51 protein-coding genes (2 of these 51 only partly in view) are annotated in these 55,741 nt (G+C 71.7%); 28 read left to right on the top strand and 23 right to left on the bottom strand.

Features of this window, described 5'->3' with window-relative positions; all coding sequences use genetic code 11:
* Together C4V41_RS32535 and C4V41_RS32530 are read right to left on the bottom strand one after the other, a co-directional pair.
* On the bottom strand, window positions 1-334 hold the beginning of the coding sequence (locus C4V41_RS32535) for an ABC transporter permease (protein ID WP_103959790.1). It extends 452 nt beyond the left edge of the window; 334 of the gene's 786 nt are visible here — the first part of the coding sequence; the start codon lies at window positions 332-334; its stop codon lies beyond the left edge, outside the window.
* 2 nt (window positions 335-336) lie between these two features.
* Window positions 337-1,242: an ATP-binding cassette domain-containing protein gene (locus C4V41_RS32530; RefSeq protein WP_103959789.1), complete on the bottom strand. Its 906-nt coding sequence runs from the start codon at window positions 1,240-1,242 to the stop codon at window positions 337-339.
* Between the two features lie 157 nt (window positions 1,243-1,399).
* On the opposite strand from C4V41_RS32530, the gene C4V41_RS32525 reads away from it, so the two are divergent.
* Genes C4V41_RS32525 through C4V41_RS32515 form a run of 3 tightly spaced genes read left to right on the top strand, consistent with a single transcriptional unit; the run spans window position 1,400 to window position 4,598 of the window.
* A complete protein-coding gene (locus C4V41_RS32525) occupies window positions 1,400-2,314 on the top strand; it encodes an alpha/beta hydrolase (protein WP_103959788.1) in 915 nt (304 codons plus the stop codon).
* On the top strand, window positions 2,311-3,900 hold the full coding sequence (locus C4V41_RS32520) for a flavin-containing monooxygenase (RefSeq protein WP_103959787.1): 1,590 nt from the start codon (window positions 2,311-2,313) through the stop codon (window positions 3,898-3,900). The genes C4V41_RS32525 and C4V41_RS32520 overlap by 4 nt, the downstream gene beginning before the upstream one ends.
* Before the next feature lie 56 nt (window positions 3,901-3,956).
* Window positions 3,957-4,598, top strand: coding sequence for a TetR/AcrR family transcriptional regulator (locus C4V41_RS32515; protein WP_103959786.1), 642 nt, complete (start codon window positions 3,957-3,959; stop codon window positions 4,596-4,598).
* 2 nt (window positions 4,599-4,600) lie between these two features.
* Here the strand turns inward: C4V41_RS32515 and C4V41_RS32510 are convergent, their stop codons facing one another.
* A complete protein-coding gene (locus C4V41_RS32510; RefSeq protein WP_103959785.1) occupies window positions 4,601-7,447 on the bottom strand; it encodes a hybrid sensor histidine kinase/response regulator in 2,847 nt (948 codons plus the stop codon).
* Window positions 7,448-7,601: 154 nt separating this feature from the next.
* Here C4V41_RS32510 and C4V41_RS32505 point away from each other — a divergent pair, with 154 nt between their 5' ends.
* The 6 genes from C4V41_RS32505 (at window position 7,602) to C4V41_RS32480 (ending at window position 12,295) form a co-directional block, all read left to right on the top strand.
* Window positions 7,602-8,288, top strand: coding sequence for a response regulator (locus C4V41_RS32505; protein WP_103959784.1), 687 nt, complete (start codon window positions 7,602-7,604; stop codon window positions 8,286-8,288).
* Window positions 8,285-9,115 carry a glutamate ABC transporter substrate-binding protein gene (locus C4V41_RS32500; RefSeq protein ID WP_235030503.1) on the top strand — a complete coding sequence of 277 codons (831 nt, stop codon included), beginning with the start codon at window positions 8,285-8,287 and terminating at the stop codon, window positions 9,113-9,115. The genes C4V41_RS32505 and C4V41_RS32500 overlap by 4 nt, the downstream gene beginning before the upstream one ends.
* 93 nt (window positions 9,116-9,208) lie before the next feature.
* Window positions 9,209-9,952: an amino acid ABC transporter ATP-binding protein gene (locus C4V41_RS32495; RefSeq protein ID WP_103959783.1), complete on the top strand. Its 744-nt coding sequence runs from the start codon at window positions 9,209-9,211 to the stop codon at window positions 9,950-9,952.
* Window positions 9,953-9,960: 8 nt separating this feature from the next.
* Window positions 9,961-10,791 (top strand): glutamate ABC transporter substrate-binding protein, encoded by an 831-nt coding sequence (locus tag C4V41_RS32490; RefSeq protein WP_103959782.1) that lies wholly within the window; start codon window positions 9,961-9,963, stop codon window positions 10,789-10,791.
* Window positions 10,792-10,796: 5 nt separating this feature from the next.
* A complete protein-coding gene (locus C4V41_RS32485) occupies window positions 10,797-11,465 on the top strand; it encodes an amino acid ABC transporter permease (protein WP_103959781.1) in 669 nt (222 codons plus the stop codon).
* Complete coding sequence (locus tag C4V41_RS32480; RefSeq protein WP_103959780.1) at window positions 11,462-12,295, top strand: amino acid ABC transporter permease; 834 nt, start codon at window positions 11,462-11,464, stop codon at window positions 12,293-12,295. The genes C4V41_RS32485 and C4V41_RS32480 overlap by 4 nt, the downstream gene beginning before the upstream one ends.
* Here C4V41_RS32480 and C4V41_RS32475 read toward each other — a convergent pair.
* A complete protein-coding gene (locus tag C4V41_RS32475; protein ID WP_103959779.1) occupies window positions 12,251-13,513 on the bottom strand; it encodes a hypothetical protein in 1,263 nt (420 codons plus the stop codon). The two genes, C4V41_RS32480 and C4V41_RS32475, sit on opposite strands and share 45 nt — an antisense overlap.
* A gap of 40 nt (window positions 13,514-13,553) precedes the next feature.
* On the opposite strand from C4V41_RS32475, the gene C4V41_RS32470 reads away from it, so the two are divergent.
* Window positions 13,554-14,930, top strand: coding sequence for an amidase (locus C4V41_RS32470; protein WP_103959778.1), 1,377 nt, complete (start codon window positions 13,554-13,556; stop codon window positions 14,928-14,930).
* Window positions 14,931-15,044: 114 nt separating this feature from the next.
* On the opposite strand, the gene C4V41_RS32465 is transcribed toward C4V41_RS32470, so the two are convergent.
* Genes C4V41_RS32465 through C4V41_RS32450 form a run of 4 tightly spaced genes read right to left on the bottom strand, consistent with a single transcriptional unit; the run spans window position 15,045 to window position 20,057 of the window.
* Window positions 15,045-16,946, bottom strand: coding sequence for a hypothetical protein (locus C4V41_RS32465; RefSeq protein ID WP_103959777.1), 1,902 nt, complete (start codon window positions 16,944-16,946; stop codon window positions 15,045-15,047).
* Between the two features lie 24 nt (window positions 16,947-16,970).
* A complete protein-coding gene (locus C4V41_RS32460) occupies window positions 16,971-17,840 on the bottom strand; it encodes a carbohydrate ABC transporter permease (protein ID WP_103959776.1) in 870 nt (289 codons plus the stop codon).
* A complete protein-coding gene (locus tag C4V41_RS32455) occupies window positions 17,830-18,705 on the bottom strand; it encodes a carbohydrate ABC transporter permease (protein ID WP_103959775.1) in 876 nt (291 codons plus the stop codon). The genes C4V41_RS32460 and C4V41_RS32455 overlap by 11 nt, the downstream gene beginning before the upstream one ends.
* The gene (locus tag C4V41_RS32450) at window positions 18,702-20,057 is read right to left on the bottom strand and encodes an ABC transporter substrate-binding protein (protein ID WP_103959774.1); all 1,356 of its coding nucleotides are present in this window, start codon (window positions 20,055-20,057) and stop codon (window positions 18,702-18,704) included. The genes C4V41_RS32455 and C4V41_RS32450 overlap by 4 nt, the downstream gene beginning before the upstream one ends.
* Before the next feature lie 80 nt (window positions 20,058-20,137).
* Between C4V41_RS32450 and C4V41_RS32445 the strand changes: the two genes are divergently transcribed.
* The 5 genes from C4V41_RS32445 to C4V41_RS32425 are packed head-to-tail and all read left to right on the top strand — an operon-like array spanning window position 20,138 to window position 25,371.
* Window positions 20,138-20,899, top strand: coding sequence for a FadR/GntR family transcriptional regulator (locus C4V41_RS32445; protein WP_200824379.1), 762 nt, complete (start codon window positions 20,138-20,140; stop codon window positions 20,897-20,899).
* Window positions 20,900-20,951: 52 nt separating this feature from the next.
* The gene (locus tag C4V41_RS32440; protein WP_103959772.1) at window positions 20,952-22,031 is read left to right on the top strand and encodes an NAD(P)H-dependent amine dehydrogenase family protein; all 1,080 of its coding nucleotides are present in this window, start codon (window positions 20,952-20,954) and stop codon (window positions 22,029-22,031) included.
* A complete protein-coding gene (locus C4V41_RS32435) occupies window positions 22,028-22,600 on the top strand; it encodes a carboxymuconolactone decarboxylase family protein (protein ID WP_103959771.1) in 573 nt (190 codons plus the stop codon). The genes C4V41_RS32440 and C4V41_RS32435 overlap by 4 nt, the downstream gene beginning before the upstream one ends.
* 10 nt (window positions 22,601-22,610) lie before the next feature.
* Complete coding sequence (locus tag C4V41_RS32430) at window positions 22,611-24,221, top strand: GMC oxidoreductase (RefSeq protein WP_200824378.1); 1,611 nt, start codon at window positions 22,611-22,613, stop codon at window positions 24,219-24,221.
* 58 nt (window positions 24,222-24,279) lie between these two features.
* Window positions 24,280-25,371 (top strand): glycerophosphodiester phosphodiesterase, encoded by a 1,092-nt coding sequence (locus tag C4V41_RS32425; protein WP_235030502.1) that lies wholly within the window; start codon window positions 24,280-24,282, stop codon window positions 25,369-25,371.
* 26 nt (window positions 25,372-25,397) lie between these two features.
* On the opposite strand, the gene C4V41_RS32420 is transcribed toward C4V41_RS32425, so the two are convergent.
* Window positions 25,398-26,216: a DUF1206 domain-containing protein gene (locus C4V41_RS32420; protein ID WP_235030501.1), complete on the bottom strand. Its 819-nt coding sequence runs from the start codon at window positions 26,214-26,216 to the stop codon at window positions 25,398-25,400.
* An 83-nt stretch (window positions 26,217-26,299) separates the two neighbouring features.
* Between C4V41_RS32420 and C4V41_RS32415 the strand changes: the two genes are divergently transcribed.
* The gene (locus C4V41_RS32415) at window positions 26,300-27,724 is read left to right on the top strand and encodes a tetratricopeptide repeat protein (RefSeq protein WP_103959769.1); all 1,425 of its coding nucleotides are present in this window, start codon (window positions 26,300-26,302) and stop codon (window positions 27,722-27,724) included.
* 11 nt (window positions 27,725-27,735) lie between these two features.
* Window positions 27,736-28,569 (top strand): PIG-L family deacetylase, encoded by an 834-nt coding sequence (locus C4V41_RS32410; protein ID WP_103959768.1) that lies wholly within the window; start codon window positions 27,736-27,738, stop codon window positions 28,567-28,569.
* Here C4V41_RS32410 and C4V41_RS32405 read toward each other — a convergent pair.
* Window positions 28,563-28,796 carry a DUF6289 family protein gene (locus C4V41_RS32405; protein ID WP_103959767.1) on the bottom strand — a complete coding sequence of 78 codons (234 nt, stop codon included), beginning with the start codon at window positions 28,794-28,796 and terminating at the stop codon, window positions 28,563-28,565. The two genes, C4V41_RS32410 and C4V41_RS32405, sit on opposite strands and share 7 nt — an antisense overlap.
* A 183-nt stretch (window positions 28,797-28,979) precedes the next feature.
* On the opposite strand from C4V41_RS32405, the gene C4V41_RS32400 reads away from it, so the two are divergent.
* Window positions 28,980-30,692 carry a PQQ-dependent sugar dehydrogenase gene (locus C4V41_RS32400; RefSeq protein WP_235030500.1) on the top strand — a complete coding sequence of 571 codons (1,713 nt, stop codon included), beginning with the start codon at window positions 28,980-28,982 and terminating at the stop codon, window positions 30,690-30,692.
* Between the two features lie 83 nt (window positions 30,693-30,775).
* On the opposite strand, the gene C4V41_RS32395 is transcribed toward C4V41_RS32400, so the two are convergent.
* From C4V41_RS32395 to C4V41_RS32375, 5 genes are all read right to left on the bottom strand, one after another.
* A complete protein-coding gene (locus tag C4V41_RS32395) occupies window positions 30,776-31,537 on the bottom strand; it encodes a class I SAM-dependent methyltransferase (protein ID WP_103959766.1) in 762 nt (253 codons plus the stop codon).
* 305 nt (window positions 31,538-31,842) lie between these two features.
* The gene (locus tag C4V41_RS32390) at window positions 31,843-32,859 is read right to left on the bottom strand and encodes a LacI family DNA-binding transcriptional regulator (protein WP_235030499.1); all 1,017 of its coding nucleotides are present in this window, start codon (window positions 32,857-32,859) and stop codon (window positions 31,843-31,845) included.
* Between the two features lie 23 nt (window positions 32,860-32,882).
* On the bottom strand, window positions 32,883-33,695 hold the full coding sequence (locus C4V41_RS32385) for an ATP-binding cassette domain-containing protein (protein ID WP_103959764.1): 813 nt from the start codon (window positions 33,693-33,695) through the stop codon (window positions 32,883-32,885).
* Entirely contained in the window at window positions 33,692-34,654 is a 963-nt protein-coding gene (locus tag C4V41_RS32380; RefSeq protein ID WP_200824377.1) for an ABC transporter permease, read from the bottom strand. Before C4V41_RS32380 ends, C4V41_RS32385 begins: the two co-directional genes overlap by 4 nt.
* 10 nt (window positions 34,655-34,664) lie before the next feature.
* On the bottom strand, window positions 34,665-35,654 hold the full coding sequence (locus tag C4V41_RS32375; RefSeq protein ID WP_103959762.1) for a sugar ABC transporter substrate-binding protein: 990 nt from the start codon (window positions 35,652-35,654) through the stop codon (window positions 34,665-34,667).
* A 150-nt stretch (window positions 35,655-35,804) separates the two neighbouring features.
* On the opposite strand from C4V41_RS32375, the gene C4V41_RS32370 reads away from it, so the two are divergent.
* Window positions 35,805-36,725 carry a carbohydrate kinase family protein gene (locus C4V41_RS32370; RefSeq protein ID WP_103959761.1) on the top strand — a complete coding sequence of 307 codons (921 nt, stop codon included), beginning with the start codon at window positions 35,805-35,807 and terminating at the stop codon, window positions 36,723-36,725.
* On the opposite strand, the gene C4V41_RS32365 is transcribed toward C4V41_RS32370, so the two are convergent.
* The 4 genes from C4V41_RS32365 to C4V41_RS32350 are packed head-to-tail and all read right to left on the bottom strand — an operon-like array spanning window position 36,720 to window position 44,669.
* On the bottom strand, window positions 36,720-37,880 hold the full coding sequence (locus C4V41_RS32365) for a TIGR02679 family protein (RefSeq protein WP_103959760.1): 1,161 nt from the start codon (window positions 37,878-37,880) through the stop codon (window positions 36,720-36,722). The two genes, C4V41_RS32370 and C4V41_RS32365, sit on opposite strands and share 6 nt — an antisense overlap.
* The gene (locus C4V41_RS32360; RefSeq protein WP_103959759.1) at window positions 37,877-41,920 is read right to left on the bottom strand and encodes a TIGR02680 family protein; all 4,044 of its coding nucleotides are present in this window, start codon (window positions 41,918-41,920) and stop codon (window positions 37,877-37,879) included. Before C4V41_RS32360 ends, C4V41_RS32365 begins: the two co-directional genes overlap by 4 nt.
* Entirely contained in the window at window positions 41,917-43,107 is a 1,191-nt protein-coding gene (locus C4V41_RS32355; protein ID WP_103959935.1) for a TIGR02678 family protein, read from the bottom strand. The genes C4V41_RS32360 and C4V41_RS32355 overlap by 4 nt, the downstream gene beginning before the upstream one ends.
* The gene (locus tag C4V41_RS32350) at window positions 43,104-44,669 is read right to left on the bottom strand and encodes a TIGR02677 family protein (protein ID WP_200824376.1); all 1,566 of its coding nucleotides are present in this window, start codon (window positions 44,667-44,669) and stop codon (window positions 43,104-43,106) included. Before C4V41_RS32350 ends, C4V41_RS32355 begins: the two co-directional genes overlap by 4 nt.
* A 157-nt stretch (window positions 44,670-44,826) precedes the next feature.
* Here C4V41_RS32350 and C4V41_RS32345 point away from each other — a divergent pair, with 157 nt between their 5' ends.
* The 3 genes from C4V41_RS32345 to C4V41_RS32335 are packed head-to-tail and all read left to right on the top strand — an operon-like array spanning window position 44,827 to window position 47,163.
* On the top strand, window positions 44,827-45,243 hold the full coding sequence (locus C4V41_RS32345; RefSeq protein WP_103959758.1) for an SRPBCC family protein: 417 nt from the start codon (window positions 44,827-44,829) through the stop codon (window positions 45,241-45,243).
* A 23-nt stretch (window positions 45,244-45,266) separates the two neighbouring features.
* On the top strand, window positions 45,267-45,590 hold the full coding sequence (gene cutA, locus C4V41_RS32340) for a divalent cation tolerance protein CutA (RefSeq protein WP_103959757.1): 324 nt from the start codon (window positions 45,267-45,269) through the stop codon (window positions 45,588-45,590).
* A 46-nt stretch (window positions 45,591-45,636) separates the two neighbouring features.
* A complete protein-coding gene (locus tag C4V41_RS32335; RefSeq protein WP_103959756.1) occupies window positions 45,637-47,163 on the top strand; it encodes an alpha/beta fold hydrolase in 1,527 nt (508 codons plus the stop codon).
* Window positions 47,164-47,174: 11 nt separating this feature from the next.
* Here the strand turns inward: C4V41_RS32335 and C4V41_RS32330 are convergent, their stop codons facing one another.
* Window positions 47,175-47,615 (bottom strand): hypothetical protein, encoded by a 441-nt coding sequence (locus C4V41_RS32330; RefSeq protein WP_146103874.1) that lies wholly within the window; start codon window positions 47,613-47,615, stop codon window positions 47,175-47,177.
* A gap of 259 nt (window positions 47,616-47,874) precedes the next feature.
* On the opposite strand from C4V41_RS32330, the gene C4V41_RS32325 reads away from it, so the two are divergent.
* Together C4V41_RS32325 and C4V41_RS32320 are read left to right on the top strand one after the other, a co-directional pair.
* Entirely contained in the window at window positions 47,875-48,291 is a 417-nt protein-coding gene (locus C4V41_RS32325; protein ID WP_146103873.1) for a hypothetical protein, read from the top strand.
* A gap of 90 nt (window positions 48,292-48,381) precedes the next feature.
* Entirely contained in the window at window positions 48,382-49,011 is a 630-nt protein-coding gene (locus C4V41_RS32320; protein WP_103959753.1) for a short chain dehydrogenase, read from the top strand.
* Here the strand turns inward: C4V41_RS32320 and C4V41_RS32315 are convergent.
* A complete protein-coding gene (locus C4V41_RS32315) occupies window positions 48,906-49,706 on the bottom strand; it encodes an NAD(P)H-dependent oxidoreductase (RefSeq protein ID WP_103959752.1) in 801 nt (266 codons plus the stop codon). The genes C4V41_RS32320 and C4V41_RS32315 overlap by 106 nt on opposite strands.
* A gap of 93 nt (window positions 49,707-49,799) precedes the next feature.
* Between C4V41_RS32315 and C4V41_RS32310 the strand changes: the two genes are divergently transcribed.
* Entirely contained in the window at window positions 49,800-50,657 is an 858-nt protein-coding gene (locus C4V41_RS32310; RefSeq protein WP_103959751.1) for a helix-turn-helix domain-containing protein, read from the top strand.
* Here C4V41_RS32310 and C4V41_RS32305 read toward each other — a convergent pair.
* Window positions 50,642-50,878: a DUF6289 family protein gene (locus C4V41_RS32305; RefSeq protein WP_146103872.1), complete on the bottom strand. Its 237-nt coding sequence runs from the start codon at window positions 50,876-50,878 to the stop codon at window positions 50,642-50,644. The two genes, C4V41_RS32310 and C4V41_RS32305, sit on opposite strands and share 16 nt — an antisense overlap.
* Before the next feature lie 71 nt (window positions 50,879-50,949).
* Window positions 50,950-51,186: a DUF6289 family protein gene (locus tag C4V41_RS32300; protein WP_103959749.1), complete on the bottom strand. Its 237-nt coding sequence runs from the start codon at window positions 51,184-51,186 to the stop codon at window positions 50,950-50,952.
* Window positions 51,187-51,368: 182 nt separating this feature from the next.
* Here C4V41_RS32300 and C4V41_RS32295 point away from each other — a divergent pair, with 182 nt between their 5' ends.
* The 3 genes from C4V41_RS32295 to C4V41_RS32280 all read left to right on the top strand — a co-directional run.
* Window positions 51,369-51,872: a hypothetical protein gene (locus C4V41_RS32295; RefSeq protein ID WP_146103871.1), complete on the top strand. Its 504-nt coding sequence runs from the start codon at window positions 51,369-51,371 to the stop codon at window positions 51,870-51,872.
* Between the two features lie 616 nt (window positions 51,873-52,488).
* The gene (locus C4V41_RS32285; protein ID WP_103959747.1) at window positions 52,489-53,895 is read left to right on the top strand and encodes an alpha/beta hydrolase; all 1,407 of its coding nucleotides are present in this window, start codon (window positions 52,489-52,491) and stop codon (window positions 53,893-53,895) included.
* A gap of 124 nt (window positions 53,896-54,019) precedes the next feature.
* A protein-coding gene (locus C4V41_RS32280) for a Na+/H+ antiporter subunit A (RefSeq protein WP_103959746.1) crosses the window boundary here: on the top strand, window positions 54,020-55,741 show its 5' portion. The gene runs 1,026 nt beyond the window's last position; the window shows 1,722 of its 2,748 coding nt (coding positions 1-1,722); it begins with the start codon at window positions 54,020-54,022; the stop codon falls past the right edge of the window.

Genomic DNA, 55,741 nt, shown 5'->3' with positions numbered 1-55,741 from the left:
GCGCCACCACGAGCGCCTTGGCCGCCAGCACCACCCCGCGCACGGGCGTGGCCTGCAGGGTGACCCGGATGCCGCCGGAGGCATATTCCGAGGTGATCGTCAGCATGGCCAGGGCGACCAGCGCGAACTGCACGAACGAGGTGGCCGAGACCACGGGCTCGCTCGCCGTCACCGTCACCCCGGTGATCCCCTCCCGCACCAGAGAGGTGGCCATGGAGCCGCCCAGCGTGACCGCGGTCAGCACCGTCAGCGCCAGCGCGCAGGCCAGGCACCACCACGTGGACCTGACCGACCACAGTTTGCCCCACTCGGCCGCGACGGCCTGCCACACCATGCTCATCTCCCCGCCCCGTATTCGACGCTGCCCGAGGTCAGCTCCTGGTAGGCCTGCTCCAGCGAGGCCTCCCTGGTACGCAGTTCGTGCAGCCTGATCCCGGCCTCGTGCGCCAGGTCACCGACCCGTTCGACGGCGGCGCCGGTGGCCTCCAGTTCGTTCTCGCCGAGCCGGTCCACCCGGAGACCCTCGGCCCGCAGCCGTACGGCCAGGTCGCCGGCGTGCGGGCTGCGGACCAGCACGGCCGTCAGCGAGCTGCCCGCGATGACCTCGCCGAGCGGCGCGTCCATGATGAGCCGGCCCTTGCCGATCACCACGAGGTGGTCGGCGGTGAGCTGCATCTCGCTCATGAGGTGGCTGGAGACGAAGACGGTGCGGCCCTCGGCGGCCAGCGAGCGCATGAGACCGCGCACCCAGCGCACCCCGTCGGGGTCGAGCCCGTTGACCGGCTCGTCGAACATCAGCACCTCGGGGTCCCCCAGCAGCGCCGCCGCGATCCCGAGCCGCTGGCTCATGCCCAGGGACAGGGTGCCCGCGCGTTTGCGGGCCGCGCCCGCCATCCCGACCGTCTCCAGCACCTCGCTCACCCGGCGCCGCGCGATGCCGTTGCTCCGGGCCAGCGCCACCAGGTGGGCGTGGCCGCTGCGGCCCGGGTGCAGGGCCCGCGCGTCGAGCAGCGCGCCGACGGTGCGCAGCGGGTTCCTGATCCGCCGGTACGGCACCCCGCCCACGAGCGCGCTGCCCGAGGTGGGCCGGTCGAGGCCGAGGATCAGGCGCATCGTGGTCGACTTGCCGGCCCCGTTCGGCCCGAGGAACCCGGTCACGGCGCCCGGTCTCAGCTCCAGTGACAGGTCGTCGACCGCGAGCCGGTCGCCGTACCGTTTGGTCAAACCCTTCAGACTGATCACGTCGCACCACGCTAGGCAGCCGCCGGGCCGGACACCATGGGGGCGGACCGCCTGCCTGGATGGCGGGAAACCGCCATCAAAACCGGACAACTTTCGTCCGTTGACGGGATGCACCAGGCATTTTACGTTGAGGGACCCGGCCCATGAGGTGACGCGCATGTCCCTTGACGAAGCGACAGCCCGGTTCCTGCAGCAGCTCGGCGAGATGGGCGGCAAGCCGCTGCACGAGATGACGCCCCTGGAGGCGCGCGCGATGACCCGCGCGCTGAGCGACCTGTTCGGCAAGGGCCCCGACATGGCCCAGGTCGACGACGTCCGCATCGAGGCGGCGGACGGCGGCTCGTTCCCGGCCCGCGTGCTGCTGCCCACCCCCGAGCCCAGGGCCGTGATCGTCTACTACCACGGCGGCGGCTGGGTCATCGGCTCCCTCGACGAGTTCGACACCCTGGCCAGGGAGCTGGCGCACCGCACCGGCTGCGCGGTCGTCCTGGTGGACTATCGGCTGGCCCCCGAGCACCGCTACCCGGCCGCCGCCCAGGACGCCTACGCCGCGCTGCTCTGGACCGCCGCCACCATGCCGGGCCTGCCGATCATCGTGGCCGGCGACAGCGCGGGCGGCAACCTGTCGGCCGTCGTGACCAGGCGCGCCAGGGACGAGGGCGGCCCGGCCATCACGCTGCAGGTGCTCGTCTACCCGGTGACGGACTGCGACCTGGACAACGCCTCCTACTCCGACCCGGCCAACCAGCTCATGCTCAGCCGGGACTCGATGATCTATTTCTGGGACCACTACGCCCCCGACCCCGCCGAGCGCGCGGACCCCGGTGCCTCTCCCCTGCGGGCCGCGGACCTGTCGGGCCTGCCGCCCGCCGTCGTCCTGACCGCCGAGTACGACGTCCTGCGCGACGAGGGCGAGGCGTACGCCGAGCGGCTGCGCGCGGCCGGGGTGCCGGTGGAGTTCCGGCGGTTCGAGGGCCAGATGCACGCCTTCTTCACCATGGTCAACGTGCTGCCGGGCAGCGCCGCCGCGATCGACCTGATCACCGCCGCCGTCGGCAGGAGCCTGCGATGACCCTCGACGCCGTGGTCGTCGGGGCGGGTTTCGCCGGCATGTACATGCTGCACCGCCTGCGCGGCCTGGGCCTGTCCGCCCGCGCGTACGAGACGGGCGCCGGCGTGGGCGGCACCTGGTACTGGAACCGCTACCCCGGCGCCCGCTGCGACGTGGAGAGCATGCAGTACTCCTACTCCTTCTCCGACGACCTGCAGCAGGAATGGGAGTGGAGCGAGCGCTACGCCTCCCAGCCCGAGATCCTCCTGTACGCCGAGCACGTCGCCGACCGCTTCGACCTACGGCGCGACATCGTGTTCGAGACCCGGGTGACCCGCGCGGCCTACGACGAGACGGCGAACCTGTGGCGGCTGGAGACCGACCGCGGCGACCGGGTGGCGGCCCGCCACCTCATCACGGCGGTCGGCTGCCTGTCGGCGGCCCGCGTCCCCGACTTCCCCGGCGCCGCCTCCTTCCAGGGCCCGACCCACCACACCGGCCGCTGGCCGCACGAGGGCGTCGACTTCACCGGGCGGCGGGTCGCCGTCATCGGCACGGGCTCGTCCGGCATCCAGGCCATCCCGATCATCGCCGGGCAGGCCGAGCGGGTGACGGTGTTCCAGCGCACCCCGAACTACAGCCTGCCCGCCCGCAACCGGCCCCTGGAACCCGACCACCAGACCTGGGTCAAGGCCCGCTACGCCGAGCTGCGCGCGACCATGCGCGAGTCCGCCGCCGGCATCCTGGCCGACCCCAACCCCGATTCGGCGCTGGCGGCCACCGAGGCGGAGCGCGCCCGCGCGTTCGAGGCCCGCTGGGCGCGGGGCGGCCTGGCCTTCGTCGGCACCTTCGGCGACCTCGCGATCAACCCGGACGCCAACGAGCTCGCCGCCGAGTTCGTCCGTGCCAAGATCCGCGAGATCGTCGCCGATCCGGGGGTGGCGGAGCTGCTCTCGCCCCGGAACCATCCGATCGGCAGCAAGCGGATCTGCCTCGACACCGGCTACTACGCCACCTACAACCGGCCGACGGTGACGCTGGTGGACGTGCGCCGCGACCCGATCCTGGAGATCACGCCCACCGGCGTGCGCACGGCCGCCGCCGAGCACCCTGCCGACATGATCGTCTACGCCACCGGCTACGACGCCCTGACGGGGCCGCTGCTCGGGATCGACATCACGGGCAAGGGCGGGCTGTCGCTGCGGCGCAAGTGGGCGGCCGGGCCGCGGACGTACCTGGGGCTGATGACGGCGGGGTTCCCCAACCTGTTCACGATCACCGGCCCCGGCAGCCCGTCGGTGCTGAGCAACATGATCGTCTCGATCGAGCAGCACGTGGACTGGATCGCCGAGTGCCTCGACCGGCTGCGGGCCCGGGGGGTGGCGACCATCGACGCCGACCCGCTGGCCGAGGACGCCTGGACGGCGCACGTCAGCGAGGTCGCGGGACACACGCTCTACCCCCGGGCCGACTCTTGGTATCTGGGGGCCAACGTGCCCGGCAAGCCGCGGGTGTTCATGCCGTACGTGGGCGGCGTGGGGGCCTATCGCATGAAATGCGATGAGGTGACGGCGAACGGCTACGAAGGGTTCGTGCTGTCGGCCTGACGCTACCCCGGCGGCGGGGCGGCGATGTCACTACTGTTCAGCGTGGAGGTGACGCCGTGCCCAAGACAGCGACCGCGCCCAAACCCGCGACCGGTCCTGGTCGGCCCCGTGACGCCGAGGTCGACCGCAAGGCGCTCCAGGCCGCGATCGAGCTCTACGCGGAGCTCGGCTGGGCCAAGTTCACACTCGACGCGGTCGCGCGGCGGGCCGGGATCGGCAAGGCGGCCATCTACCGGCGCTGGCCGGCCCGCGACCGGCTGGTCGCCGACGCCATGAAGGCGGCTCTGCTGCCGCCCGAGGCCGTCATCGACACCGGCACCCTCCGCGAGGACCTGCGCGCCCTGGCACGTTCCACCATGGACCACTACCTGGGCCCGTACGGGCTCGCCGGCCTGCGCCTGCACGTCGAGGCCCGCGCCCATCCCGGCCTGTTCGCCGAACTGGCGGGCGGCATCAGGCACACGAGGGCGCTGCAGGCCCGCGCCATCGTGCGCCACGCCATCGCCCGGGGCGAGCTGGGCGAGCAGGCGTCCCCTGCGCTCATCCTCGACACCCTGCTGGGCGGGCTGCTCACCCACGTCCTGGCCACGCCGGAGGAGCCGCGGCCGGAGATGACGGCCCGGAGCAGCCGCCACGTCGAGGACATCACGGCCTTCGTCCTCACCGCCGCCATCGCGATCTACCCGCCCGCGGGCTGATCTCAGCCGGAGCCGTTCATCCAGGCCGGGGTCTCCTTGAGCAGCCCGTCCAGCTCGTCGAGCAGCGCGTCGTCCACGAGGATCCCCGCCCGCGCCAGGTCCTCGGCGCGCTGGCACAGGGCGGCCTCGCGGGTGGCGCCGACCGTCGCGCAGGCGCCCTTGAGCCGGTGCGCGACCCCGGCCGTGGTCGCCAGGTCGCCCTTGCGCGCGGAGCGCCTGAGCTCCTCGAACGCCGGCCCGGCCGTGGTCAGGTACGCCTGCCCGATCTGCGCCAGCGCCTCCGCCGACAGCCCGGCCAGCTCGGGCGGGAGCCCGGCCGAGGCCGTCCACTCCGGGATCATGGCCAGCACGCGCGGCCAGTCCACGGGCTTGGCCAGGTGATCGTCCATGCCGGACTCCAGGCACCGGATGCGGTCGTCCGGCATCGCCGCGGCGGTCATCGCGATGATCGGGGTGTGCACCTCTTCGCGGGTCCTGATCTCCTCGGTGGCGGCCAGGCCGTCCAGGACGGGGAGCTGGCAGTCCATGAAGACCAGGTCGTAGCCGCCGCCCAGCACGGCGCGTACGGCCTGCTCGCCGTTGTCGACCACCTCGACCTCGTGCCCGGCCTGACCCAGGATGATCACCGCCACCTGGCGGCTCACCTCGTCGTCCTCGGCCACCAGGATGCGCGCGCCGCCCGCCTTGCCGACGGCCTGCGTCCCCTCGCGCGGCTCACCGGGGCTCTCGCCGACCAGGGCGTTCTCCACGGCGGCGAGCAGACGGCGGCGGCTGAGCGGCCGAGTGATGGACTGCACGGCCCGCTCCCCCGCGGCCACCGGCCAGGCGAACCCGGCCCGGCCCGGGGTGACCACGACGATGACGCTGGTGGCCTGGAGCAGCGGGTCGGTGATGATCGCGTGCGCCAGCGAACGCGACGCCTCGGGCTCGTCGACGGTCGTGCCGAGATCCAGGGCGACGACCGCCAGCTCGTACGGCTCCCCCTCCGAGGCGGCGGCGCGCAGCAGCGCCAGGGCGGAGTCCTCGTCCCCGGCCTCCTCCACGACGAGCCCCGCGTGCTTCAGGAACCGCCCCGCCAGCCCCCGGTCCTCGGGGCGCGGGTCGGCGACGAGCGCGCGCCGTCCCTCCAGCGCCCCGGCCCCGGGCTCGGACCACGTCACGACCTCGACCGGCAGCGTCGCCCAGAAGCGGCTGCCGACCCCTTCCACGCTGTCCAGCCCGATCTGGCCGCCCATGAGCTCGATGAGCTGGCGGCTGATGGCCAGGCCCAGCCCGCTGCCACCGGTCCTGCGCGTGATGGGCGAGTCGACCTGGCGGAAGACGCCGAAGACCCGTTCGCGGTCGCCGGGGCCCACCCCGATGCCGGTGTCGGCGACGGCGAACCTGAGCACCACCTGGTCCTCGCCCGGCTCGCCCTCGTCGAGGGTGACGTGCAGGTCCACGCCGCCCTGGACGGTGAACTTCATGGCGTTGCCGACCAGGTTCGTCAGCACCTGGCGCAGCCGCGCCGGGTCGCCCTCGACCTGCCGGGGCACGTTCTCGTCGAGCCGCAGCGTGAGCCAGAGCCCCTGCCCGTAGGCGTAGGGGGCGAACGGCGCCACCACCTCGTCGCACAGCCGCGGCAGGTCGTACGGCACCGCGTCCACCTGCAGATGGCCCGCCTCGATGCGGGACAGATCGAGGAAGTCGTCGAGCAGCCGCAGCACGTTGTGGGCCGACTCGTGGGCGGTGCTGGCGTAGTGGCGCTGCTCGTCATCGAGGCGGGTGCCCATGAGCAGGGAGTTCATGCCGAGAACGCCGTTGATCGGGGTCCGGATCTCGTGGCTGATCTTGGCCACGAACTCCGACTTCGCGCTGGAGGCGCTGACCGCCTCGTCCCTGGCGGTGGCCAGTTCGGCGGCGTACCTGGCCAGCGTGGCCTGCGCCCGGCGGCGGCCGTGCGTGCTGTGGATCTGCAGGCCCAGGCCGATGAGGATGAGCAGGGCCAGCAGGGCGGCGACGGTGAGCACGTTCGTGCGCAGCCGCGCGGCCGAGGCCAGCGCCGCTTCGGCGGGCACCTCGGCGGTGACCGTCCAGCCGATGCCGGGGATGGGTTCCGAGGCCGACAGCACGGTGCCGTCGATGCCGCGGAACTCGCCGTTCCACTCCCGGCCGGCGAGCGCGGCGTCCACGCGGGGGTCCTCGCGCAGGGAGGTGAGGGCGTACAGCTTCCTGTTGTAGTCGGCGACGAGGACGCCGGCCCGGTCGGTGATCAGCAGCCGGATGCCCTGCGCGTCGGCCGCCTCCTCGGCGAACTCCTGGATGGCGTCCAGGCTGTAGACGACCGCGAGCATGCCGAGCATGCGCGCGCCGTCGGCGCTCGGGATGGGCGCGGCCACCGCGACGGCCCTGGAGACGCCGACCATGGTGGGCGTGTACGCCTGCGAGACGTGCGCCTGTCGCCGGTCGCGCACGGCGGGATACCAGTCGGTGCTGGTGATGTCCTGGGGCAGCACGGCCGGTGGCTCGGCGCCCAGCATGCCGCCCTCGGGCGAGATCAGGATCAGCCCGCTGACGCCGTCGCGCAGCCGCTGCAGCTCGCCGAGCCAGTCACGCAGGGTGCCGGGCTCGGTCTCGCCGACCGCGTCGCGCACCTGCCCGCGCTGCGCGAAGGCGGTGACGAGTTGTTTGAGCGAGTCCATCTGCTGCTCGACCACGACGCGGCTCACCGACGCGGTGGTCTTGACGCGGTCGCGGACCTCGCCGCTCACCGTCTGCTCCGACAGGCTGATGCTGGAGGAGGTGAGCAGGGCCAGGGGCAGCAGTCCGAGCAGCGTCCACAGGGCCGTCACCGCGAGCAGCCATCGCACGGGCGTCGTTCCTCCCCACAGTCGTCGGGCTACAGACTAGGAGCGAACGAGCGCGCGCGCCGGTTCCCGGTGAGCAGAACGCGCAAAAGTCGATCTTTTGTGATAAAAGCCACCTAGGCTGCTGAGATCTGCCAGTTGAACGAGGAGCGTGGCGATGCCTGACACAAGGGACATCACCGTTCTCATCGTGGACGACGACCCGGTCGTGACCGCCGCGCTGCACGCGCAGGTGAACCGGGTGCTCGGGTTCAGAGTGGTGGGAATCGCGCACACCGGGCAGGCGGCGCTGGCCGCCGCCGGCCGGTTCGCGCCCCGGCTCGTCCTGCTCGACCTGCACCTTCCGGACATGCCCGGCCTGGAGGTCGCGCATCGGCTGCGGCGGCCCGACCAGCCGCCCGCCGACATCATCGTGATCTCCGGACGCAAGGAGTCGGCCACGGTACGCGCGGCCATGCAGCGCGGCGCCCTGTACTACCTGGTCAAACCGACCAGGGCGGGCACCTTGGAGCAGACCTTGTTACGCTACGCCGCCACGGCCGAGCAGTTCGAGTCGGGCGGCCGCTTCGCCGAGCAGCAGGAGATCGACCGGATCTTCCGCTCGCTCCACCTCGACCAGGGCGCCCGCCCGAAGAGCATCTCGGCCGCGACCGAGCAGACGGTCCTGGACGCGCTGTCGGAGGTCGAGGAGGACGCCTCGGCGCACGAACTGGCCGAGATCATCGGCGTCAGCCGGGCCACCGCCCGCCGCTATCTGGAGCACCTGGCCGAGCGCGGCCTGGTCGAGGGCCGCCCCCGGTACGGGCCGACCGGGCGGCCGCAGCACCGGTACCGCGTACGGTGAGCAGGCTCAGGACGCTGTTCGCGGTGGCGCTGGTCTGCCTCCTGCCCTCGGGCTGTGGCGACGCGGACCCCTTCCCTGAGGGCTCCACGATGGCGCGCGTCAGGGACCGCGGCGTGCTCACCGTGGGCATCAAGTTCGACCAGCCGATGTTCGGCTACAAGGACCCGGCCAGCGGCCGGATCACCGGCTTCGACGCGGAGATGGCCCGGCTGATCGCCAAGGACCTCACCGGCAGCGAGCGCAACATCCGCTTCGTCGAGACCGTCTCACGCGAGCGGGAGAACTTCCTGGCCCAGGGCGTGGTCGACCTGGTCATCGCCACCTACTCGATCACGCCGGCCCGCGCCCAGCGGGTCTCCTTCACCGATCCGTACTACTACGCCGGGCAGGACATGCTGGTCAGGTCCGGCGACTCGACCATCAACGGCGTGACGGACCTGGCCGGCAAGACCGTCTGCACGGCGACCGGCTCCACCTCCGTCGACCGCCTGCGCGACATGGTGCCCAAGGCCGGCCTGGAGATCGTCGACGCCTACAGCATCTGCGTGCCCGCGCTGCTGGCCGGGCGCGTGGACGCCCTCAGCACCGACGACACCATCCTGCTCGGCCTGCTGGCCCAGAACCGCGACTCGCTGCGACTGGTCGGCAAGCCGTTCGGGCGCGAGCCGTACGGGATGGGCGTCCGCAAAGAGGACACCGCCTTCCGCGACCACCTCAACACCCTGATCACCCGCTGGCTGCGCGACGGCGAGTGGGATCGGGCGTACACGGCCACCATCGGAGTCTCCGGCGCCACCTCGGATTCGTCCCGCCCGCCCAATCGCTGAGCAGAACGATCACAAGCCTTTTCCCGGAACAAGCGGCTTTTACGGTTACGCCAACGCTGACCGAGCCGCTGACCGAGAAGAGGAGCGTGACGCATGAGCCAGGCGGATCTGATCGTCCTGGACCAGGTCAACAAGCGCTACGGCGAGCACCATGTGCTGCGCGACATCGACCTGACCGTCCGTCAGGGCGAGGTGGTCGTGATCATCGGCCCGTCCGGGGCGGGCAAGTCCACCCTGTGCCGCGCGATCAACCGGCTGGAGACGATCGACTCCGGCACGATCAGCCTGGACGGCACGCCGCTGCCCGCCGAGGGCAAGGAGCTCGCCCGGCTCCGCGCCGAGGTGGGCATGGTCTTCCAGTCGTTCAACCTCTTCGCGCACAAGACCGTCCTGGACAACGTCGTCCTCGGGCAGGTGCACGTGCTGAAGCGGCCGAAGGCGGAGGCCGAGCGCAAGGCCCGTGAGCTGCTCGACCGGGTCGGCATCGGCGGCCAGGCGGCGAAGTATCCCGCCCAGCTCTCCGGCGGGCAGCAGCAGCGCGTGGCCATCGCGCGGGCGCTGGCCATGGACCCGAAGGCGATCCTGTTCGACGAGCCCACCTCGGCGCTGGACCCGGAGATGGTCAACGAGGTGCTCGAGGTCATGACCAAGCTCGCCCGCGACGGCATGACCATGGTCGTCGTCACGCACGAGATGGGGTTCGCCCGCCGGGCGGCCGACCGGGTCGTGTTCATGGCCGACGGCGAGATCGTCGAGCAGAACACCCCCGACGCCTTCTTCGGCGCGCCCAGCAGTGACCGCGCCCAGTCCTTTCTTGCCAAGATCCTCACCCACTAAGGAGTGTCATGTTCGGCAGATCCCTTTACGCCGTGTTCGCCGTGGTCGCCGTCACCGCCACCGCCTGTGGCAGCGGCGGGGACACGTATGCCTCCATCGTGGACAAGGCCAAGAACGACAAGAAGCTGGTGATCGGCGTCAAGGCCGACCAGCCCGGTCTCGGCCTGCGCACTCCTGACGGCAGTTTCTCCGGTTTCGACATCGAGGTGGCCAAGTACGTCGCCAAGGCGCTCGGCGTCGAGGCGAAGGACATCACGTTCAAGGAGACCGTGTCGGCCAACCGCGAGGCGTTCATCGAGCAGGGCCAGGTGGACATGGTCGTGGCGACGTACTCGATCACCGACGCCAGGAAGCAGAAGGTGTCCTTCGCCGGGCCGTACTTCGTGGCCGGGCAGGACCTGCTGGTCAGGGCCGACGACGCGGCGCTGACCGGGCCCGAGACGCTCAACGGCAAGAAGCTGTGCTCGGTCGCCGGCTCGACCCCGGCGCAGAAGGTCAAGACGGAGTACGCCAAGGAGGTGCAGCTCCAGGAGGAGCGGACGTACTCGGCGTGCGTGGACCGCGTGCTCGGCGGCCAGCTCGACGCCCTGACCACCGACAACGTCATCCTGGCCGGCTACGCCGCGCAGCACACCGGCAAGCTCAAGGTCGTCGGCAAGGCGTTCAGCACCGAGAAGTACGGCATCGGCCTGAAGAAGGACGACACGACCGGCCGCAAGGCGATCAACGACGCGCTGGACAAGATGTTCTCCGACGGTAGCTGGACCAAGGCACTGCAGGCCAGCGTCGGAGCCTCCGGCTTCGCCATGCCGCAGGCCCCGCAGCTCGAGCGGTACTGAGGCCCGTGGACGCCCTGCTGACCGAAGGCGGCACCATCGTCGCCGCCTTCTGGATGACGATACGGCTGGCGGTGGTCAGCGCGATCGGCTCCCTGGTGTTCGGCACGCTGCTGACCGCCATGCGGGTGGCCCCGCTGGGCTCCCTGCGCGCCACCGCGACCTGCTACGTGACCGTGGCCCGTAACACGCCGCTCACGCTGGTGCTGCTGTTCACCGGCCTGGGCGTCGGCGCGAACCTGGGCCTGGAGCTGTCCGACGACATCGCGACCAACAACTTCTGGCTCGCCGTCATCGGGCTGACCGCCTACACCTCGGCGTTCGTCTGCGAGGCCCTGCGCTCCGGGCTCAACACCGTGCCCGTCGGGCAGGCCGAGGCGGCCCGCTCGCTGGGGCTGGGCTTCGTCAAGACGCTGGCGCTGATCACGCTGCCGCAGGCGTTCCGCGCCGTCGTGGCGCCGCTGGGCAGCATCCTCATCGCCCTGACCAAGAACACCACGATCGCCCTCGTGGTCGGCGTGGCCGAGGCGTCGGTACGGATGCGCGAGATGGTGGAGACGTACGGGGACCAGGTCATCGAGGTCTTCCTCGGCTTCGCCGCCGGGTTCGTGCTGCTGTGCCTGCCCATGGGCCTGCTGTTCGGCTGGCTCCAGCGACGACTGGCGGTGGCCCGATGAGCTTCGCGAACCTGTACGAGAACCCCGGGCCGCGCGGCGTGCGCCGCAACCGGGTGCTGACGGTGGCCGTCGGGGCCGTCCTGCTGGCGGTGGCGGCGTTCGTCATCGTCCGCTTCGAGGAGAAGGACCAGTGGGCGGCGGCCAAGTGGACGCCGCTGCTGCGCGGCGACGTCTGGGCCACGTTCATCCTGCCGGGCCTGGTGGGCACGCTGTCCGCGGCCGTGGCCGGCGTGGTGCTGGCCGGGCTGTTCGGGCTCGTGTTCGCCGCCGCCCGGCTGTCGGAGCACCGGTGGATCCGGGTGCCGGCGGCCGTGGTGGTGGAGTTCTTCAGGTCCGTGCCGCTGCTGCTGCTGATCTTCTTCGCGTTCTTCGGGTCGTACGTGCTCATCGGCACGAACATCTCGGCCTTCGCGGCGGTGGTGTTCGGGCTCACGCTCTACAACGGCTCGGTGATCGCGGAGATCCTCCGGGCCGGGGTGCTGAGCCTGCCCAAGGGGCAGCGGGAGGCCGCCTACGCGGTCGGCATGCGCAAGAACCAGGTCATGCGGCTCGTCCTGCTGCCGCAGGCGCTGAAGGCCATGCTGCCGGCGCTGGTGAGCCAGTTCATCGTGCTGCTCAAGGACTCGGCGCTGGGGCTGATCGTGGGCTACGACGAGCTGGTGGACCGGGGCCTGAACGGGATCGCCGCCAACTTCTCCAACGTCATCCCGGCGGCCATCCTCATCGCGGCCATCTTCATCGTGATCAACCTGGCCCTGGACCGGCTGGCCCACCGCCTGGCCGCCTCAGGGACCATCAGGACGGCGCGAAAGCCGGCGCCGGTGGCGTAGCAGCGCGGGCAGCCACGGCGCGCCGCCCAGCACGACCAGCAGGGACAGCAGCGGGACCCGCCACCACCACGAGATGCCCGGGGGCGGCGGGGACGGTTTCGCCACCCACGGCCGGGCCGTCTTCGACCAGGCCAGGAACGCGTCGCCGATCGGCACCAGCCCGAAGGCGTAGCGCTTGGTCCAGGGCGTGCCGACCGGCAGACCGGCCAGCTCACCATAGTTGGCCAGGGCCGCGGCGAGCGCGGTGTCGCCCTGCGTCTGGGCCGCGCCCAGCGTGACCGCGGTCGCCGACAGGCTCACGCCGAGCGGCAGCGGGCCCGAGTCCACGTCGCCTGGGCCGTCCATGCCCTCCGGGTACTCCCGCACGGCGGGGCCGAGCCCGAGCGGGGTGCCGACGTAGCGGTCGCGGAAGCGAAGATACTGCTCGGCGGCGAAGACCGGGTCGATGTCCACCAGGAAGCGCTGGATCATGCTCTGCGAGCTGCCCCTGGCCACCTCGGCGGGCGCGCCGGTGTCCGGGTCGGCGCGGTGCGGGAGCAGGCCGGTGCGCGGGTCGAGCAGGCGGCGGGTCCTGTCCAGCCAGCGGGTCGCGGTGGCGGCGTACCGGGGCGGCAGCAGCGTGTCGTGCAGCCGCAGCGAGGCCATCGCCACGGTCGAGTCGACCGGCCACGCCTGACCCGGGTAGGCCGTCAGGTAGGGCGTGCTCGCGGCGTCGAACGCCCTGCCGAGCGCGGCCGAGTCGCCGGCGAACCGGCGCAGCTCGGCCGGGTCGCGCTCCCCTTCCGGTTGCAGGCTCAGCGCGCCGCCGCGCAGCCAGTTGCACCAGCCCTGGTAGAAGACGCCGTAGGGCGGGGTCATGGCCGCGCTGAACGGGGCCCTGCCGGACGGCGAGTCCAGCCGGGTCAGCGCCCAGCGGGCCTCCTTGAGCGCCTGTCCGCGCGCGGCCGGGGGCTCGCGCAGGCCGAGCTCCACCCAGGCCAGGCCGTACAGGGCGTGCAGGAAGAAGTAGCCCTCGGGGAAGAGCGCCTGGGCCTCGTCGCCGGCGCCCGCGTCCAGGGCCGAGCGCAGGAAGGCGAGCTGGGCGCGTACGCCGGGCGGCTCCTCGACGGGACCGGCCGTGGCGGGCACGACCAGCCGGACCGCGCCGATCACGGCGCACAGGGTGATCAGGGCGGCGGCGATCCGGCGCGGCACCCGGGGCACTCGTGACGAGGACATCCCGCCGATGCTAGCGAGATGTCAGGTTAGATATGGAAATATGCCGACGCCTCCCGGGCCTTTCACCGGCCGTACCCTCATCGATCTCGCGCGCGACCTGCGCGACGGCTCCACCACCGCCGCCGAACTGACCGGGCTGGCGCTCGACGCCATCGCCGCCCTCGATCCCGGGCTGAACGCGTTCGTCACCGTGGACGCCCAGGGCGCGCTCGACGCGGCGCGACGGGCGGACGAGGAGCTGGCGGGCGGCACGGACCGGGGCCCGCTGCACGGCATCCCGGTGGGCGTGAAGGACCTCATCAGGGTGGCCGGGCTGCCCGCCACCATGGGCTCGCGGCATTTCGCCGGGTACGTCCCCGACACCGACGCCGCCTGCGTGACCCGGCTGCGCCGGGCCGGGGCGGTCATCGCCGGCAAGACCACGACGCACGAGTTCGCGTACGGCGCCACCGGCGACCGCTCGGCGAACGGCCCCTCGCGCAACCCCTGGGACCCTTCGCGCATGTCGGGCGGCTCCAGCGGCGGCAGCACGGCCGCCGTGGCGGCGGGCATGATCCCGCTCGCGCTCGGCACGGACACGGGCGGCTCGGTGCGCATCCCGGCCGCGCTGTGCGGCATCGCCGCCTTCAAGCCCGCCTACGGGGCGATCGCGCCGGACGGGGTGTTCCCGCTGTCACGGACGTTCGACCACGTCGGGGTCCTGGCGTCCGACGCGGCCGGCTGCCGCCTCGCCTACGCCGCCCTGACCTCGCCCTTCTCGGCCACTCACTCCTCGACCGCGTCTCCCTCAGGCGCTCACCCTTCGGCCGCGCCTCCCTCAGACACCCGCCCCTCGGCCGCGCGGGTGGCGTGGCTGGATCCCGCCGGGCTGTTCGACGGGGACGCGCGGGTGACCGATGCGGTGCGGGCGGTGGCGGGTCCGATGGAGGAGGTGCGGCTGCCCGTGGGCGCCGGGGAGGAGCTGCGCGAGATCTACTCCGTCGTCGTGAGCTGCGAGGCGGCGGAGGTGCACGCCGAACGCCTGACGAAGGCCCCCGAGCTGTTCGGGCAGGAGCTGCGCGAACGCCTGGGCGCCGCCGCCACCCTGCCCGGCTGGCGGTACGTCCGCGCCATGGCCGCCAGGGAACGCCCCGCCGCGGCCGTCCGGGCGCTGTTCGACCGGCACGACGTGCTGGCCCTGCCGGCCGTGCCGTTCACCGCGCCGCCGCTGGACCAGCGCGCCATGGACCTCAACGGCCGCCAGATCTCCGTGCTGACCGCGCTGTTCGCCCTCACCAGCCCCTGGAACGTCCTCGGCCTGCCCGCGCTGAGCGTGCCCGCCGGGCTGGTCGACGGCCTGCCGGTGGGACTTCAGCTCGTCTGCCGCCCGGGAAACGAGCACCTGCTGTTCGAGACCGCGATCACGAGGGCGGGTTGATTCCCGGCCCGCCGCCTGCCCAATGTCATGATCCTCACCTGTCCGGCTCGGTCCGCCGCTCTGAGTGAACAGCGGCTTGCCGGGCCCATCCGCCACGAAAAAGCGAGAAACCGACTACGAGGAGCGTTCCCACGGCGCCCGATATGACGGCCGGTAGGCGTGCAGGCGCAGCCGCAGGGTCAGTGTGATCGACGTCCCCGCGGGCAGCTCCACCGTCAGGTGCGGCCCGCCCACCTCGATCTCCTGGCGCGACAGCACGGGCTCGTGGTGGATGTACTCGGTGTCGTGGCCGGTCCAGCCCTCCTCGGCCCGGTCCGCGGCGGCGGTGCGGATCTCGTGCTCGCCGAACGCCCCCGCCTGGACGATCAGCGTACGGTCCTCGGTGGCCGACAGGTTGACCAGCGTGACCACCGTGGCCTCCGGCTCGATGGCGCTCACCAGGGCGGCGACCTGGTCAGGCACGCCGGGGCGGCGGCGCTCGGCGTCGAAGTAGCGCACCCTGGCCTGCTGCAGGCCGCCGTTGTAGACGACCTGCGGGCCGCCCCACATGGTCTGGGTGAGGGCCTCGGTCACCACCGGGTTGACGTTCTGCCACAGGTGGATGGCCTCCTCCGGCAGGTCGCGGCCGGCGTTGGCGCGCAGCAGCGCGATGCGGCGGCGGGCCTGGGCGTGCGCGGCGGCCAGGATGCGCTCGGGGTAGGCGGGGTTGTCGCCGCACAGGTACGCGTACCAGGGCTCCTCGTGCCCGGCCTCCTCCTTGTCGCGGAACGGCCGCACCGTGGCCCAGTCGTAGCCGGTCGCGGCGCGCAGCGCGTCCAGGCGGGCCCGGTCCTCGGGGGCGCCGGTGTGGTGCCAGAGCGCGAGCGGGACCGAGGTCTGGACGGGGTTGTAGTCGAACCAGCCCTTGTCGCTGTGCCGGTAGGGCACGAGCAGGGTGGGGGTGTCCACGTCGGGCCCGAGGTGGGCGCGCCAGCGGCCCTGGTTGGCCGAGTCGCTCTGGCTGAAGGGCAGTTTGACGCCGCGCGCGATGACCTCGTCCAGCAGGGTCCTGACCAGGTCGAGGTAGTGGTCGTCGCCGGTGACCAGGGCCGTGCTGAGCGCGCCGACGGCGCTCGCCTGGCCGAGGCTGTAGAGGCCGTGCGGCCAGGTCCAGCCGTAGTGGCCGCCGTACCAGCGGCCGTCCAGCAGGCTGCCGACCACGCCGTCGGGGCCGACGTTGTCGGGCACGACGCCGCCGTTCTCCTCGGCGCGGCGTTGCCAGGCGCCGACGTACTCGCGCAGCCAGGCGGCGTACTTCTCGTCCCCCGTGGCCAGGTAGGCGTTGCCGACCAGGCCGGCCACGCTGAGGTTGCCGACGGCGTCGCCCCGGCCGAGGCGGCGCTGCATCTCGGTGCCCAGGCGGGGGTCCTCGCCCGGCGGCCCGCTGTCAGGGTCGAGCCAGTCCAGCGGGTGGCCGTACTGGGCGGCCTCCGCCTCGGTCCAGGGGTAGGAGGGCGTGTCCGAGACCCCCTCCCTGGCGCCGCCGCTGCCGTTGTGCGGGGCCTTGATGATGCGGTGCCCGGGGTCGTAGTTGCCTTTGGCGGGGTCGAGGTAGAGGTCGGCGAAGCGGGCCGCCCGCTCCGTCCAGGCCGCCGGGTCGGCGGCGGTCAGGAAGTAGCTGAACAGCAGGCTCTCGCCCTGGTGGAACCAGTCGTAGCCGATCTCGAACTCGTCGGCGAACATGCCCAGCGCGGTCATCTGCCCGGCCACGCCGTGCCAGTGCCGCGCGCAGGCGGGCAGCAGGTCGTCGGCGCCGCCCAGCAGGTAGAGCTGCGGCCAGTTGAAGAACGGTTCGAAGAAGTCGTCGGCGCCGTCGCGGGTGGACAGCCGGCCCGAGTAGCGCAGCGAGCCGTCCGGCCTGGTGTAGCGGTCGGAGAACAGCCGCCACCCGCCGTCGAGCAGGTCGAGCAGGGCGCGCTGGGACAGGGCCCAGGCGGGCGGCTCGATGACGGGGACGTTCGCCGTGAGCTTGGTCATGCGGTGGGGACTCCTCGGGGAAGGTCAGCCCTTGGTCGCGCCGGCGGTCAGACCGGCGACCAGGAAACGCTGGGAGAACAGGAACACGAGCAGCACGGGCGCGATCGACAGCAGGGTCGCCAGGACGAGTTCGGGCGGCTGCACCTCGGCGTTCGCGCCGACGACGGGGTTGAAGGTGGGGGTGGCCGCCAGCATCTGGGTGAGGCCGACCTGCATGGGGTAGTTGTCGCTGTCCGGCAGCATCACGTACGGCAGGAAGAAGTTGTTCCAGTTCTGGACGAAGCTGAAGAACGCGACCAGCGCCACCACCGGCTTGGCCAGCGGCAACGCCACCCGGGCGAAGGTCGCCGACTCGTCGCAGCCGTCGAGCCGGGCGGCGTCGAGCAGTTCGCGGGGGACGCTGGTGGAGAAATAGATGTAGGTCAGGTAGACGCCGAAGGGGAAGAACGACATCGGCAGCACGACCGAGGCCGCCTGGTTGACCAGGCCGACATAGCTGAGTTCGAGGAAGATCGGCAGCACCAGGGCGGTGGCCGGCATCAGCATCACGACGAGGGTGACGATGAGCAGCAGGCGTCGGCCTTTGAAGTCCATCAGCGCCATCGCGTATCCGGCGGGGATGCTGACCAGCAGGGTCAGCGTGACCGCGAGCCCGGCGTAGACGACCGAGTTCGTCATCCAGGTGAGCACGGCGCCGTCCTGGAAGGACATGAGGTTCGCCCAGTTGGTGAGCAGCGCGTCGATCGAGCCGGGGGCCAGCGGGTTGTCCCTGATCAGGCCGGCCGGGGTCTTGGTGGAGGCGAACACCAGCCACACCATCGGCAGGACGAAGAACAGCGCGAAGGCCGGCAGCAGCACGTGGGTCAGGAGCCGGGTGAGGTGGCTAATCCGCATCGAACAGCCCTCCCCGCGCGACGAACAGGCCGGCGCAGCACAGCGCGACGATGAGCAGGTCGATGGCGATGGCGGCGGAGCCGTTGAAGTCGTTCTGGTCGAAGGCGTACAGGTAGGCGAGCTGGTTGAGGGAGTAGTCGGCACCGACCACGCCGAAGCTCGCCTGGGAGATGAGCTGCGGCTCGACGAAGAGCTGGGTGCCGGCGGCGAGCGAGAGGATCAGCATGTAGACGATCCACTTGCGCAGCATCGGCAACTGGACGCGCAGCGCGGTGCGGACCGGCCCGGCGCCGTCCACCTTGGCGGCCTCGATGACGGCGTGCGGGATGCTGTTCAGGGCGCCGTACATGACCACGATCCAGCCGCCCGCGCCGGTCCAGAAGGCGATGATGGTGAAGATCCATGGCAGGTGCGCGGGGGCGACCACCTGCACGAACGTCTCTCCCCACAGGCCGCGGACGAGGTCGTCGACCGGGCTCACCGACGGGTCCAGCATGAACAGCCAGAGCAGCACGCTGGACGCCCCGGCCAGCGCGCCCGGCACGTAGCAGACGAAGCGCAGCGCGGCCCGGTACCAGCGGGAGGTGAGCCGGTGCACCAGGAGCGCGAGCACGAGGACGAGCACGGTGAGCGTGACCAGCCACAGCAGCAGGTACGTCGCCACGTGCCCGACGGCCGTCAGGAACCGGTGGTCCTGGACGGTGCGGGCGAAGTTGGCCAGGCCGGCGAAGCGCCCGTCGGCGTCGGTGAAGGCGAGGTTGAGGGCGTACAGGGCGGGGACGACGCCGAAGGCGACCAGGAGCACCACGTAGCCGGAGACGAAGACGTGCCCGGCCGCCGGCCGCCAGGAGTGGGTCCGGCTCACTTGGTGACCTGGTAGCCGGACACCTGGGCCTGCTGCTCGATGGCGGTCTGCCAGGCGGGCAGCAGCGACTCCACGGTCTTGCCCGCGGTCTGGGCGGGGATGACCGTCTTGGCCCACACCGCCTCCTGGCTGAACTCCGGCGAGCCCCAGCCGGACCAGACCTGGCCGGCGGCGGTGGTGATCGGGGCGGCGATGTCGCCGGCGTAGTAGCCGCTGTCCTGCTGCTTCTTGATCCACTTGGCGGCGGCGGGCGCGTGGGCGGGGTAGCCGGGCGAGAGCTCGACCTGGTACGCGTCCGCGGTGGCGACCCAGGTGATGAAGTCCTTGGCCGCCTTCAGATTGGTGCTGTGGCGCGACAGCCACCAGGCGCCGCCGCCGACGTTGCCGGTGACCGGCGGGCTCTGGTCCGCCCAGTGCAGCGCGTCGCCGACGGCCAGCTCGCCCTTGGGGGTCTTGAGCGCGCCCTGGAAGACCGCGCCGCCGTACCAGGCGGGGCCGGGCAGCATGAGCACCTTGTCGCCCTGGTTCTTGGCGAAGTCGGGGCCGAACAGCGGCAGCATGGACATCGTCTTGTTCGCGACGAGCCGGTCCATGAGCTTGGCGGCCCTGACGCACTTGGCGTCGGTGGCCTTGACGGTGATGGCCTTGGCGCCGGTGACCTGGCCCGCCGGGCACTCGCTGCCCCACATGTAGATCTCGGGCGCCCACGCGTCGCCGGCCGTGCCGACGATGTATCCGGGGTGCTCGGTGGCCACCTTCTCCCCCAGGGCCTGGTATTCCTCCCAGGTCTTGGGCACCTCGTAGCCGAACTCGCCGAGCAGTTTCTTGTTGTACCAGAGCACGACCTGGGCCAGGTCGTTGCGCAGGCAGTAGACGGTGCCGCCGATGGTGCACACGTCGAGCGCGCCCTTGGCGAAGCCGCTCAGCGTGGCGTCGTCGAGCAGGCCCTTGTCGAGCGGGGCCACGAAGGCGTCGTCGCCCTGCGAGGCCCAGGAGGCGGTGTTGTTGTCGGTGGTGAACACGACGTCGGGCCAGCCCTCCCCCGCCCGGTTGAAGAGCTGGACCTTGGTCTTGAGGGCGTTGGAGCCGTTGGCGTTGCCGTCGTAGGTGACGATGTCGAGCCGGGTGCCGGGGTGCGCGCTCTGGTACGCCTTGGCGGCGTCGAGGCGGGTGGAGTCCACCCAGACCACGAGCTTGCCGTCCTTCTGCTCGGCGGCGTCGAAGCCGTACGGGGACGACGAGCTCGGCGTCTTGACCGGCCCGGCGGGGTTCGGGGGGCCGCAGGCCGCGACGGCGAGGAGGGCCGCCGTGGCGGTGATCGCCAGACGGAGGGCGGGACTGCGTCGTCTCATGGGGCCTCGCTCAAGAGCACCGGATGGGTACCGGGTATGACATCATACGTGTGACGTATTCACAATGCCTTATCCTTGAAGTGATCATCGAAGCCCGGGAGGCCACTTTGTCTCAGCACGCGGATCCGACCGCACGGCGGCCGCGCCGCGTCCGGCCCGCCAAGCTGGGCACGACCGTGGTGGAGCAGCTCGTCGACGACATCGTCAAGGGCGCACTACGGCCGGGCTCCACGCTCCCGCCCGAGCCGGAGCTGTGCGAGGAGTTCGGCGTCAGCCGCACGGTGATCCGCGAGTCCGTCAAGATCATTCAAGAGAAGGGCCTGGTGCGCATCGAGCACGGCCGCGGCACCCAGGTCACCGACCCGCGGCAGTGGAACCTGCTCGACGACGTCGTGCTCACGGCGGTGATCGCCCACGACGAGAACGCCACGTTCCTGGACGAGCTGGTCGAGGTGCGCACGGCGCTGGAGGCCGACATGGCCGCCGCCGCGGCCCGCGCCCGCACGCCCGGCGACGAGGAGCGCATCGCCGCGGAGCTGGCCGCCATGCGCGCCGGCCTGGCCTCCCCGCCCGACTTCGCCGCGGCCGACGTGCGCTTCCACGACATGATCATGGCGGCGTCGCGCAACCGGCTGGGCCGCGCCGTGGTCAACAGCATCCACGACAAGGCCCGCACGAGCATGCGCTACCACGGGGAGTACAACGAGGCCGTGATGCGCCAGACGCTCGACGAGCACCAGGCCGTCTGCGACGCGATCGCCGCCGGCGACCCGGAGGCCGCCGCCGCCGCGATGCGCGCCCACATCCTCGGCTCCTGGACCCGCCGCCGCCCGTCGCGCTGACGCGCCTGAGCGGGGCCTATGCAACGAACCAAGCGCTTGCTACGCTCCGCCCATGGTGTCCACGATCGTCTGGGGTACCGGCAACATCGGCCGCGCCGCCATCCGCGCCGTCGAAGCCCATCCGGCACTGGAACTGACCGCCGTCCTCGTTCACGACCCGGCCAAGGCCGGCCGTGACGCGGGCGACCTCGCCGGCCTCGGCCGCGAGCTGGGGATCACCGCGACCACCGACCCCGCCGCGGTGCTCGCGGCGGGCCCCCGCGCCGTGGTCTACGCCGCCTCGGGGGACATGCGCCCCACCGAGGCCCTGTCCGACATCGTCAGCGCGATCAGGGCGGGCGCCGTGGTCGTCACCCCCTCCCTGTACGCCCTCTACGACCAGCGCAACGCCCCGCCCGAGCTGAGGGAGCCGGTGCTGGCCGCCATCGCGGCGGGCGGCGGCTCCCTGTTCGTCTCCGGCATCGACCCCGGCTGGGGCAACGACGTGCTCCCGCTGCTGGTCAGCGGGCTCGGCACCACCGTGGACGTCATCCGCTGCCAGGAGATCTTCGACTACTCCACCTACGACCAGCCCGACGCGGTCCGCTACCTGGTCGGCATGGGCCAGCCGATGGACTACGAGCCGCCGATGATCGCGCCGACGGTCCCCACGATGGTGTGGGGCGGGCAGATCAGGCTGATGGCGCGGGCGCTCGGCGTCGAGCTCGACGAGATCCGCGAGACCCTCGACCGCCGCGCCCTCGACACGACGGTCACCACCCGCTCGATGGGCGAGTTCGCGGCCGGGACGCAGGGCGCGGTCCGGTTCGAGGTGCAGGGCATCGTGGGCGGCGAGCCCCTGATCGTGGTCGAGCACGTCACCCGCGTCCACCCGTCCTGCGCCCCCGACTGGCCGCTCCCGCCCGACGGAGCCGGAGCGCACCGGGTGATCATCGAGGGCAGCCCGCGCATCGAGGTGACGGTCGAGGCCACCGACGAGGACGGCAACCGCTCCGCGGGCGGCAACGCCACCGCCGTCGGCCGCCTGGTGAGCGCCATCGACTGGCTCGCGGAGGCCGAACCGGGCCTGTACGACGCCCTCGACGTCCCGCTGCGCCCGGCCGCGGGCAGGCTCGGAAGGAGACGCCCTTGAAGATCGACATCCCGGACGGCAAGGACGCGATCGAGTACGTGTGGGGCGAGATGGTCCCCGGCATCGGCCCCGCCGCCGCCCGCTTCTCCATGGCGGTCTACGCCCACACCACCCTGGGCCTGCGCGAGTTCGAGGCCGCCCGGCTGCGGATCGCCCAGATCAACGGCTGCGCCTTCTGCCTCGACTGGCGTACGGAACGCGACGGCGAGAAGGTCGAGGACGACTTCGCCGACGCGGTGACGAACTGGCGCACCACCACCGCCTTCGACGACCGCACCCGCCTGGCCGCCGAGTACGCCGAACGCTACGCCCTGGACCACCACGGCCTCGACGAGGAGTTCTGGGCCAGGATGACCGCGCACTACGGCGAGCTGCAGATCGTGGAGCTGAGCATGTGCCTCGGCTCCTGGCTCGCCTTCGGCCGCCTCAACCACGTCCTGGGCCTGGACACCGTCTGCCGCCTCCCCAGCGGCCCCACGCCCACCGCCGGGCGCGCCACAGAAAGCGCCGCCGGGCGTGCCACCAAGAGTGACCCCTCACCCGCGACCAGCCCCCCTCGCCGGAAGTGAGACCCCTACCATGAGCGAGACCACCACCCCCCTCTCCCGCCGTGGCTTCATCGCCGGATCCGGATCCCTCCTGGGCGCCGCCGCCCTGGGTGTGCACGCCTCCCCCGCCCGCGCCGCCGCCCCGATCGCCTCCGGCGCCCACGTCGCCGCCCTGGTGATCGGCACCGGCTACGGCGGCTCGGTCGCCGCCCTTCGCCTGGCCCAGGCCGGTGTCGACGTCCACATGATCGAGATGGGCCTGGCCTGGGACACGCCGGGCTCCGACGGCAAGATCTTCTGCAACACCCGCGAGCCGGACTACCGCTCCTACTGGTTACGCACCCGTACGAAAGCCCCGCTCAACTACTTCCTCGGCTTCCCCATCGACCGCGACATCCCCCGCCACACCGGCATCCTGGACGCGGAGGAGTTCGGCGGCATCACGGTCTACCAGGGCCGCGGCGTCGGCGGCGGCTCGCTGGTCAACGGCGGCATGGCGGTCACCCCCAAACGCGAGAACTTCGGCGCCGTCCTGCCCTCGGTCAACCCCGACGAGATGTACGCCACCTACTACCCCCGCGCCAACGCCGGGCTCGGCGTCGGCACCGTGGACCCGGCCTGGTTCGACTCGACGGCCTGCTACCAGTACGCCCGGGTGGGCCGCAAGCACGCCCAGCGCTCCGCCTTCCCGTTCGTCTTCGTCCCTGACGTCTACGACTGGGACTACATGGAGCAGGAGGCGGCCGGCACCGTCACCAAGTCGGCGCTCGCGGGCGAGATCCTCTACGGCAACAACCACGGCAAGAAGTCGCTGCAGAAGACCTATCTCGCGCGGGCCAGGGCGACCGGCCGGGTCTCCATCTCGCCGCTGCACCAGGTCACCTCGGTCCGGCCGGCGTCCGGCGGCGCGTACACGGTCGTCATCGACCAGCTCGACACCACCGGCGCCGTCACGGCCACGAAGACCGTCACCGCCGACCGGGTGTTCTTCGCCGCGGGCAGCGTCGGCACCAGCAAGCTGCTGGTCAAACTGAAGGCCACCGGCGCGCTGCCCGGCCTGAACGGCGAGGTCGGCAAGGGCTGGGGCGACAACGGCAACGTCATGTGCGGTCGCGCCAACCACCTGTGGGACCCGACCGGCGCGCTGCAGTCGTCCATCCCGTGCTGCGGCATCGACAACTGGGCCGCCGGCGGCGCGTTCGCCGAGGTCGCCCCGCTGCCCACCGGCATCGAGACGTTCGCCTCCTTCTACCTGTCGATCACCAGGAACCCGAACCGCGCCCGGTTCTCCTGGAACGCCGCCACCGGCAAGGTCGACCTGAACTGGCAGACCGCGTGGAAGCAGCCGTCCATCGACATGGCCAAGACGATCTTCGACAAGATCAACGCCAAGGAGGGCACGATCTACCGGACCGACCTCTTCGGCGTCTACAAGATCTGGGGCGACCACCTCACCTACCACCCGCTCGGCGGCGCCGTCCTCAACAAGGCGACCGACAACTACGGGCGGCTCAGCGGATATCCCGGCCTGTACGTCATCGACGGCGCGCTGATCCCCGGCAACACCACGGTCAACCCGTTCGTCACCATCACGGCGCTGGCCGAGCGCAACATCGAACGCATCATCGCCACAGATCTCTGACCGTCACTGTGCGCTCGCCGGTAACTCGCGGTCCACCTGAAAGGTCTACGGTGCGCGCATGACGATGCGCAGGTTACTCGCGAGCGTGCTGTCCGGTGTCCTCGCCGGCGGTACCGTCGCCGTCGTGCTGACCCAGACTCCCCCCGCCACGGCCGAGCGCCGTGCCGGCGCTCCCCTCGTGATCGGCCACCGGGGCGCCAGCGCCCACCGGCCCGAGCACACCCTCCTGTCGTACGAGGCCGCCATCGCGATGGGCGCCGACTACATCGAGCCCGACCTCGTCTCCACCAAGGACCACGTGCTGGTGGCCCGGCACGAGAACGAGATCTCGGGCACCACCGACGTGGCCGCGCGCCCCGAGTTCGCCGACCGGCGCACCACCAGGACCGTGGACGGCCGGCCGATCACCGGCTGGTTCACCGAGGACTTCACGCTGGCCGAGCTGAAGACCCTCCGGGCCAAGGAACGCGTCCCCGACCTGCGGCCCGACAACACCGCGTTCGACGGGCTGGCCGAGATCCCGACGTTCGAGGAGGTCGTCCAGCTGGCGCGGCGGCACGGCGTCGGCGTCTACCCCGAGACCAAACACCCCACCTACTTCGACTCCATCGGCCTGTCGCTGGAGGAGCCGCTGTTGGAGGTGCTCAACCGGTATCGCGTGCGCAAGGCGTACATCCAGTCGTTCGAGACCGCGAACCTGCGCGAGCTGCGCGGCCGCACCCGGCTGCCGCTGATCCAGCTCATCACGTCCGGCGGCGCGCCCTACGACTGGATCGCCGCCGGCAGCACCCGCACCTACGACGACATGGTGACGCCGCAGGGGCTGCGCGAGGTGGCCGGCTACGCGAACGGGATTGGCGTGGACACCCGGCGCATCGTGCCGGTGGACGCCTCGGGCCGGACGCTGGAGCCCACGACGCTGGTCGCCGACGCCCACCGCAGGCGGCTCGACGTGCACGTCTGGACGATCCGCAATGAGAACTCCCAGTTGCCCGCCGACTACCGGCTGGGCAACCCGGCCAGCCCCGCCTTCCCGCGGGCGACGGGTGACGTGATGGGCTGGCTGACCAGGCTGGCCGAGCTGGGCATCGACGGCGCGTTCTGCGACGATCCCGCCATGGGACGCGCCGTCGTCACCCGTTCCACCTGAGTACGGCCTACCTGAGTACGGGCTGCCTAAGTACGGCGCCAGCGGGATTCGCCGAAGCAGTACCCGGCGAACAGCAGCACCCCGAACGCCACCACCACGAGCAGCCAGGGCCCGGCGGGGGTGTCGGCGAACTGCTTCAGCGTCGCGTCGAAACCGCCCGCCTTGTCCGGATCGTGGCTGACCGCCGCCGAGATGACGAAGATCCCGGCCATCGCGGCGATCGCACCTCTGGCGATGTACCCGCCGAACCCGAGCCGGTCCATGACCGATCGGGCTCGCGGGGACATCCGCCCGACGTCGAGGTCCTTCTTGAACTCCTTCCGCACGCCCTGGCGCACCCAGTAGGCGCCGAGCGCGATGAGGCCGAGCCCGATCGCGCCCACGATCAGCGCCCCGCCCGGCAGCTCCATCAGCTTGGCCGTCGCGTCCTGCGACTTCTCGTCCTCGGACGTGGCCTTGCCGGTCGTGATGACGCTCACCAGCATGAAGACGATCAGGATGTAGACGGCGACCCGCCCGGCCGCCTCCAGCCGGTCGAAGGTCTTACCACCGCCGAACAACGCCTCCGACGCCTGCCACAGGGCCAGCGCGATGAAGCCCGCCGTCATGATCCATAAGAGCACGAACCCGAAGGGCAGGTCGGCCAGCGTGCCCATGGCCCCCGCCTTGTCGGCCTGTCCCGACCCCTGGCCGAGACCTATCTGCAGGGCCACCACGCCGATCAGCGCGTACAGCACCCCTCGGCAGGCCAGGCCCACCCGGGTCAGCATGGCCATCGGCCGGCTGCGCGTCGCTCGCTGCGTCGCGGCCTTCGCCTCGCGCCCTGCCTGTTCCGCAGTACTCACCGTTACCTCCAAGAGGTCTGTCCGAGCAGATCGCATGCCCGGGAATCGGCGTTCTAGGCATCCGGGCTGGTTACAGTGGTCCGGTGACCCACGATCAGCACGGCCTGGCCATGACGGGGGCAGGGGCCGCCGCGGTCCGCCACTACGACCGCGCGATCGACGAGTTGCTGCACTTCAGAGTGGAGGTCGACGCCGAGGCGAACGCGGCGCTGGCCGAGTCGCCGGACTTCGCGATGGGCAACGTGCTGGCGGCGTACCTGGGGCTGCTGACGACCGAGGCCGAGGACGCGCGGACGGCGCGGGCGCGGTTCGGGGCGTTCCGGCGCCGGATCGACGAGACGTCGCTGCTGCCCCGCGAGCGGGCGCACGTGAGCGCCGTCCAGGCCCTCCTCGACGGCGACTTCCTGACCTGCGGGGCGCGCCTCGCCGACATCACCGTGGCGCACCCGCGCGACGCCCTGGCGCTGGCCGCCGGGCACCAGGTCGACTTCTTCACCGGCGACGCGCGCATGCTGCGCGACCGGATCGGCGGGGCGCTGACCGCGTGGCACGACGACGACCGGCATTTCGGGCACGTGCTCGGCATGTACGCCTTCGGCCTGGAGGAGGCCGGGCACTACGACCGGTCGGAGGAGGTCGGGCTGCGGGCGGTCGAGCTCAACCCACGCGACGTGTGGGGCATCCACGCGGTCGTGCACACCTACGAGATGCAGGGGCGGTTCGGCGACGGGGTGCGCTACCTCGACGCGCGGACGCCCGACTGGTCGACGGGGACGTTCTTCAACGTGCACAACTGGTGGCACTACTGCCTCTACGCGCTGGAGTCCGGCGACGTGGCCAGGGCGCTGGCGGTCTACGACGCGGTGCTGGCCGGCGGGCGGTCCTGCATGGAGCTGCTCGACGCGGCCGCCCTGCTGTGGCGGCTGCACCTGGAGGGCTCCGACCAGCACGAACGCTGGCGGGCGCTGGCCGAGGCGTGGCCGCCGCGGGTGGCGGAGCCGTTCTACGCCTTCAACGACGTGCACGCGGTGATGTCGTACGTGGGGGCGGGACGGATCGGTGACGCCGAGAAGCTGATCGCGGGGCGGGAGGCGTACGTGCTGGAGCCGCGGCCCGGCGTCACCAACCGCGACATGACGCTCCGGGTCGGGCTGCCGGTGTGCCGGGCGCTGGTGGCCTTCGGGCGCGGCGACCACGCCGGTGTGGTGGATCTGCTCTATCCGATCAGGCATCGGGTCAACGAGTTCGGCGGCAGCCACGCGCAGCGCGACGTGGTGCAGCGGACGCTGCTGGAGTCGGCGCTGCGGGGCGGACGGCGGGAGGTGGCGCGCGTCCTGGTGAGCGAGCGGATCGGTGTGCGGCCCTGTAGCCCGTACAACTGGCTCAAGCAGGCGGCCCTGGCCGACGCGCTCGGCGACCGCGCCGCCGCGGCCACCGCCCGGCTGCGCGCCGGCGAGCTGGCCGGCGGGCGGTCGCCTGAAAACGCGATTGTCGGTCCCCCCGAGTAGGGTTTCTCCCTATGGATCGGCAACTCACACTGATGGTCGTGCACGCCCACCCCGACGACGAATGTCTGAGCACGGGCGGCATTCTGGCCCGCTACGCGGAAGAGGGCATTCGCACCGTTCTGGTCACCTGCACCAACGGCGAGCAGGGCGACGACCAGGAAGGCCGCAAGCCCGGCGAGGCCGGCCACGACGACGCGGCGGTGGCCGAGCGGCGGCTCGCCGAGCTGCGCGAGTCGGTCGCCCACCTGGGCATCGACCACCTGGAGCTGCTGGGCTACCGTGACTCCGGCATGGAGGGCTGGGAGGGCAACGGGCACGCCGAAGCCTTCGCCAACGTGCCCGTCGAAACGGCCGCCGCCAAGCTGGCCGCGCTGATGGAGCACTACCGGCCGCAGGTCGTGGTGACCTACGACGAGACGGGCGGCGGCGGTTACGGCCACCCCGACCACGTCCAGACCCACCGGATCACGGTGGCGGCCACCGAGTCGACCGGCATTCCCGACAAGCTCTACTACACGGCCATTCCCCGGGCCGCCATCAAGCGCATGTTCGAGCTGATGGCCGAGCACGGGGTCGACCTCGGCGACTTCCAGCCCTCCGACGACTTCGGCACCCCCGACGAGCGCGTGACGAGCATCGTCGACGTCACGCCCTACGTCGAGCGCAAGCTGAAGGCGCTCAAGGCGCACGAGAGCCAGGGGGAGAACATCTTCCTCCTCCGGATGCCGGACGAGGCGCAGCAGCAGGCGTTCTCGCACGAGTCGTTCGAGCGGGTGCTCAACGTGGCCGACGGCGCCCCCGAGCACGAGGACGACCTGTTCGCGGGGCTACGAGGGGATCAGTAGCAGGGGCTCTCGTCGAAGGTCACATAACCGGAGCGGGTGCCCCACATCTCCGCGTTCCCCTCGCAGTCCTCATACTTCTCGCCGACCACGACGGTGCGGGTGGAGTCGCTGTACCAGACGGTGACGCAGGTGTAGCCGTGCTTGCAGGCGCGGGCCTGCGCGGGCGCGGCGGCGACCGAGACGGCGGCGAGGGCGAGGAGCGTGGCCAGTAACGCGCGGCGGATCATGGCGGTCCTTCCGGTGGGGGGTTCCTTGCCTCGATGGTCGGCCGCGCAAGCCGGTTGATCAAGAGGCGAGCGCGTTCGATCGAAGTCAGGTTCGTTGAAACTTTCACCGAGCCGTGGTCGTCGCCGCAGATCGCCGGATCGTGGCCGTGGCGGGGATTGAGGTCCGGCCCTTTCGTGCCTACGGTGCTGACATCCGCCTCCGGCGATCCGGTCAAGGAGTCCGTCATGCGCGCCCGTGCCGTACCGGCCCTGATCCTGGCCCTCATCGCACTGGTCATCAGCGCCCCCGAGGCGCGTGCCCAGGTCGTGGGGGGCTTCGACTTCACCCGGGCGGAGGTGTCCGTCACGGGCCTGCAGGTGCCGTGGGCGCTGGCGTTCCTGCCGGACGGCAGCGCGCTCGTCTCCGAGCGCAATACGGCGCGCGTCATGCGGGTGCGGCCCGGGCAGACGCCCGTCCAGGTCGCCACCGTGAACGGGGTGAGCGCCTCGGGTGAGAGCGGCCTGCTCGGCCTCGCGGTCTCGCCCTCCTACGCCCAGGACGGCTGGGTGTACGCCTACTTCACCAGCTCCAGCGGCGACAACCGCCTGGTCAGGTTCCAGCTCAGCGCCCCGCAGACGCAGACGGTGCTCTTCTCCGGCGTCCCGAGCGCGACCATCCACGACGGCGGCCGCATCGCCTTCGGCCCCGACGGCATGCTCTACGTGGCCACCGGCGACGCCGGCAACACCGCCAACGCCCAGAACCTGAACACCCCCGCGGGCAAGATCCTGCGCATGACGCCCACCGGCGGTGTGCCGTCCGGCAACCCGTTCTCCGGTTCCCGCGTCTGGAGCTACGGCCACCGCAACGTCCAGGGGCTGGCCTGGGACTCGCAGGGCCGCATGTACGCCACCGAGTTCGGCCAGAACACCTGGGACGAGGTCAACCAGATCGTCGCGGGCGGCAACTACGGCTGGCCCACCTGCGAGGGCACCTGCGGCAACGCCTCCTTCCGCGACCCGATCGTCACGTGGACGACCGCTCAGTCGTCGCCGAGCGGGCTGGCCTACGCCAACAACACGCTCTTCGCCGCCGCGCTGCGCGGCCAGCGACTGTGGGCCGTACCGCTCGGCGGCGGCTCACCGGTGGCCGAGCTTCAGTCGTACGGGCGGCTGCGCGCGGTCGCGGTGGGGCCGGACGGCTGGCTCTGGGTGACGACCAGCAACCGCGACGGGCGCGGCACCCCTGTCGCCCAGGACGACCGCGTCATCCGCGTCCCACCGGCCACGACCGGCACCGACACCAGCCCGCCGACCGCGCCGGGCAACCTGGCCGCCGCGGGCACGACCGCCACCGCCACCACCCTGTCGTGGACCGCGTCGACCGACAACGTCGGCGTGACCGGCTACGACGTCTTACGCGCGCCGGGCGCCTCCGGCGGCTCCTTCACGCAGGTGGGCACGTCGGCGACCACGTCGTTCGCCGGCACCGGCCTGACCGCGAACACCACGTACCGCTTCCAGGTCCGGGCCCGCGACGCGGCGGGCAACCTCTCCCCCGTCTCGAACACGGTCACGGTCACCACCACCCCGGGCGGCACCACGGGCGGCTGCACCGCGGCCGCGACCACCCAGACGCAGTGGAACAACGGCTACGTGATCCAGCCGGTCACGGTGACCAACTCCGGCACCTCGGCGGCCACCGGCTGGACGGTGACGTTCACGCTGCCCGCGGGCCACACCGTCACCGGCTCCTGGAACGCCACCCTGACGCCCTCCGGCCAGACCATCACGGCCCGCAACACCGGCCACAACGGCACTCTCTCCCCCGGCCAGAGCACCACGTTCGGCTTCCAGGCCTCCCGCCCCAGCGGCAACACCCAGGTCCCCTCCACCTACCAGTGCACAAGCCCCTGACACCGGAGCCCGGCCATCGGTGCGCGAACCTCTGACGGCGGCGAGCGGCCATTGGGGTGCGAACCCCTGACGGCGGAGCCCGGCTATCGGAGTGCGGGCCCCTGGCGGCGGAACACGACGAGGTCGAGTTCCTCGACGACGCGGCCGGGCACGCCGCCCCGCTCCAGTGCGCGCAACCCACGCTGGAACACGTCCTCGGGGAGTTTCGCGAGGTTGCTCAGGCTCCGGGTCCGCACCCGTTCGACGAACTCGTCCGCGCTCTCGGCGAGCACCTGCTCGACCTTCAGGTGATCGACCCGCTCGATGCCCGCGGCGGCCAGGACCTCGGTGATCCGGTCCAGAGGCAGCAGCTCCACCGCCCACGCCTCAGGAAAGTACCGGTACAGCGGCAGCTCCTCGACCGGCCCGAACCCGCCGCGCACCAGGAGGTGACCGCCGGCCCGCAGGACGCGGCGCGCGCTCGTGGCGAACGCCGGCAGGTCCTGGACGTGGTGCAGCACCATGGAGGCCCATAAGGCGTCGAAGGCGGCATCCTGGAACGGCACCGCCTGCGCCGTACCGGCGACGACCGGGGTTCCGGGGTTGGCGGCCCGGCACGCGGCCCGCATGGCCTCCGACGGCTCGCACGCGACGACCGTCGCCCCGCAGGCCCGCGCCAGCGCGGCGGTGAACCTGCCGGTTCCCGCCCCCAGGTCCAGCACCCGGCCGCCGGCGTCGGGCAGGTAGACGCGCGCCGCCGCCATCCACCGGTCGATGTCGCCGGCCCGCAGCCACCGGCCGCGATCGTAGGCGGCGGCCGTGGTGTCGTCGTAGATCATCGAGTCCTGTTCGGGGTCGCGGGCCATGACGGTCGAGAGCTTGCCAGGCCCTAAAGGATCATCGGCATGGCAGATCTCGCCGAAACGGACGCGCTCAGAGATGAGAATCCGCCGATGCGGAATTCACCGTTTCCCGTTTACGCAGGAAAACGACGTACGGTGCCGCCGAAGCCGGACTGCGGGCACCACGGCCACATGCGGCATACGGCAGGGCGGGGGCGCCACGGCCACGTGCGGCGAGCGACAGGGCGGGGCGACAGGGCGGGGCGACGGGGCGGGGCGACGGGGCGCGGGCGCCCGCACGGTCTGGTTCGGGCCGCCTGCCGGGCGGTTCACCGGCGAGTCGGTGGGCGTAACTCGCCTGAGCCGCGTACGACGAGCCGGGTCGGCACCGTCGCCCGGCGGGCCTTGGAGCGGTCGCCGTCGAGCCGCGACATCACCAGCTCGGCCGCCGCCGCCCCCACCGCGGCCGGATCCTGGGCCACGACGGTCAGCGGCGGGTCGAGCACCTCGGCCAGCGGCAGGTCGTCGAAGCCCACGAGCGCCACGTCCTTGCGCCCCGCCCGCGCCAGCGCCACCACCGCGCCCATCGACGCGAAGTTGTTGCCGGTGAACACGGCCGTCGGCGGGTCGTCGAGCGCGAGCAGCCGCAGGGTGGCCCCGGCCGCGGCCTCCATGTCGTGGCCGTTCTCCACCAGCGATCGGTCGAACGGCAGCCCCGCGTTCTCCAGGGCGTCGCGGTAGCCCTGGAAACGTTCGCGGCGGGTGAAGAGGGTGGCGGGCAGGTCGCCGACGAAGCCGATCCGGCGGTGGCCGTGGGCGACCAGGTGCGCCACCCCGGCCCGGGAGCCCTCGCGGTTGGCGCTGACCACGCAGTCGGCCGTCAGCCCGACCGCGGGGCGGTCGAGGAAGACGATCGGCAGCCCGGCCACGCGCTCGGAGCGCAGGTGGCGGTGGTCGCTGGCGGCCGCGGGCACGACCAGCAGGGCGCTGACCCGGCGGGCCAGGAACGTGCTGATCAGCGACTGCTCCAGGCCAGCCGTCTCGTCGGAGGAGCCGACGATGAGCGTGAGCCCCCGGGCGCGGACGGCGCTCTCGACGCCGCCCGCGACCGTACCGAAGAAGGGGTTACCCATCTCGGGGATGACCAGGCCGATCGTGGCGTCCCGCGCGCCGACCCGCATGTTGCGGGCCATCAGGTTCGGCTGGTAGCCCAGCTTCTGGACGGCCGCCATGACGCGCTCGCGGGTCTCGACCGCGACGGGGCCGTCGTCGTTGAGCACCCGCGAGACCGTCTTCGCCGTGACCCCGACCTCACGAGCCACATCTGTCATCGTCGGACGCCGCATCTGGCCCATGCTAGTGGCCCATGTCAGGACAGGCCGATGGCCTTGGCCGCGCCCTCGTCCGCCACCACGGCCTTGCCTTCCGACACCTGGAGGGCGCCGGTCATGATGGCCACCACCTCGGCCATGCTGTGGTCGCTCGGCTTGAGCTCGGCGACCCTGCGGCCCAGGCGCTGGACGTGGATGCGGTCGGCGAGCTCGAACACGTGCGGCATGTTGTGGCTGATGAGGACGACCGGCGTGCCCCGGTCGCGGACCTGCCTGATGAGGTCGAGCACCTGGCCGGACTCCTTGACGCCGAGCGCCGCCGTGGGCTCGTCCATGACCACGACGTGCCTGGCCCAGGCCACCGCCCTGGCCACGGCCACGCCCTGCCGCTGCCCGCCGGACAGCGACTCGACCGGCTGGGTGAGCGAGCGCAGCCCGATCTTCAGCTCGGCCATGTGCTCGGCCGACTTCTCGCGCATGCGCTTCTTGTCCAGCATCCGGAAGACCGTGCCGAGGATGCCCGGCTTGCGAAGTTCGCGGCCGAGGAACATGTTCGTGGCGATGTCGAGCGAGGCCGCGACCGCGAGGTCCTGGTAGACGGTCTCGATGCCGTGCCGGCGGGCGTCGAGGGGGTCGCGGAAGCGCACCGGCTCGCCGTCGAGCCGGATCTCGCCGGCGTCGGGCACGACCGCGCCGGTCAGCGCCTTGATCAGGCTGGTCTTGCCGGCGCCGTTGTCGCCGATGACGGCGAGCACCTCACCGGGCATCAGGTCGAAGTCGGCGCCGTCGAGGGCGGTCACGTGGCCGTACCGTTTGACCAGGCCGCGGGCCTGGAGCACCGGGGTGGTCATCGGGTCCTCCTGCGGGAGAGCTGGTCGACGGCGACCGCGAGGATCACCAGGATGCCGGTGATGAGCGTCTGGTAGATCGACGGTACGCCCATCAGCTGCAGGCCGTTGCGGAACACCCCCACGATGAGCGCTCCGACGAGCGTCCCCAGGACCAGGCCGCGGCCGCCGAACAGGCTGGTGCCGCCGAGGACGACGGCCGTGATGCTGTCCAGGTTGTCGGTCTGGCCGGCCTGCGGGTCGCCCACGCCGGTACGGGAGACGAGGAGCAGGGCGGCGATGCCGTACACGAGGCCGGCCAGGGTGTAGACGCCGATGGTCAGGCGCTGCGTCCTGATGCCGGTCAGGCGGGCGACCTCGGGGTTGTTGCCGAGTGCGTACACGTGGCGGCCCCACGCGGTGGAGCCGAGCAGGTACGCGAACAGCAGGAACAGCAGGATCGTCAGCAGCGACCCGTACGTGACGTTCGTCTGGCCGACCTGGAACGTCTGCCCCAGGAACGTCAGCACCGACGGCAGCTCCGTGATCGTCTGCTCGTTGGAGTAGATGTGGGTCAGGGCGAAGACCACGTTCAGCATGCCGAGCGTCACGATGAACGGCGGCAGCGAGATCCTCGTCACCAGCAACCCGTTGACCAGCCCGAACCCGGCGCAGACGGCGATCCCGGCGGCGACGGCGAGCAGCGGCGGCAGGCCGCTGTCCACGGCCAGCTTGGTCATCACGATCCCGCCGAACGCCATGATCGCGCCACAGGCCAGGTCGATGCCCGCGGTGAGGATGATCAGGGTCTGCCCGATGGCCAGGGTGCCGACCACCATGACCTGCTGGATGATGAGCGAGAAGTTGGGTCCGGTGAAGAACTGGCCGGAGTTGATGCCGAAGAACACGCAGGCCAGCACCAGTGCGGCCAGCGGTCCGGCGGTCGGGGTGCTGAGCAGGCGGCGCGGCAGCGTCGCTTCCATGACGGCCATGTCAGCCCCAGCAGTTGGCCAGGCCGAAGGCGGTGTCCTTGCCCTCGACGCCGGAGACGGCCTTGTCGGTGATCAGGGTGACGCCGGTGTCGGTGTAGCCGGACGCCTTCTGGCCGCCCTTCGCGAACGTGGCCACGGCCTTGACGCCGTCCTCGGCCATCTTGATCGGGTACTGCTGGCTCGTGGCGGCGATCTGTCCCGACTGCACCGCCTTGGTGCCGGTGCAGCCGCCGTCCACGGAGACGATCAGCACCTCTTTCTCGCGGCCCTTGGCCTTCAGCGCCGTGTACGCGCCCAGGGCGGCCGGCTCGTTGATGGTGTACACGAGGTTGATGTCGGGGGCCTTCTGCAGGCAGTTCTCCATGGCGGTCTGGCCCTTGGCCTGGTCGCCGCGGGTGTCCTGGGAGCAGACGATGGACGGGTCGCCCGCCGCGACGCCGTACCCCTTGAGGAAGCCGTCGTGCCTGAGCTGGCCGACCGAGATGCCGGGCGCCAGGTCCAGCGTGGCGATCTTGGCGGGCTTGCCGGCCATGGCGGCTTTGGCGTACTGGCCGATCAGCTCGCCCGCCTTGAAGTTGTCGGTCGCGAACAGCGCGTCCGTGGCGTCCTGCGGTTCGGTCGGGGTGTCGAGCGCGATCACCAGTACGCCCGCGTCCCGCGCCTTCTTGATGGCCGGGACGATGGCCTTGGTGTCGCTCGGGGTGATGAGGATGCCCTTCACCCCGGCGCCGACCATGTTCTCGATGGCGGTGATCTGCGCGGCGTTGTCACCGTCGAACTTGCCCGCGGCGGTCATCAACTCCAGGCCGTTGGCCTGGGCGGCCTTCTGGGCGCCCTCCTTCATCTTGACGAAGAAGGGGTTCGTCTCGGTCTTGGTGATGAGTCCGACCTTGGCGGTGGTGGTAGAGGTGCTCTGCCCGTCTCCGCCGCCCCCGCAGCCGGTGAGCAGCAGCGCGGTGGCGAGAAGTCCAGCCGAAAGTTTTGCATTCATGGGCGGTTCCTATCAGGGAGGAGTCGATGTCATCGTTGACATATGTCAACGTTGACATTCGCCGTGCTGCGATGATGGACTCCGTTTCGTAAAACGTCAATGCCCCCCTGCCGTAACGAATAAGCAACATGCCTATGAAAGGCAGGCCCGATGATCGCTGTCCTGGGCGAGTGCGTCGCCGACGCCTTCACCACCCGGCCCGCCGCCACCGGCGAGCTGGCGTTGCGGGTGCTCCCGGGAGGCGGCCCGGCCAACACGGCGGTGGCCCTGTCGCGCCTCGGCACGCCCACCAGGTTCCTGGGCCGGCTGTCGCAGGACGCGTTCGGCGCCCTGTTCCGCGACCACCTGACCTCCTCGGGCGTGGACCTCTCGGCCGCCCCCGACGCCGCCGAGCCCAGCACGCTGGCGGTGGCCGCCCTCGACGCGGACGGGCAGGCCGAATACACCTTCTACGCCGACGGGACCGCCGACTGGCAGTGGAGCCCGTACGAGCTGGACCTCGGCCGTCTGGGCGCCCTCACCTGCCTGCACACCGGCTCCCTCGCCCTCGTCAAGGCGCCGGGCCGCTCGGCCGTCGAGGAGTTCGCCCGCTCGGCCGCCCGCCGGGCCACGATCTCCATCGACCCCAACGTCCGCCCCACCCTCGCCGCCAAGGACGACTACCAGGTGGCCCGCTGGTGCGAGTTCGCCGACATCCTCAAGCTCAGCGACGACGACCTGGACTTCCTGCTGCCGGGCACGCCGCTGGAACGTGCCTGCGACACCTGGCACGAGGCCGGCGCCCCCCTGATCGTCATCACGCGAGGCGCGGCGGGGGCCCTGGTGTCCCTGAACGGCGCCCGCGCCCACGTCCCGGCCCCGAAGGTGCGGGTGGTGGACACGGTCGGGGCGGGCGACTCGTTCACGGCGGGCCTCCTGCACGCCCTCGACACGAAGGGCCTGCTCGGGGGCCGTCTCGACGGGCTCGACCTGGGGGCGGCGGTGGCGGCGGCGGAGTTCGCGGTACGGGTGTCGGCCCACACCTGCTCGGTCGCCGGCGCCAACCCACCCTGGGCACACCAGCTCTCATGACGACAGGTCGTCGAGCAGGCGCTGGGCGACCAGTTCCTCCGGGATGGCGCGGTCGTGGGAGCGGAGGGCCGGAGCGAGGCCGGGGTCCCAGGGGGCGTCGGTGACGCGGCCCGGGGTGAGGGTGGCGGCGGGGCCGAGCGCTTCGAGGTAGTCGGTGGTGGACATGCGCCACGGCTCGGCGCCGGTCTTGGCCATGGTGTACGCGGCGATGCGCAGCCCTTCACCGTCGAAGTCGCCGTGGTAGTGCAGGCGGGTGCCGGGCAGGGAGCGGAGCAGGCGGATGGCGGCGCTGTTGGGCCAGCCCGACGTGCAGACCATCGGCGGGCAGGCGGCGCCGAAGCGCTGCTGGGCGAGGGCCAGGACGGTCGGGTTCTCCACCACCCACACGTCGCGTTCGCCCAGCCGCAGGCTGTGCGTGAGCTGGGCGAGGGTGATCACGCTGGCCTGGCCGTCCCAGATCCGCAGCACCCTGGCCAGGGCCGAGTCGCCGTCCGGGCGTAATCCGGCGACCAAGACCGTGGTGGAGAGCGCGTCGCAGGCCACGCCCGCGCGTTCCCACAGGGCCCGGCGGGCTTCGGCGCCCTCGGGGGGCCGGACGTCGTAGAGGAGGGACAGGGCCTTCAGGACCAGGGACGACAGGCGGGTGCCCTCGTCGAGGGCGTGCGGGTCGCCGGTCACGTCGGCGGCCACCGCCGGCAGCGGGCGGCCGGAGGCGGGGAGCGCTTCGAGGACGGCCAGGGCACGTTCGAGCAGGTCACGGCCCGCGCGTACGGCGGACAGCGCCAACAGGGCGGGCTCGGCCACGACCGCCGGGTGGGTGGCGAACCAGCCGAGCAGGGCCTCGCGTTCGTGGTGGCGCTCCGCCCGCCTGCGACGGCGGTCGTCGAGAGGCCCGATCATCGCCTCCGCGACGGTGCGCACGTCGCACCCCGCCACGCCCTCCAGCCGGGCCACGTCGATCGTGATCGCGGCCCCCGGGTAGCGGTCGAGGCCCAGGAGGTCGGCGACGGCGGCCTGCTGGGCGGGGTCCAGGCCGGTCACCCGGACCCGGCTGACCTGGTGGCCCGAGGAGAGCCGCTCGTGCAGAGCCGCCCAGACGGGCCGCAGCCCCGCCGCCCGCAGCCGCTCAGGCACCCGCTCATCCTGGTACGTCATTCCGACGGCACCGTCCGATACCCGTTCCACACGAAACGGGCCGTCGTGACCGCGTCGTCCCCGTCGCCCGTGATCAGTTGATGGATGGCGATCCCGTCAAGCTCGCGGTATTCGCACCACTCATGATCCGACGTCAGCACCAGATCCAGCCCCAGATCCACCAGCAGGTCGAACACCTGCCCCCGGTTCGTCTTGTCCACCCCCACGAACACCTCGTCCAGCAGGATGAACCTCGGGCACCCCGCGTCGGTCTGGTAGTGCGCGGCCACGGCGGCGAACAGCGGCAGGTGCAGCGCGATCGCCTTCTCCCCGCCCGACAGCGCCCCGTGCAGCTTCCGCGTCAGGTCCTGCCAGCCCTGCCCGTCGCCGCGGTCCAGCTTGACCACGAACCGGTGCCAGGCCGTGTAGTCGAGCACCTTCATGAGCTGGTCCTCCCAGCTCGCCGACGAGTCGTCGGCCCGCGCCTCCTCGACCCGGTCCCTGAAGAAGACGTACAGGGCCTCCTTGTCGGCCTCGGTCAGCCCGGCCGGATCGCGCAGCAGCAGGTCGCGGGCGGCCCGGGTGCCGGCGGACTGGGCGGGGTCCACCTGCCACACCAGGCGCACGGCCACCCGGGAGGCGGTGCGGACCCGTTCGAGACGCTGGTTCATGCCCTCGACCAGCGCGGTCGCCTGCCTGATGCGGTCGGCCAGGTGCCGCCGCGTGTCCCCGGCCAGCGTGCGGTCGAACAGGTCTCGCTCGGCCTCCGTGATGTCGGAACGCCGCTCGTCGCGCTCCTTGCGCAGCGCCTTGCTGAGCGCCGCGGCCCCGGCCCGGACGCCGCTGACGGTGGCGGTCAGCACCTGTACGTCCTCGTCGGGCGCCAGCTCCAGATCCGCCCGGTCGGCGAGGATCTCCCTGGCGTGGTGGAAGGCGTCCTGCAGCCGCGCCTCGGCCTCCCTGACGTTCTTGTGCTCGTAGGGCACCGTGGCCAGCTCCTCGGCCAGGGCTCTGGCCGCCTCCAGGACGGCCCGCACTCCGGCGTCCGGAGCCAGCTCGACCGGCACCCGCGCGTCGGCCGGCAGGTGCCCGGCCGCCAGCCGGCGGAACCGTTCGGACACCTCGTCGCGTGCCCGCCCGGCCTCGGCGTGCCGGTCCTCGGTGGTGCCGAGCTCGCCCTTGAGCAGGCCGAGCCGGGCGTTGAGCCGGGCCAGGTCGTCGTTGCCCGACTTGATCAGGCGGCGGCACGCCTGGTAGGCGGTCTGGGTCTCCTGGAGCTGCTCCAGGACGCGGTGGTGCTCGACGCCGACCGTGGACTCGATCGCGGCCAGCCGCTCCGCCAGCACGACGGCGCCGGCCGCGGCCTCCTCGGCGCGTTCGACGGCCTCGACGGCGAGCTGCTCGTACTCGCCGGCGGTCTCGACGGCCAGCCGGGCGCGTTGCCTGGCGGCGCGGGCGTCGGCGCGCCGGTCGTGCCAGACGGTGCCGGTCGTCTCGGCGGTGCGCAGGGCCGCCTCCAGGTTGTCGAGCGCGGGCAGCGCGGTGGGCAGCGCGTGGCGGGCGGCCAGCTCGGTGAGCCGCCGCAGCGACAGGCCGACCTCCCGCTCGCGCTCGTGCAACCGCTGCTCATATGCCCTGAGCTGGTCTTCCAGCAGCGCCACCCGCTTCACCGCGCCGTCGAGCTCCTGCACCGCCTCGGCGTACGGCCTGCGGTCGGGCCGACGCCGCACCTCGGCGGCCAGCGTCTCGCGCTCGCCCTCGATCACGGCCAGCAGATGGTCGCACTCGGCCAGCCGGCCCGCGACCTCGCCCAGCCGGTCGTCCAGCTCGGCGATGCGGCGGCGGCGGGCGCGTTCGCGGGCGGTGGCGCCGATGTAGGAGGGCTCGGGCTTGACCCAGCGCCCGGCCGCGGGACCGAGCCGCCAGGTGCCGTCGGCGCCGACGACGGCCGGGTGGTCGACGCCGATCGCGGTGGGCGCGAAGGCGATCCCGGACAGTACGGTGTCGGCCTGGACCGGGGAGTCCGCCTCGGTGAGCAGCACGTGGGCCAGGCTGTAGCCGGGCGCCTCCTTGGACAGCGCGGCCACCGCGAAGGCGTCGTGCTCGCCGGGGTCGAACCCGCCGTCGGGCCGCAGCCACAGGTCGAGCAGGCCCGCGGCCTCCAGCGCCGCCTCCACGCCCGCCTGGGCGACCGGGTCGAGCCCGGACCTGAACGCGACGGCCCGCCACAGCGGTGTGCCGGGGCGGCCCAGCCGGTCGGCGGCGGTGCGGGTGTGCGGGACGGGCGGCTCCAGCGCGGTCTGGTCGTTGAGCCGCTCGCGCTCCTGCACCAGCTCGGCCCGTTCGGCCAGCAGCCCGTCGCGCACGCCCCTCAGGTGCTGCTCGCGGGCGGCCAGCTCGACGGCGGCCATGGTGCGGGCGGTGCCGACCAGGTCGTCGGCCCGTTCGAAGTCCTCGGCCCAGCCGGCCAGCGTGCCCGGGTCGATCTGGAGCTGGGTGCAGCCGGCCGCCCACTCGCCCAGGGCGGCGGACAGGTCGCGGGCGCGCTCGTCGCGCAGGCGTTCGGCCTTGTCGTGGGTGGCCTGGGCGGTGGTGAGGTCGTCGCGGGCCTGGTCGCGGTCGTGTTCGGCGGTGGTGCGGCGGTTGATGGCCTCGTCGTGGTGGAGGGCTCCGGCCCGGACCTCCCTGATCTGGGCGGCCCTGCTGGTGACGGCGGCCCGCAGCAACTCCCTGGCCCGGCGCACGCCGGCGTCACCGTCTTCGGCCTCGGCCGAGGGTTCGGTGGATTCCGCGCGTTCGGTCTCCTCGTGGACGGTGAGCAGGCCGGCGCGTTCGGCCGCGTGGCGGGCCTCGGTGCGGGCGCGGTCGGCGAGCCGGGCCGCCGTGCGGGCCCCGCCCTCGGCCTCCGCCGACAGCTCCTGCTTGGCGGTGACCGAGCGGGCCGCCGCCCCCGCCTGGTCGCGCAGCCGGGCCGCCGCCTCGTGCGCCGCCTGCGCCTCCGTGCGGAGCCGGTGCAGGTCGCCGCCCGCCTGGTAGGCCTCGCTCTCCTTCAGCCCGTCGATCTGCGCGGCCAGGGCCAGCTCCTGCGCCTCCTCCTCCCCCAGCCGGGCGGTGGCGGCGCGCAGGTCGCCCTCGGCCTCCTTGAGCGCCTCCCGCTTGGCCTTCGCCTCGGCGGCCGCCGCGTCCATGGTGTAGCCGGCCGAGGTCACGGCCGCGGCGGCGGCCCGCAGGACGCGCTGGGCGTAGCCCCGCTGCCGGGTGGCGAGCCGGTCGGCCTCCTCCACGTCGCGATCGAGCAGCCGCAGCTCCTCGCGCTGCCGGTCGAGCCGCTCGAAACCCTCGGCGATCTCGTGGATCTCGCCCTCGCCGAGCGGCGGCAGCGCGCTGGACAGCAGGTCGGACAGCAGCCCGGGGTCGAGACGCTCGGACAGTTTGGGGGTGCGGAGCTGGCGCAGCGCGGTCAGGAGCGAGTCGTAGCGCTGCTCGTTGAGCGCCCGGTAGAGCGTCTGGCGCACGACCGTGCGGTAGGACTCCGCCGACTCGTGCACCTTGCCCGACGAGCCCAGCTCATCGGCGAGCTGCGCCTTGGTCAGCGGCTGGCCGCCGTCGCCGGTGAGGCGGAAGCCGTCCGGGGTGTCGACGCGGGCGTCGGCCGTGAAGTAGGTGGCGGTGACGTTCTTGGTGTGGATGGTGGCCTGCAGCCGGGCGCCGCAGGTGAACCAGCGGTCGTCGGCGTGCCGGAACTCCAGCCACACGTAGCCGACCCGGGTGGCGCCGCCGGCGCCGTCGCCCATCAGGTTCCAGTGCATGGTGCGCTCGGTGCCGCCGAACGTGGACAGCCTGCTCGGCTTGAGGCTGGCGTCCAGCACGTACGGGAGCAGCAGTTCGAGCACCTTGGACTTGCCGCTGCCGTTGGGCCCGCGCAGCAGCAGCCTGCCCCGGTGGAACTCGAACACCTCGTCGTAGTAGCGCCACACGTTGAGGATCCCGGCGCGTACCGGAGTCCAGCGGGCGTCCACGCCGTGCGCGGCGCGCGCCGGGGTGAGCTCGGTGACTGTCATAGATCCTCCTGGACGGCCGCGCCGCGGTCGACCCGGTAACGGGCCGCGGCGGGCAGGGCGGTGACCTGGTCACCCGTACGGCGGGCCAGCCCGAACCATTCGAGCACCTCCAGCGCGTCGGCGGCCAGCCGCGGCCCGCCGCCGTCGGACTGGTATGCCTTGGCCCACTGCGGGAACCGGCCCAGCAGCCCGGTGGCCTCGGTGTCGAGCCGGTCGATGGTGACGGGGCCCGAGGTGACGAGCAGGTCGAGCATGAGCAGGGCGCCCACCTTGGCGTGGCTGCCGTCGTCGGGGAACTTCGTGTCGGTGGCCGTGGCGTCGGGATCGACGAGCAGGAACCCCTCGGCGCGGTCTTCGAGCACGAACCCGGCCTCCTCGGCGGCGCGCCGCAGGATCTGGCGGCCGGTCAGGGAGGCGGCGTAGGCGAGCTGGGCCGGGGTCAGCTCGTCGCGGTAGACGACGGGCTCGTCGAGGAGGCGGCGGATGAGCGAGTGCCGGGCCCACAGGTTGCGCTGGGTCTCGGTCGGCTCGTCGCCGCCGTAGCGCGCCTCCACGGTGAGGGCCTCCAGCCCTTCGGAGGGGGCGACCCGCGACGGTGGCACCGGGGCGGCGAGCAGCCTGATCACGCGGGTGGTGTCGACCCGGTAGAGCACCTTGGCGTCCTCGTCGGCCAGGTAGGAGTCGGTGGCTCCGTCCATGGCGGTGACGGCGCCGTAGTGCTCCAGCAGCTTGAGCGCGTCCACGAACGCGGCCCGCTCGTCGCTCCTGACCGGGTCGAACGGCGGCACGTCCGCCTCCACGGCCGCCGCCTGGACCAGCCGCTGGGCCAGCATGCCGATCGTGGTGACCGGCGAGCCGAGCAGCTCGGCCGCGCACAGGCACAGCAGCGTATAGCGGCGGCGGTCGAAGGGCGCCCTGGTCGTGCGGCGGCGCCGGGCGGGCCGGGTGGCGCTGGGCGCGGACCTGACCTTGACCAGGCGGGCGTAGCCCTGGCGGGGCTCGACGACCAGCCGCCAGCCGCAGAAGTAGTCGAACCATTGGATCAGCGGCTGCCGCCGCTTCCTGATCAGGTCGAAGGCGGCCGGGTCGTCGTGCAGGGACACGAGCGGCCGGCCGAGCAGGGTGCGGATCGCCCGCGCGATCTCCTCCTTCTCGGCCCTGACGAGCTGGTTGGCCAGACTGCTCATGCGCCCGCCACCCACTCTTGCGGCTCTTCCGGGGCCGTCTCGACGGAGTCGCCCAGCGGGCGTACGTCGATGAGGTAGTCGGGCCCCCGGAACCAGCCCTCCGACGTGCGCAGCACCGCCACCGCCCCGTCGTCCGGCGCCCGCAGCACGATCTCCACCCGCCCGTCGGACGTCACCGCCCGCCGGAACCCGGTCGAGTCGGGCCGCTCGGCCAGCGCCCGCCCGAGCAGGTCGAGCAGCCTGCCGAACGCCTCGTGCTCGAGCTCCCCGAACCGCGACAACCGCATCGCCCCCGTCGTCGCCAGCGCCGACCACGCCGCCTCCAGCTCGGCCCGCTCCTTCTCGGCCCGCGCCCGGCGCTCGGCGCGCAGCGCGGCCACGTCGCGCACCTTCCCCGTGCGGCCCATCCGCTCGGTGCGGCCCCGCGACCGCAGCAGCGCCGACACCTGGACGGGCTCCGCCTCCGCCCACGGCACCCCGGCCGGGATCAGCTCGGCGTCGGTGTGCCCGAGATGGGCGTGCCGGGCCGAGCCGAGCCCGAAGGCCGCGTCCCACAACCGGTGCGCGTCGTCCTCGCCGGCCGCGGTGGCGAACCGGCGGGCCAGCGTACGGAAGTCGGCCGCGGCGCTGGAGGACCGGCGGCGCGAGTCGGTGATCCGGTCGAGCACCTGCAGCAGCGACACGATCGCCCGCCGCGCCACGTCGTGCAGTTGCCGCACCCGCGGCACGCCGCCGTCTTCAGGCGCGAACCACGACCGCAGCCCCTCCCACCGGGCCGCCCGCACCGCCAGCCATGGCGTCACGGGATCGGTGCCGGGCACCCTCGGCAGGTCGGCGCCGTCGAGCGCGCGGGCGTGCAGCACGCTCACGCCGTGCGCGGCCACCGCGCCCAGCCCGGCCGCGATGGTGTCGCCCCGCTGCTCCAGATTGGTCACGAACTCCTGCAGATAAGCCACCGTGGCGGCCTTGACCTCGTGGAACGTCGCCAGATCCGTGCCCTCGACGCGCAGCAGCCGCTGCAGCTCGCCGTTGAACTGCTTGGTGTTGCCGCGCAGCCCGTCGAGATGGCCCTCCAGCTCCTGCAGGCTGGTGAAGATCCGCCGGTTGCGGCCCGGGTCGGGGTCGCGCAGCAGGTCGTCCAGCTCTCCCAGCCGGTCGGCGATGGCGTCGAGCACGGCGGTCTGCAGCGCGCCCGCCGACGCCAGCATCGCCACGGCGTGCTGCACCCCGGCGAACGCGGCCTCGCCGCGCCTGGTCAGCGAATATTGCAGGTTCTTGCGCTCGTATTCCTCGGCGGTGGCGAAGCTGCCCGCGTGATTGAAGATCACGTCGAGCAGCCCCCATCCGACGAGCTGCTTGAGCGTCGCGCCCAGATCCTGCTCGGCGACCGGCGCGTACCACCCCACCGTGCGCAGCCGCTCGTGCACCTCCTCGACCGTCAGCGCCGTCTCGAGCCGCTCATTCGCCTCACCGAAGGCGTAAAGGACCGCTGTGTGCAGGTCTGCCCGCTCCGTGGTGGTGAACCGGAACATCTCCGGCGGCACCCGTGGCAGCTCCGCCATGGCCTCACTCCCCTCGCCCTGCGAGTCCCCGCGAGTCCTTGGGAGTCCCCGCGACTCCCCACGCACGCAACCGTAGCGGGAGAGGCCGACAGGACGGCTGCGGTTTGCGCGCAGATCACGGGGGTACTGCGTCGGCATTGGAACCCGGGGGGACGGTATGGCGGAGTTCGAGGCGTCACGCGGCATGTCGGCGAACAGCGTGATCGTGTTCGGCATCGCGTCCGACGTGGACCTCATGGACCGCTGGCTCCCCCACGGGCTGTCGGTCCACGGCAGCGGCCCCGGCACGATCGAGGCCGACGGCCCGCTGGTGCCCGGCTCCGGCAAACACGAAGGACTGTTCCGGGCCTCGGAGGAGCAACTCCGGGTGGAGTGGGGCGGACGCGACCATCCGGACTACGCGGGATGGCTGCAGGTGGCCGACACGGCGGCCGGCGCCAGCGAGGTGACCCTGCACATCAGCCTGCTCGACGAGCCGGACTCCGGGGATCGGGCGAACGAGGTGCGCGAGCTGCTCGGCCGCTCCCTCGACCGGCTGGCCGAAGAGGTCGGCCTCCGTACCGACGGCCCCTGAAACCCCCCGTAGGAAGGCCCGCCATGGCGGAACTGATCGAGGTCCACACGACGGTCGAGGGGCAGGAGAAGGCGGCCGACCTGGCGCACGACATCCTGCGCGCGGGGCTCGCCGCCTCCATCGACCTCTCGCCGGTGACGAGGCTGGTGCGCTGGGAGACGGGGGTCGAGGAGACCGGCGCCTGGAAGGTCGCCGCGCTCACGGTCGACACCCGGCTGCCCGCGCTGCGGCAGCGCATCGAGCGGGCGCACGGCGACGCCGTCGTGCCGCCGATCCTCACCTTCCCCGTCACCACGGGCAGCGAGGCCTACCTCGAATGGCTGCACAACGAGATCGATCTCTCCTGAGTACGGAAACAGTGCGGAAACAGCCGCTGCTCTACGACTGATCCGCATGACGTACCGAACATCACTGACGGCACTGGCGCTCACGCTGGCGGGACTGGTCGCGCACCCTTCCCCGGCCGTCGCCCTTTCATCCGTTCAGTGGAAGTCCTGTCCCGCCTACTCCGATGAGGTGATCCGAAGCCTGCGCGTGACGGAGGAGCAGGTTCCGGCCTTCCGCACCCTGATGAAGCGCCTGGAGTGCGGGACGGTCAGCGTCCCGCTGAACCATCGCGACCCCGGCGGGCGGAAGATCGACATCGCGGTGACCCGGCTGGCCGCCACGGACGGGTCCCGCCGGCTCGGCGCCATCGCCGTCCTGCCGGGAGGACCGGGCAACAGCGGATATCTGGACCCGATCCTGCGCTCCGCGCTCAGGAACAAGGAGATGGCCGGGCTCAACGAGCGGTACGACATCATCGGCTTCGACCCGCGAGGGGTGGGCTACAGCACCAAGGCCGCCTGCCCCCTGTCGCCGATGGGCCCGCAGGAGCCGGGCACGATGACCAAGGAGACGGCCAGGAAGATCTACGACTCCCAGGTCGCCACCAACCAGAAGTGCGGACGCTCCGACCCCGCCTTCCTCGGGCAGCTCACCACCGCCAACGTGGCCAAGGACCTCGACCTGGTACGGGCCGCGCTGGGTGAGCGCACGCTCAACCTGCTCGGCTTCTCCTGGGGCACCTATCTGGGCATGGTGTACCGGAGCGAGTTCCCGGAGCACACCGGACGGGCCTTCCTGGACAGCGTGGCGCCGCCGTGGACCCGGCTCGACCGGCACACGAAAGACGCCGCGGCGGCGGCCGAGCGGAACTTCGGGCGGATGGCCACCTGGCTGGCCCGCCGCGACGAGCTCTACGGTCTCGGCGCCACCGCCCGGCAGGTGCGCGAGGAGGTGGCGCGGCTCGTCGGCGCGTACGACAAGAGCCCCAAGACCTTCGCCGGCCTGCAGCGGCCCATCGACGGCTCGGCCGTCGCCGACCTGGCCAAACTCAACTCGACCGAGTGGGTACGCGCGGGCAAGGCGCTGGCCGAACTGCGGACCACGACCGGCACCACCGCCCCGCCCACCGTCAAGGAGCTGCTCGGCGCTCCGATGATGGGGACACCCGTGCCCGGCGCGCCCGAAACGCTCAACATGACCATGAACCTGGCCGTCGCGTGCAACGAGGATGCCGGCCGGACCGGCTTCGACACCGCCTGGCGCGCCCACCAGCGGCTCGTGACCCGCCATCCGGCGACCGGCCGGGGCTGGGGGCTGGGGGTCAGGTGCGCCGGCTGGCCACTGCCGGTACAGGAGACCACGTTGCGGCGGGGCGGCGGGTCGCTGGTGCTGGCGGGGCACCTGCACGAGTTCATGTCCGTCTACGACTGGACGCTGCAGACGCGGCGCGCCGTCGGCGGCACCGTCTACACGATCGCCGACGACGTGCACGTGTCGGCCACCCGGGTGCCCGAGTGCGCCGCCGACGTGGTGCGCTACTTCGATACGGGCCGGATCGGCAGCGGCTGCGCGGGCGTCGCGCTCCCGAGCTGATCCCGCTTCGCCTACGCCGCTCCCCGATGACGGCCGATCCACTCCCGCAGCCGGGCCGCACAGTCGTCGTTGTGCCGGACGACGAAGGCGAGCGTGCTGGGAGGCGCCGTGAAGGCGATCACCGGAGTTCCGCGCCTCCGCCCGCGCCGGTCCTGCCACCGGAGGAGGAACAGCAGGCCGTCATCGAGTTCCAGCACGTCCGCGATCGGGATGGTCCTGCTCCGCGGGTAGCCGCGCACCGTGATGGCGTCGGGCGCGCACACGACGCTCATGAGGAAGCCGCGTACCACGAAGATCAACGACGCCGCGGCGGCCGGGACCAGGAGGATTTCGGCGACGTGCTCGTCGAAGGCGAAGACCGTATCGAACGCGAAGAACACGATGAACGGGAAGACCACGCCTCCGAAGGCGTTCGCGCAGGGGGTGACGAGCAGCGGGCGTAACAGCAGCATGATCACATCATGACCGCCGGACCTACGCGGAGGGGGTGACCGGGGACACACCACACCCCGGTCACCCCCGGTTCCGATGAGGTCCTTCCCGCGGAACGGCTCGGAGCGAGGTTCCGAGCCGACGGGCGTCGGCTCGTGAGGCCAACGCCGGGTGGTTCGATATGAACGGGAGACCATTCCGGGCGAAGATGGGGACCATGATCGATTTGCCGGCAGAGGTTCAGCAGAAGCTCGCCCACCTCGGAGAGACAGGCTCACGATGGCTGATGCCCAGGACCCCGATCGGCACGCCATGCTGCAGGAGGCCCCCGGCCCGTCGATGGGCCGCCTCGGCCTCCCGCCCGAGCAGACCATCACCACGCTCTGCCGAACGCTCCGGCAGGCGTGGACCATCCCCCGGCCCGCCGAAATCGCGGTCACGGCGAAAGCCGACCAGCTCGGCCGGATGGTCCACTCGCTCTGGGACAGGCTCGGCCGGCCGGGCCCGGACAAGATCGCCGCCCGGGCCCTCCGGTACGCCGACCGGCGAGCCGCCGCCTCCGGCCACGACGAGACCGCCATCTGGGAATGGGGCTACCTCGAACGCGTCTCCACCGGCCTCTACCTGCTGAGCTTCGGCGCCGACCACCTGGCCCGCCCCTTCCTGGCCACCGCCGAACAGCTCGCCACCGCCTAGCCTGCACCTGCCGGATATAGGCACCACAGAGGGATGGTTGCCCCTTCCCACCTCCCGCACGCTGGTCTCCTGACGAACGAAGGGACCACCATGCGAATCCTGCTGATCGGCGCGACGGGAACCATCGGCCGGGCGGTCGGCGACCTGCTGGGCGAACGTCACGACCTGGTACGGGCCTCGCGTCGCGGCCCGTACCAGGTGGATTTGACGGACCCGGCCTCCATCGACGCCATGTTCACCGAGGTCGGCACGGTGGACGCGGTGGTGTGCTGCGCCGCGAGCGGCGCCATGTCCGCGCTGACCGGCCCGGCCTTCTGGACCGGCCTGGACGGCAAGCTGCTCGGGCAGGTGAACCTGGTACGCCAGGCGCTCCCCCACGTGCGCGACGGCGGCTCGATCACCATCACCAGCGGCCGCTTCGCCGAACCGGTGCCGGGCAGCTCGCTCGGCTTCCTGGTGAACGCGGGCCTGGAGGCGTTCGTCCGGGCGGCCGCCACGGAACTGCCCCGCGGCCTGCGCCTGAACGCGGTCAGCCCCGGCTGGGTGAGCGAGACCCTGACCGGCCTCGGCATGGACCCGGCGGACGGCACCCCGGCGGCTGACGTGGCCCGGCTCTACTCCGAGTCGGTGGAGGGCACGGCGAGCGGCCGTACGTGGACATCCAGCCCGCCCACCCCCGGCCCCTCCACCTCGGGCAGCAGCCGCATGTCCCGGCCGTAGTCACCGCCCGCCAGAGACCTGTACGGCACCGGCTCGTCGGTGAAGAGCCCGCCGAGCCGCCGCCCGTACTTACGCTTGGCCGCCTCGAACCGCTCCTCCGTCACGTCGACCGAGTCGTACATCGCGAACGGCTCCAGCGGCGTCATCCCCGTGAACCAGAACAGGCCGTGCTGCAGCGGAAACAGCACGTCCGCCAGCCGCCCGTGGATGCCCCGCTCCGAGAAGGCCGACTCCCGGGCCCCGACCGTCACCGACAGGAGCGCCCGCCGCCCGCCCAGGGCGCCTTCGGTGTACGGCGGCGGCACGGAGGGCCCGTGGGCGAACTCGAAGGTGAACACCCGGTCGATCCACCCCTTCAGCACCGCCGGCACCGAGAACCACCACATCGGGAACTGCAGGATGACCGCGTCGGCCCAGCGCACCTTCTCCTGCTCGGCCGCGATGTCCGCCGACAGCCGCCCCGCCAGGGTGGCCTCCCCGGACACCGCCAGCACGTCCAGCCGACGGTCGCCGGCGTGGTCGGGGAAGTCGTCGGCGTCCACCCCGGCCTTCCACTTCATCGCGTACAGATCCGACTCGCGCACCTCGTGCCCGGCCGCCCGCAGCTCCTCGGCCGCGAACCCGGTCAGGGCGGCGTTGAGCGAGCGGGGCTCGGGGTGGGCGCTGACGATGAGAATCTTCTTGGCATTGCTCATGAGACCACGTTCGCGCAGGTGAAAGGGGGTAGCCAGAACCCTGTCGAACCGGCGGAACGGCGATCCTGGTATTGGTGGACATACCCTTGAATCATGGCCACCGCGAACCACGCCGATGCCGAGCGGGCGCTCGGCGGCTTCCTGCGCGCCCGCCGGGGACGCGTCACGCCCGAACACGCCGGGATCAACGGCGGGTTGAACGGCGGGCGCCGCCGCCGGGTGCGCGGCCTGCGCCGTGAGGAGCTCGCCCAGCTCGCCGGGATCAGCGTCGATTATTACGTACGTCTTGAGCAGGGCCGCGCCACCCAGCCCTCTCCCGAGGTGCTCGACGCCCTGGCCAGAGCCCTCGACCTGGACGTCGCCGAGCGCCGCCACCTGGCCACCCTGGCCGGCGCCAGGCGTGACGACCCGGCTCCCGACGCCCGGGTCAGCCCGCTGCTGCGCCGCCTCCTCGACGACCTCACCCGTTTCCCCGCGTTCGCCACGAACCACCGCCTCGACGTCGTGGCCTGGAACACCCTGGGCGCCGAACTGATCGGCGGCCTGGCCGACCCGGCCCGCCGCGACCGGAACAACGCCAGGTTCCTGTTCCTCGACCCCGCCGCCCGCGAGGTGCACCCCGACTGGGCGGACCGGGCGGCGGAGGCCGTGGGCCAGCTACGGGTCGCCGCCGCCAATTACCCCGCCGACGGAGACCTCGCCGCCCTCATCACCGAGCTGTCCGCGGGCAGCGAGGACTTCCGGCGCGTCTGGGCCACGGGCGAGGTCGTCATGTGCGCCGCGGGCCGCAAGCGGCTGTGGCACCCGGCGACCGGCCTGCTCATCCTGGACTTCGAGACCCTCCACGTGCCGTCGGCACCGGGCGAGACCGGCCTGGTCGTGCACGTGTTCAGCGCCGAGGACGGCACCCCGGAGGCCGCCGCCCTGGCGAAGCTTCAGGTGCAGGGGTAGGCGGCCCAGTTGAGGTAGCCGGTGACCCTGCCCCACATCGACACCTCACCATTGCAGTGCTCCGTCTTGACCCCGACCAGGTTGGTGCGCGCGGAGTCGGAAAAGTACTGGGAGTTGCACATGTAGCCGGCCAGGCAGCGAGGGGCGGCCTGCGCGACGGCCGGTACGGTGGCGAGCGCGAGGGTGGTCAAGGCCGCGACGGCCAGCACACGACGGATCATGAAACGTCCTCTCTTGTTGTTTCTCGTACACGGATGACCTGGGTGCCGCCCCATCGGAGCCGGCCGCCCGGTCAGAAGCAGGGACGCTCGGAGAAGGTCAGATAGGGACCGCGCACACCCCAGGTACGGGTGGTTCCGTCGCAGTCCTCCTGCTTACCGCCGACGGCGTTGGTGTGGGCGGAGTCGGAGTAGTACGTGGTGGTGCAGGAGTAGTCGAGCCCGCAGGGCCTGGCCTGCGCCGGGCCGGCCGGTAGAACGACGAGAGTGGTCGCGGTCAGGGCTACGGCTATGAGGGCGCGACGGATCATCAGGGTCCTTCCCGAGAACGAACCAGCACAGGGTCCCGCGACTTCATGGTCGGCCCAACCGATGATCGAAATGATCCGTCCTCTTGGAGGAAAACGCAAGAGGGGCTCATATTCCACTGAACCCTGGAGAACGACAGGAATCGGACGCGCACCCGGGACTCTCGTACGAGAAGATGCCGCCCATGACGATCACCACCCCTGAGGCACCCGCAACCGCCCCCGCACCGAAACCCAGAAAATCGCGATGGTTGCGGTGGGCCGCCTTACCCTTGATTCCGCTGCTCCTCCTCTACGTGGTCGCCATGACACCGCACTGGCTCGACGACTACCGCGTGTCCCGCCTCATGGACCGCATCCTGGACCACCCGCTACCTCCGGAGACCGGCTTCGGCGATTTCGGCACGCAGGCCGTGGTGAGCGGCGATTCCACCGACTGCTGGGTCGACCTGCGTTTCTCACTGGACATGAAAAGGCCGACGGACGAGATCCTGGCCCATTACCGAAAGGCGGACTTCACGAAGGGGGACGACAATTTCTCCGAGATCGATTTCTCCGCATGGGTGTGGTACGACGACTCCGGCAAGCCCTCGGCCGCCACGGACAAACCGGTGGTCCACGGATCGCTGGTCATCGAGGTGAGCGCTCTGTTCCCGGGGAGCACCTTCATGGACACCCGCTGCTGGTAAGAGCCCATGACGTCGCCTACCCGCCAGGGGAGGGGAGGAGTCTGTGGCGAACGCACGGGCGACACCCGGGCTCTTGTCGAAAGGTTGGGGCTCACGTCGGCCGATGAAGTCCTCAGGCTGTGCACGGAGATCTTCCCCGACGAACCCGTTCCCGATCGCGCTCAACCCATGTTGGAAGATCTGTTCGCGGCGAGTGGACACCTCCGCTCAGGTCAGGTAAGCGCTGATCGGCAGGCACAGATCAGCAAATCCTCCAGGAAGGCCTGTCTCCCGTTTTGCCTTCGACCTGCCTCTTGCCCAAAGCATGCACTTGACCTGTCGGGCGGTGCCGGGTTCGAACCAGTGACCCCTCGCTTGTAAGCCGAGTTGCCCATGAGCCGCCGGCCCACCCCCCGGGAGAGCGTGAGAGGGCTGGAAGCCCTTTCGCCCCTGGGCTCGTGGCGGAGCCCCTGGGAGGCAGGGCCCGAGTGTGCGAGGACCGTGCGTCGAGGAGCCTGAAGTGGTTCTGGGTGGCGTTTCGGTGAAAGGGCAGGTCAACGGGTCGTAGGGCGCTTGCAATCGATCTGTTCAGGCGGTATTAAAGAAAGCCGCAAGTTTCCTCCAGCACGTTTTGTACATGCGACATCTGACCAAAATCCTTGTGCCTGTCCTCGCAGGCTTGATCGCCCTTACCGGACTGACCGGTACGGCTGCTCAGGCTGCCGCCCCCACCCGGCTCGACTCCTTTTACGGGCAGCGGATCTCCTGGACCCCCTGTGGCGGGGGGTTTCAGTGTTCCGCTGTTCAGGTTCCGCTCGACTATTCGAAGCCGGATGGCAAGCGGATTAAGATCAGCATGATCCGGCTTCCGGCCACGGGTAAAAAGGCCGGCTCGTTGCTGGTGAATCCGGGTGGGCCCGGTGCGTCTGGTGTGGCTTTTGTGAAAGGGAACAAGGCCGCTGTTTCGGCGGCCGTTCGGGAACGGTTCGACATCGTGGGATTCGATCCGCGCGGTGTCGGTGCCTCGTCGCCGGTGAAGTGTTTCGGGCCACTCGATCTGGACGCCTACTTCGCGGTGGATCCGACTCCCGACACGCGCGCCGAGGCCAAGCTGGCCCAGCGGTGGGATCGGCTGTTCGCCAAGTTCTGTGCGAAGAACTCCACCAAGAAGCTGCTGGCGCAGGTCAACACGGTGAACGCGGCGCGGGACATGGACGTGATGCGGGCCGCCCTGGGCGATGAGCGGCTCACGTACCTGGGTTTCTCGTACGGGACGTATCTCGGGTCGATCTACGCCGACCTTTACCCGAGGCGGATTCGGGCGATGGTGCTCGACGGTGCCGAGGATCCGTCTCAGACGGGGGCGGAGTTCGGGCGGGACCAGGATCGCGGGTTCCAGGTGGCGACCGCGTCGTTCCTGCGCGACTGTTTCAGGACCAAGGGCTGCCCGTTCAAGAAGCACACGGTCAAGGCGGCGCTGAAGAAGCTCGACCAGCTCTACCTGCGGGCCGACATCGCCCCGCTGCGCAACGCGTACGACAGCCGGCAGGTCAACGAGGCCGTGGTACGGACGGCGGTGGAGTACTCGATGTACTCGACCGCCCTCTGGCCGAGGCTGCGCCAGGCGCTGACGGACGCCTCCAAGGGCGAGGGCGCCAGGCTGTTGCTGCTGGCCGACGAGAGCAACGGGCGGCGCGCCGACGGCACCTACGACAACGATTTCGCGGCCCTCATGGCCATCAACTGCGTCGACCATCCCGAGAGCCCGTGCGCGTACTGGCCGGTCAAGGGCAAGAGATACCCGAAGAAGGTCCGGGCCGCCGGTTCGCCACCGATCGTGGTGGTCGGTACGACCCGTGATCCGGCGACCCCGTACAAGCTGGCCCGATCGCTGGCGGGGCAGTTGCGCAACGGCGTGCTGCTGACCAACGACGCCGACGGCCACACCGCCTATTCCGGCGGCGAGTCGTGCCTGGAGCGGCAGATCGACCGATACCTGATCACGACGCGGGCGCCGCAGCCGAAAGCCTGCACCAAGGCTTGAAAGGTTCGAGTCAACCCCGGTCGCGCCTGCGGGGTGGCGGCCGGGGGATCGGGAGAGATTGGGCGGGACAGGACGTAGCCGGAAATTGCGGCCGGTAGTCCGAAAGTAGAGTCCCGGGGAGCCCATGGAGTCGCTGCTGATCCTGCATGCGGTGGCGGCGATCTGCGCTCCCTGGCTGGCCGCCCGCATGGGACGCGCCTCCCTCTACCTGCTGGCCGTGCCGCCCGCGGCCGGTTTCTGTTACACGCTCTGGCTGGCGGCGCGCGGGCTGCCCGTGCGCGAGAGCACCCCGTGGGCCCCCGTGATGGGCATGGAGCTGTCCTTCCGCGCCGACCCGCTCGCCGTGGTGATGATGTGCCTGGTCACCGGCGTCGGCGCGCTCGTCCTCGTCTACAGCGCCCGCTACTTCGCGCGGGGCGACGGCCGCTACGGCGGCGTGATGGTGGCCTTCGCCGGGTCGATGCTGGGGCTGGTGACGGCCGACGACCTGCTCCTGCTGTACGTGTTCTGGGAGCTGACCACCGTCTTCTCCTACCTGCTCATCGGGTACGACCCGCTGAGCAAGCCGAGCCGGCGGGCCGCGATGAAGGCCCTGTCGGTCACCACGTTCGGCGGCCTGGCGATGCTGGCCGGGTTCGTGCTGCTCGGCCAGGCGGCGGGCACGTACCAGATCTCGGAGATCGTCGCCCGTCCCCCGGACATCGGCCCGGTCGCCCTGGTGCTGATCCTGGCGGGGGCGCTGTCGAAGTCGGCGATCTTCCCGTTCAGCACGTGGCTGCCCGCCGCGATGGCCGCGCCGACGCCCGTGTCGGCGTATCTGCACGCGGCGGCCATGGTGAAGGCGGGCGTGTACCTGCTGGCCAGGCTCGGCCCCGCGGTCGGCGACCTGGCGCCGTGGGGGGCGGTGGCGGTGCCGCTCGGCGCGGTGACGATGCTGCTGGGCGGGTGGCGGGCGCTGCGGGAGACGGATCTGAAGCGGCTGCTGGCCTACGGCACGGTTGGTCAGCTGGGGTTCCTGGTGGTGCTGTTCGGCTCGGGGAACCAGGGCGCGGCGCTGGCCGGGGCGGCCCTGTTGCCGGCGCACGCGCTGTTCAAGGCGGCGTTGTTCCTGGTGGTGGGGATCGTCGATCACGCGGCGGGCACCCGGGAGCTGGGCGAGCTGAGCGGCGTGGGACGGGCGATGCCGTGGGTGTGCGGGGCGGCGGTGCTGGCGGGGGCGTCGATGGCGGGGCTGCCGCCGCTGGCGGGGTTCGCGGCCAAGGAGGCGGCGCTGGAGGCGCTGCTGGACTCGCCGTTCACGCTGGCGGCGGTGGTGGCGGGGTCGGCGCTGACGGCGGCGTACACGCTGCGGTTCCTGTGGGGGGCGTTCGCCGACAAACCGGGCACCGAGCCGCGGCCAACGAAGAAGACACCGGCGGCGATGTTCGGGCCGGCCGCGCTGCTGGCCGGGCTGGGGTTGGTGCTGGCGCCGATGGCGCCCGCGTACGCGGCGTCGATGTCCGGATATATCGGGACCTATCGCGAGCGCGGGCATGAGACCCACCTCGCCATCTGGAGCGGGGTCTCCCTGCCGCTGCTCCTGTCGGCCGGGACGCTGGCGGCCGGGGTGGTGCTGTTCCTGGCCAGGGAGCCTGTCGCCAGGGTGGGCTCGGCCCTGCACGTGGTCGACTCCGGCCGGATCTTCTGGGCCGCCGTACGACGGCTCGACCACTTCGCCATCCAGGTCACCGGCTTCATCCAGCGCGGCTCCCTCCCCGACTACCTGATGCTCACCCTGCTGGCCACCGTCGGCGTCGGCCTGTTCTCCCTCCTGTACGGCGGCCCGCCCCGCCTCGACCCGCCCATC

This window comes from Nonomuraea solani, from assembly GCF_900108335.1.
GTDB lineage: Bacteria > Actinomycetota > Actinomycetes > Streptosporangiales > Streptosporangiaceae > Nonomuraea > Nonomuraea solani.
The sequence above is the reverse complement of the archived record's forward strand: the minus strand, read 5'-3'. Positions and strand labels throughout refer to the sequence as shown.

What these genes read in the sequence shown, in the direction of transcription:
- C4V41_RS32350 (WP_200824376.1), bottom strand. Translation starts at nt 44,669, where the DNA reads ATGGCGGAGCTGCCACGGGTGCCGCCGGAGATGTTCCGGTTCACCACC.
- C4V41_RS32470 (WP_103959778.1), top strand. Translation starts at nt 13,554, where the DNA reads ATGCCGACGCCTCCCGGGCCTTTCACCGGCCGTACCCTCATCGATCTC.
- C4V41_RS32360 (WP_103959759.1), bottom strand. Translation starts at nt 41,920, where the DNA reads ATGACAGTCACCGAGCTCACCCCGGCGCGCGCCGCGCACGGCGTGGAC.
- C4V41_RS32355 (WP_103959935.1), bottom strand. Translation starts at nt 43,107, where the DNA reads ATGAGCAGTCTGGCCAACCAGCTCGTCAGGGCCGAGAAGGAGGAGATC.
- C4V41_RS32490 (WP_103959782.1), top strand. Translation starts at nt 9,961, where the DNA reads ATGTTCGGCAGATCCCTTTACGCCGTGTTCGCCGTGGTCGCCGTCACC.
- C4V41_RS32475 (WP_103959779.1), bottom strand. Translation starts at nt 13,513, where the DNA reads ATGTCCTCGTCACGAGTGCCCCGGGTGCCGCGCCGGATCGCCGCCGCC.
- C4V41_RS32410 (WP_103959768.1), top strand. Translation starts at nt 27,736, where the DNA reads ATGGATCGGCAACTCACACTGATGGTCGTGCACGCCCACCCCGACGAC.
- C4V41_RS32305 (WP_146103872.1), bottom strand. Translation starts at nt 50,878, where the DNA reads ATGATCCGTCGTGTGCTGGCCGTCGCGGCCTTGACCACCCTCGCGCTC.
- C4V41_RS32520 (WP_103959787.1), top strand. Translation starts at nt 2,311, where the DNA reads ATGACCCTCGACGCCGTGGTCGTCGGGGCGGGTTTCGCCGGCATGTAC.
- C4V41_RS32380 (WP_200824377.1), bottom strand. Translation starts at nt 34,654, where the DNA reads ATGGAAGCGACGCTGCCGCGCCGCCTGCTCAGCACCCCGACCGCCGGA.
- C4V41_RS32480 (WP_103959780.1), top strand. Translation starts at nt 11,462, where the DNA reads ATGAGCTTCGCGAACCTGTACGAGAACCCCGGGCCGCGCGGCGTGCGC.
- C4V41_RS32440 (WP_103959772.1), top strand. Translation starts at nt 20,952, where the DNA reads ATGGTGTCCACGATCGTCTGGGGTACCGGCAACATCGGCCGCGCCGCC.
- C4V41_RS32345 (WP_103959758.1), top strand. Translation starts at nt 44,827, where the DNA reads ATGGCGGAGTTCGAGGCGTCACGCGGCATGTCGGCGAACAGCGTGATC.
- C4V41_RS32300 (WP_103959749.1), bottom strand. Translation starts at nt 51,186, where the DNA reads ATGATCCGTCGCGCCCTCATAGCCGTAGCCCTGACCGCGACCACTCTC.
- C4V41_RS32460 (WP_103959776.1), bottom strand. Translation starts at nt 17,840, where the DNA reads ATGCGGATTAGCCACCTCACCCGGCTCCTGACCCACGTGCTGCTGCCG.
- C4V41_RS32495 (WP_103959783.1), top strand. Translation starts at nt 9,209, where the DNA reads ATGAGCCAGGCGGATCTGATCGTCCTGGACCAGGTCAACAAGCGCTAC.
- C4V41_RS32310 (WP_103959751.1), top strand. Translation starts at nt 49,800, where the DNA reads ATGGCCACCGCGAACCACGCCGATGCCGAGCGGGCGCTCGGCGGCTTC.
- C4V41_RS32450 (WP_103959774.1), bottom strand. Translation starts at nt 20,057, where the DNA reads ATGAGACGACGCAGTCCCGCCCTCCGTCTGGCGATCACCGCCACGGCG.
- cutA (WP_103959757.1), top strand. Translation starts at nt 45,267, where the DNA reads ATGGCGGAACTGATCGAGGTCCACACGACGGTCGAGGGGCAGGAGAAG.
- C4V41_RS32375 (WP_103959762.1), bottom strand. Translation starts at nt 35,654, where the DNA reads ATGAATGCAAAACTTTCGGCTGGACTTCTCGCCACCGCGCTGCTGCTC.
- C4V41_RS32315 (WP_103959752.1), bottom strand. Translation starts at nt 49,706, where the DNA reads ATGAGCAATGCCAAGAAGATTCTCATCGTCAGCGCCCACCCCGAGCCC.
- C4V41_RS32370 (WP_103959761.1), top strand. Translation starts at nt 35,805, where the DNA reads ATGATCGCTGTCCTGGGCGAGTGCGTCGCCGACGCCTTCACCACCCGG.
- C4V41_RS32465 (WP_103959777.1), bottom strand. Translation starts at nt 16,946, where the DNA reads ATGACCAAGCTCACGGCGAACGTCCCCGTCATCGAGCCGCCCGCCTGG.
- C4V41_RS32285 (WP_103959747.1), top strand. Translation starts at nt 52,489, where the DNA reads ATGCGACATCTGACCAAAATCCTTGTGCCTGTCCTCGCAGGCTTGATC.
- C4V41_RS32425 (WP_235030502.1), top strand. Translation starts at nt 24,280, where the DNA reads ATGACGATGCGCAGGTTACTCGCGAGCGTGCTGTCCGGTGTCCTCGCC.
- C4V41_RS32395 (WP_103959766.1), bottom strand. Translation starts at nt 31,537, where the DNA reads ATGGCCCGCGACCCCGAACAGGACTCGATGATCTACGACGACACCACG.
- C4V41_RS32385 (WP_103959764.1), bottom strand. Translation starts at nt 33,695, where the DNA reads ATGACCACCCCGGTGCTCCAGGCCCGCGGCCTGGTCAAACGGTACGGC.
- C4V41_RS32390 (WP_235030499.1), bottom strand. Translation starts at nt 32,859, where the DNA reads ATGCGGCGTCCGACGATGACAGATGTGGCTCGTGAGGTCGGGGTCACG.
- C4V41_RS32330 (WP_146103874.1), bottom strand. Translation starts at nt 47,615, where the DNA reads ATGCTGCTGTTACGCCCGCTGCTCGTCACCCCCTGCGCGAACGCCTTC.
- C4V41_RS32430 (WP_200824378.1), top strand. Translation starts at nt 22,611, where the DNA reads ATGAGCGAGACCACCACCCCCCTCTCCCGCCGTGGCTTCATCGCCGGA.
- C4V41_RS32295 (WP_146103871.1), top strand. Translation starts at nt 51,369, where the DNA reads ATGACGATCACCACCCCTGAGGCACCCGCAACCGCCCCCGCACCGAAA.
- C4V41_RS32325 (WP_146103873.1), top strand. Translation starts at nt 47,875, where the DNA reads ATGGCTGATGCCCAGGACCCCGATCGGCACGCCATGCTGCAGGAGGCC.
- C4V41_RS32320 (WP_103959753.1), top strand. Translation starts at nt 48,382, where the DNA reads ATGCGAATCCTGCTGATCGGCGCGACGGGAACCATCGGCCGGGCGGTC.
- C4V41_RS32335 (WP_103959756.1), top strand. Translation starts at nt 45,637, where the DNA reads ATGACGTACCGAACATCACTGACGGCACTGGCGCTCACGCTGGCGGGA.
- C4V41_RS32405 (WP_103959767.1), bottom strand. Translation starts at nt 28,796, where the DNA reads ATGATCCGCCGCGCGTTACTGGCCACGCTCCTCGCCCTCGCCGCCGTC.
- C4V41_RS32505 (WP_103959784.1), top strand. Translation starts at nt 7,602, where the DNA reads ATGCCTGACACAAGGGACATCACCGTTCTCATCGTGGACGACGACCCG.
- C4V41_RS32365 (WP_103959760.1), bottom strand. Translation starts at nt 37,880, where the DNA reads ATGACGTACCAGGATGAGCGGGTGCCTGAGCGGCTGCGGGCGGCGGGG.
- C4V41_RS32525 (WP_103959788.1), top strand. Translation starts at nt 1,400, where the DNA reads ATGTCCCTTGACGAAGCGACAGCCCGGTTCCTGCAGCAGCTCGGCGAG.